Origin of the sequence: Dysgonomonas sp. HDW5A (assembly GCF_011299555.1) — a bacterium.
Lineage (GTDB): Bacteria > Bacteroidota > Bacteroidia > Bacteroidales > Dysgonomonadaceae > Dysgonomonas_A.
On record NZ_CP049857.1, the window covers coordinates 3,287,275 to 3,344,945 of the forward strand.

Consider the following 57,671-nt stretch of genomic DNA (forward strand, 5'->3'; position numbering starts at 1 on the left):
ACCTATGTTGGTAGCTTTGCTGTCAATAGCACAACAAAGATGTTCTTTTTCTATATTCTGATTGGTTAGCGTAATTATATCCATACCTTCTATTATTGTAATAATATGACAAATATAGGTAAACTCTTATAGGCATAAATCTTCGTTGTTATTATTTATCAGTAAAATCGCATATGAAGTGTTTTAGTGTGTTGTTTATCAGTGTTTTATGTTTTTTTTGCTATCTGTATTTTTTTATAGTCTTAATTTGTCCCATTTCACCGTTATGTATATAATTGATATACTTATATATATATGTGTATTAATGTTTATAATGAGCTATTTATGTTGATTATGTAGTTTTGCTAAAAAATATTAGTGAATTAGTTGTCTTGGTTGTTAAAATGCCCCGTTGAAATCAGTCATATTGGTTCATTTATTGCCCTAAATACTTCTGTTATAGATATGATTTTTTAGCAAAGCTTTGTTATTTATTAGTTTAGTACTAAAATGGTTCATATTTCTGAGCATATAGTTTTATATCTTTATTTTTAATTATTGATTATCTGGTCTATTTCTTGTATCGATGAAAAGGGGTATTTCTATTTTTAATATTTGGATACTTGTATATGTTTAATATGTGTTTATTTATCTGTTTTATAATGTGTTAAATGATTTGTTGTCTTCTTTGTATTTCTTTGTTTTACAGTAGAATATAGGCTTAAATAGTCGATTTCATCGGTGTATTATGTGTTATTTCTTATTTTACTTATTTGGATTCATAATTTTATTTTTTATTTGCTAAATATAATAGTCTATTACGTCGTTCTATACAGATGTATTATTTATCTCGTTGTTGTTAATAACAGTTGTATATGTAGCTATAGTATATGATATAGTCTATTGTTCATTAGCTGTTTATCTGTGTAGATGTATTCTGTTTAATGAATCTGTTTTAATACCATTGAACTAGATATCGTTTTATACAAAGAGGTATTTCTAAAGAAAAATCATTTTGTCATTTAGTGATAATATGAACTATCGATGGTTTACAATTGTTCTTATGTATATAAACTGTTGATTACAACTCAAAAAATATAACATATGTCTGAAAAGAAAGATAATTTTGTTGAAAAACAAACCTTAGAGGAATTAAGAAAACTAAAGAGAGAGAACCGACGTCGCCGAGGAATGCTTTTTATTACTGCGTTACAGATCACTTCTTTAATCGCTTTTTATTATTTGGGGCGTTCATCTCATCAGAAAGATTGATGATTGATTTCCTGATAAAGAAAAAAACGCTTTGCTGATAATTCAGCAAAGCGTTTTTTGTAATAGTCTGTTTCTGATTAGTTTCTAAACTCCAGTTCACCATCTTTTATATCGACGGTGATAGGGTTTGATTTGTCTACGGATTGAGCTAATAAGCGTTTTGATAACGTGTCAAGTACCTGACGTTGTATTACACGCTTCACAGGACGGGCTCCGAATTCAGGATCGTATCCTTTATGAGCAATCCATGCTATGGCTGCATCCGAAAATTCAAGTCTCACACCATTTCCTCGGAGTAGTTTGACTAGACCTTCTAATTGAATCTTCACAACCTTTTCTATATCCTTTTCCGTCAATGGTTGGAACATAATTATTTCGTCAATCCGATTCAAAAACTCAGGACGGATATTCGATTTCAGCATACTTAAGACTTCTTTTTTTGTTGTCTCTACAACTTCGTCATGATTTTCGGGGGTTATAGTTGCAAAGTTCTCTCTTATCAGTCCCGATCCCATATTAGAAGTCATTATGATAATCGTATTTTTGAAATTGACTACACGACCTTTATTGTCAGTCAGACGACCATCATCCAATACTTGCAGCAGTATATTGAATACATCAGGATGTGCTTTTTCTATCTCATCAAACAGTACGACAGAGTATGGCTTGCGTCGAATAGCTTCGGTCAATTGTCCACCTTCGTCATAACCTACATATCCGGGAGGTGCTCCGATAAGGCGGGTTGCACTGAACTTTTCCTGATATTCGCTCATGTCGATGCGGGTCATCATATTTTCGTCGTCAAACAAAAACTCAGCTAAAGCCTTTGCTAATTCGGTTTTACCCACTCCGGTAGTTCCCAAAAAGATGAATGATCCGATAGGACGTTTTGGGTCTTGTAAGCCTGCTCGACTTCGACGTATAGCATTCGAGATTCCTATAATAGCCTCGTCCTGACCTACTACACGCTCGTGGAGTTCATCTTCTAGGTTGAGTAATTTCTCACGTTCGCTTTGGAGCATTTTATTCACAGGAATACCTGTCCATCGGGATACTACATCGGCAATGTCAAAGGCGTCAACCTCTTCTTTTACCATGGCAGTGCTACCTTGCATGTCATGCAATTGAGTCTGTAATTTGACTATCTCGGCTTCGAGTTCTTTTATTTTACCATAGCGAAGTTCGGCAACTTTTCCGTAATCGCCTTCACGTTCGGCTTTGTCTGCCTGAAATTTAGCATCTTCAATCTCAATTTTGTTATGCTGAATTTTATTGATGACATCCTTTTCCGATTGCCATTTAGCTTTGAGGTCTTTTTCCTCTTCTTTCAGGTTGCTGATTTCTTTACTTAGTTCAGCTTCTTTATCTTTATCGTTTTCACGCTTGATAGCTTCCCTCTCAATTTCTAGCTGTTTGATGCGGCGGCTTTTTTCATCTAGTTCTTCGGGAACCGAATCTACCTCCATACGAAGTTTTGCTGCCGCTTCGTCCATCAAATCAATTGCCTTGTCGGGTAAAAAACGATCGGTAATATAACGGCTCGAAAGTTGAACTGCCGAAATTATTGCTTCGTCTTTGATACGTACCTGATGGTGATTTTCGTATTTCTCTTTTAACCCTCTAAGTATTGAGATTGTATCCAACTCACTGGGTTCATCCACCATCACAATCTGGAAACGACGTTCGAGAGCTTTATCTTTTTCGAAGTACTTTTGATACTCATCTAAGGTGGTAGCACCAATCGAGCGGAGTTCACCACGTGCAAGAGCCGGTTTTAATATATTGGCAGCATCCATGGCTCCTTCGCCTTTTCCTGCTCCTACTAAAGTGTGTATTTCGTCGATGAAAAGGATGATTTCGCCTTCTGATTTGGTTACTTCATTTACCACAGACTTAAGACGTTCTTCAAACTCTCCTTTGTATTTTGCACCGGCAATCAGGGCACCCATATCCAGTGAATAGATTTGCTTGCTTTTGAGGTTTTCGGGTACATCTCCACGAATAATCCGGTAAGCTAATCCTTCGGCAATGGCTGTTTTACCTGTACCGGGTTCACCTATTAGTATAGGGTTATTTTTGGTACGGCGACTCAATATTTGTAATACGCGGCGGATTTCTTCGTCACGACCTATTACAGGGTCTAGTTTACCATCTCTGGCTCTTTGTGTCAGATTAATAGCAAATTTTTCGAGTGACTGATAAGTATCTTCTGCCGATTGACTGTCTACTTTACTTCCTTTGCGAAGTTCGGTGATAGCATGTTTCAAACCATTTTCGGTGATACCTGCATCTTTCATTATTTGAGAAGCTGTACTTTTTTCGGCAAGTATTCCCAATAGAATATGTTCGATGGATACGTACTGATCGTCCATTTTTTTAGCCAGATCAGTTGCTTTTTGCAATGCAGCATTGCTTTCTCTGCTCAGATAGGGTTCTCCTCCCGTTACTTTAGGATAAGAGTCTATTTGCCTTTCGAGAAGTATACTTAAGTTTTGAGGATTTACTCCTTGTTTCTGAAAGAGAAAATTGACAATATTATCACCTGTTAAAATGGCTGATAATAATAGGTGTGTAGTTTCTACCGATTGTTGATTTCTCTCTCTGACGATCTCAATTGCTTTTTGTAAAGTTTCTTGAGATTTAATAGTAAAGTTATTGAAATTCATATATTATATCTCCTTTCTTTAGTTCGTTTATGTTTTGTTTATTAATTGATCTGCAAATTATTTGCCATAGCTTGTTTTGTGTCAAAATGTCAGATTTAGAGTTCTGGATAAAAAAAGAGCATAGCCTTATGTGGCTATGCTCAGACAATATATCGCATTATCGCTTACTTATTGTTTTAATGCTTTATTAATAGCTTCTTTAGCCAAAGGTTCCATAATATGATATCCCTCTATGTTGGGATGCACACCGTCTTCTCCGTATTTTACGTCAAGACCATTGTCTTTATCTTTGAGTGCTGTGTGATAATCGATATAGGGAATGTGATTTGCATCGGCATAATTTTTAATTCTGCTATTCAGGTCTGTTACTTTACCGGCTACATCTGTAATGTCGGGATTCCAACGAAAATGATTGGTCGGAAGTACCGATCCCAGAACAACTCTAATGTCATTAGCTTGTGCCAATTGAACCATTGATATTATATTCCCTAATGTAATTTCAGGATCATATACGTTGGCATTTTCTGCAATATCATTTGTACCTGCATTTATAACAACTACGCGTGGTTTTAGTTTAATTACATCTTCTCTCATTCTGAGTAGCATTTGGGCACTTATTTGTCCGCTGATGCCTCTTCCCTCATAATTATTGTTCGTGAAAAAAACAGGATCAAGAGTTACCCAACCTTCGGTAATGGAGTTTCCGATAAATACTGTTTCGATTTGCTTTTTAGCTTCCACAAGTTCTTTGTTATTGGTTTTATAACGGTTAATATTTGCCCAATCGCGGTTTTGTGCGTGCAGCACCACTGTTGTAAAAAGAAGGGCAGAGATAAATAAAGCCTTTAAAATTGATGTTTTCATGTTTTGTTTATTGGTATTCCGGTATATATTAGCAATGAAAAATAGCTCGTAATCGAACTTAAAAGTATAAAAAAAATAGAAATGTGCATCAAATTTTTAATACAGGGTTCTATTTTCTGAAATTTATCAGTAGAATATTGAAGTCTGTCCGAAATAAAATTTTTGTGCAAAAAAAATATCTATAATGTTATACCTTTGACAATAAACTCTATTTTCCTAAAATATGATGCAAATTCATCAGCAGATAAAGTATCTGATTGTAGAAGACGAGCGATTGGCGTACGAGGAGTTGAAACGTATGGTTACTCATCTGCGTCCTGAATATGTTCTTTCCGAACGGACAGAGACTGTAGGGCAAACTGTTTCTTTCCTGAAAAACAATACGGTGGATCTTATTATGCTCGATATACGATTGGCGGACGGAGATTGCTTCGAAATATTCAATTATATTTCGATTAATACGCCTATTATTTTTACTACAGCTTATGACGAGCATGCGGTGCAAGCTTTCAAATTAAATAGTATCGATTATTTGTTGAAGCCTATAGAAGAGAATGATCTGACAAGTGCTTTGATAAAATATGAGCAGTTTTATCAATCGAAACAATCATCTTTTGATTATAAACAGTTGGGCGAAATAATAACACAAAAGGTAAAGAGCCGTTTTTTGATTCAGAAGGGCGATTCTTATTTTTATATTGAGGCTAAGGACATTGCTTTCTTTTATAGTGAGGATAAAGCTGTATTTCTTCATTCATTTGATAATAAACGCTACATTATTGATTATACGTTGGATGAATTGGATAAGCTTCTGGGGAAATCTATATTTTTTAGAGTCTCGCGCAATTGCATAACCAATATAAAGGCAATCAGAAATATTTCGAAGTTTTTTAATAGCCGTCTTAAACTCTCTTTTCAACCGGAATGCCCTCACGAAGTTTTAGTCAGCAGGGTACGGGTTTCCGATTTTTTGAAATGGGTTGATGATGTTGAATAACACAAGCGGAATAAATATGAAAACTGAAAAACACCCTATTGTCATTTTTGTAATATTGGTTGCACTTATGTCTCTCTTGTTTGAGTGGATATATGATATTATGACAGGTTTGGAGAGTGAAGACATGCTCGAACGGCTTCTTCTTGATTTACCCTTTGTTATGATTATGTCGTTGGTGAGTTTTTTAATTGTGCATAGTACCAATAAGTATTTCAGGTATAAAGATAATGTATATATACGTGTTCCTTTCGAACTGTTTATAGCGGTATCTTTTGCCGTTGTGTATTCAATATCCGTTAATTATTTTTTAGCCCCCTTGTTTGATGACGGTTGCGAACCGACATATTTGGAATCTGCTATTATGGTGGCTCTGGGCAATTTTTTTATTGTTTTGCTACTTGAGTTGTTTTTCTATAATAAACGGCAATTAAAATCGGAGAAGCACATTGCAATTATAGAGAAAGAGCGTGTAGAGTATTTATATGCGACTCTAAAGACTCAGGTCAATCCACATTTTTTATTCAATAGTCTCAATGTCTTGTCTTCGTTGATATTCGAAGATCCTCAAAGAGCTAATATATATACTAAGAAATTATCGAATATATATAGGTACTTTTTGTCTACTAACACACGATTGAGTGTATCGGTGGGAGAGGAAATATTGTTCCTTCAGTCTTATATTTATTTACTCCAGATAAGGTTCGAGGACGCTTTGAAAATTAATATAAATGGAAATACAGACATCCAAAAGCAGATAATTCCTGTTAGTATACAGTTATTGATCGAAAATGCAATTAAGCATAATGTTGCTTCTGTAGAACACCCATTAATTGTTGATGTGAATATATTTGCAGAAAATATAGAAGTTGTAAATAATCTTCAGCTACGTTTGAATGTCGAAAAGAGTGGTCACGGATTAAGTAATCTTCAGAAACAATATGCACTATATGATAAAAAGATAGAGGTTTCGAAAACAAAGGATCATTTCGGTGTACAGGTTCCTTACTTGTGACATATCATAATAATCTTGCAGTTTATCCTGTTAAAAGTGTAGTTCGTCATTAATCTCTTTACTATTGCGGTTATTTGTTATTCTTTTGTGATAAAATAGGGTGGTAAAGAAAATGATTAATGTATATCAAATAGACTTTCATAGACTTACCGGTTCTTTTAAGAGTTAAAAAAACTTATTCCGTATTTGTATTGCCTATAGGCCTCATATCTTTGCGCCATAAAAACAGTAAGAAGCATACATTTGTGCCCTTGATTATATTTATAATCAAAAAGACAGATTATTGCATTATTTTATTGTTAAAGACGGAGCTTTTAAACTCATAGAGCTTTTGTGTTGCTATAGGTTAAACAATTAGAGCTGGGTATATGGGGATAGGAACGTACATTAAATACTTTTTAGTTACTTAATATCTTTGCAGCTCGCGAAAAAATATAAAACAGACAACATCTAATTTAAATACTATAATGAGCAAAATTTTTAGGTTGAGTTTTTGGGTTACATTATTGTTTTTCTTGCCTTTTGTGGCAGTGGCACAAAACTATACTGTACGAGGAAAAATTACAGATGAAAGGACAAAAGATCCTTTAATAGGGGTGCCTGTAGCAGTAACCGAAAAGTTATCTACCGGAGTTTTTACGAATCAGGATGGTGAGTATAAAATTACTTTACCAAAGGGGGACTATACTTTAGTCGTGAAATATGTCGGCTATGAGGATAAAAAAGTAAAGATATCTTTGACTAAGGATATTATCGAAAATGTGTCGCTTAAATCTTCTTCTATTGATTTGAATGAGGTGGTGGTATCTTCGAGACGTGCCGATGAAAATGTAGCCGGAGTACAAACCGGCGTAGAGAAAATGAGTATTCAGGAAATTAATCAGTTGCCTGTACTCTTCGGAGAACGCGACGTTGTAAAAGCTATTCAATTGATGCCCGGTGTTAAATCGGCCGGAGAGGGTGGAACCGGCTTTTATGTTCGGGGAGGTAGTGCCGATCAGAATCTTGTTTTACTTGATAATGTAGGTATATATAATGCTTCTCACTTGATGGGATTCTTTTCGGCTTTCAATTCAGATATGGTTAGAGATGTTACCTTGTATAAAGGAGCTTTACCTTCGCAATACGGAGAGCGTTTGTCTTCAATTCTTGATGTGCAAATGCGAGACGGAGATAATCAGGATTATCATGTAAATGGAGGGTTGGGTCTTATCTCTTCGAAATTAAATGTTGAAGGTCCTATTAAGAAAGGTAAATCCAGTTTTATAGTAGGAGCAAGACGTACTTATGCCGATGTGATAGCTCGTGCATTTGGATCGGAAGATGTGAAAAATACTACATTGTATTTTTATGACTTGAATATGAAATTAAACTTCAACCTATCGGATAAAGATCGTTTGACTTTTACCGCATATTCGGGTATGGATAAGCTGGGTATAACCGATGTGGTGGATACTGATTGGGGTAACACTGTGGGGACGCTTAAATGGACCAGACTGATGGGGCATAAATGGACTTCTTCTACAGCTTTAATCTACAATAGATATTCATACAATGTGGCAGTAGACATGAATCAGGATTTGCGTATATCATCTATAATAAATGATTATGCTTTGAAACAGGAGTTTACTTTTACGCAAAACAGCGTTTCTTCATGGAAATTCGGAGTACATTCTACTTATCATGATATGGCTCCCGGAAAGTTTGATGTAGCAGAAGATAAAGGTGTCTCTAAACATCTGAAAAATAAATATTCATGGGAAAATGGATTGTATGCTTCGAATACGGTGAAAGCAACCGATCGTCTCGAAATAATGTACGGGTTGAGATTGTCTGCTTTTTCGGTTCTGGGAGCGGGAGATTTCTATAATCTGAATGAAAATCACGAGGTAATTGATACTGTATCTTATAAGTCGGGCGAGTTTGTGAAAACATATTTCAACTTAGAGCCACGTCTTTCTATGGCATATCGTTTGAATGAGGTATCTTCTATAAAAGCAGCTTATGCACGCACTACTCAAAGTATGCACTTGCTTTCTAATCCTACATTTGCTTCGCCTTTTGACCGATGGGTACCTACTTCAAATAATATAAAACCTCAGATTGCGGATCAATTTACATTGGGTTATTTCCGTAATTTTGCCAATAATCTGTTTGAATTTAGTGCCGAGGTATATTATAAAGACATGAGAAATCAGATCGATTTTAAAGACAATGCACTGACTTTTACTAATGATGATGTGGAAACCGAGCTGTTATTTGGTAAGGGTAGGGCATATGGAATTGAATTGATGTTGAAGAAGCGTGTTGGAAGATTCTCAGGATGGGTTAGTTATACTTTATCTAAATCTGAAAAAAAGATTGACGGGATCAATAATAATAAATGGTATGATGCCGTTCAGGATAGAACACATGACATTTCGTTTGTAGCTATGTATAGTTTGAATGAAAAATGGAACTTATCGGCTGCCTTTGTATATTATACAGGAAATGCGGTTACTTATCCAAGTGGAAAATACCAGGTTGATGGTAAAGAAGTGGTATATTATACGGAGAGAAACGGTTACAGGGCTCCCGATTATCATCGCCTGGATTTAGGTGCAACTTGTGTTCTAAAGAAAACAAAGAAATTCTATTCCGAATTGGCATTTAGTTTATATAATGCCTATGGACGTGAAAATGCTTATATGATTGAATTCAGAACCAATGATGACGATCCTTCTAAATCTACAGCTTATCAGTATTCTTTGTTCCGTTTTGTTCCATCTATTTCTTGGAATTTCAGGTTCTAATTATAGATTGCACATTATTTATAAATTAAAAATTCAGATAAAAATGAGTATCAATAAATATATACTAACCATTGTTGCAATAGCATCTGCGTTTATATTCACATCTTGTGAAAAGGAGATAGATGTGGATCTTAAATCCTCAGAGCCTAAGCTGGTGATCGAAGGGCTTATAGCCGCCGATTCGCTTGCTACGGTAAGGCTTACTATGTCGAAGGACTTTAGCGGTAATAATACATTCGATCCTGTTTTGGGTGCTCTTGTTTCCGTTTCGGATGATAAAGGAAATACTGAAATCTTAAAGATTGACACTTCGGGCATTTATAAAGCACAAAATTTGAGAGGTGTTCCCGGACGTACTTACAATCTCAAAATAAATGTCGATGGGCAAGAATATACGGCATCATCTACCATGTCTCCGCATACGGTGAAGATCGATTCTATTACCATGTATTATATTCCTTTATTTAAATATGCTTGTCCGATGATTCATTTTCAGGATCCTAAAGGGTCTAAAAATTATTATCGTGAGTTACTTTATATAAATGGCAAACGTAAAAAACTAGACGAAGATGCTACTGATACCGATGATCGTGAGGGTTTTTATCTTAGTCGTCTAGTTCCGGCTTTTAAAGAAAATGGCAGTGACGAGGATCCAATAAAAAAGGGAGATACTATTACAGTAGAACATCAGTTATTAGACAAAGGTGCATACACTTTCTTCGAAACTTTGGGACGCATAGGTAATTCTCAAACTAACCCTACAAACAATATTGTGGGAGGTGCTTTAGGGTATTTCAGTGCTTATACTTTCGATCGTAAGACTGTGATTGCCGATTGGCCCGAATAAGTAAGGTAAATATATTCTTTCATAAAAATAGCCCTTGCAGTTTTTTACTGTGAGGGTTGTTTTTTTGATCAAAGTGTTATAACTTTGCACCCCAGATAAGGTTTTTCGCGCTGTATCCCAACATTAGGGAAGAGAATTGGGGATATATGCAACCTTTTGTAAATTTTTAGTTTTTACATGCCCTAATAGTTTAATGTAAAATTTAAATTATTTGAGTAATGAAGAAAAGTAGAATTTACTTAGCTCTTTTAATTCTAGGTACCGCTTTTTGGGGAATCTCATTCCCACTTGTTAAGGAAGGCATCTCTATTGTACATCCGTTTTCATTTTTAATGTATCGTTTTTTACTGGCTGCACTGGTTTTATCTGTCTTGTTTTTTAAGCAGTTGAAACTAATCAATTGGCAAACCATAAAATATGGTGTGTGGGTAGGTATACCTCTTTTGTTGGCTATCTTATTACAAACTATTGGTTTGCAGTATACATCATCAGCTAACGCTTCTTTTATTTCGGGTATGGACGTACTACTGATACCCATTTTGAAATTCTTTGTATTTCGTAAATCGATCAAGCCAAAAACTTGGCTGGCATGTACAATGGCATTAATCGGTTTGTATGTAATTGCTATGGCTTCGGCAGGTAGTGGATTCAATAGGGGAGATATGTATGCCGTAGGCGGGGCAATTGCCTTTGCTGCTTATGTGCTACTGGTCGGAAAATATAATCGTAAGGTCGAAACCATATCATTAGTAATTGTACAGTTGTATACATGCACAATAGTATATGCTGTGCTTGCTTTTATGACGGTTGATGTTAACCACTTAGTGTTACCTATGGATTGGAATGTGTGGAGAGCTGTTTTATTTACAGGTATATTTGCTACAGCTTATATGTATGGAATGCAAAATGTGTCCCAAAAATACATAGAAGAAGAAAAAGTAGCCTTAACTTATTTGTGTGAACCTATTTTTGCAACCATAGCTGCTTATGTGCTGATTAGCGAACCTATCACTATTCGTACCATTATTGGAGGAAGTCTTATTCTTCTTTCCATGTTTATTTCGGAGTACCGCTTTAAGTATATTCCGTTTTTGAATGCGGCAGATAAGGTCCATCAGTGACAAAATGAAATAAGGCTCAGATTGTTTTCATAACAGAAGTCTATATTATCTTTAAAGCCTTTGATGCTATTGTATACAAAGGCTTTAATTTCGTCTTTTTCGCTTTGGGTATGCCATAAAAGTTCTATTTGATTGTTTGACAATACCACCTCCTGTAAGTCATTGCTTAACTGACTTATATCGGAATGGGTTATAGCTCCGGCTAATGGAAATGTAGCTACATCGGGTAGGCCTAAATCAGGGAAATTATTGAGTAATATCTCTGCAACAGTGGTTTCGATTCCAAAGTCAGATCTCAGATAATTATCTATCAGTTCGGTTTCGTTGTCTAATTCTATATCCTGATTGTATGGTAGCTGATGTCCGACAAAAGCAAAAATAGAGATTAGAGCATACCAATAGGCATGAGCTGAATGTTTGCGGTAAGGTTCCCCATGTATAATGTGACGCAGAGCTTCTCTGGTTGATATGTGATTTTCGAAATCTTGGCTTGCGTAGTTTTTAAATACTTCATTATCTTGAATTTGATCGAATAATAAAGAATCGCATGAATCAAAAACTTGTTTAACCTTCTCGACATCGGCAGCGAATGAAAAAATACAGTATCCCATAATGTTACTAAAGTTTGACGTTAAAAAAGTATTTGACTTTTTTGGCTAAGGGTCACAATATATGAAATATATTATTGACAATGATCTAAAATTATGCTATTTTTGAACATATTTATAAAGCATGTTTTGCAAATTTATTCTCATTTATGGCTATTCAAAATGTCATAATGGAAGTTTCTTATAACTTTGTAATGCGGCAATAAAACTTTAATAATACTTAATAGCGAAAAAAATGAAGCAATATATAGATTTAGTACAACGTGTTCTGACCGAAGGAGTCAAGAAAGAAGATCGTACCGGTACCGGAACCATAAGTGTATTTGGTCATCAAAGCCGTTATAATTTGGCGGATGGTTTTCCTTTGGTTACGACTAAAAAGCTGCACTTAAAATCTATCATCTATGAATTGTTGTGGTTTTTGGCAGGAGACACCAATGCTAAATATTTGCAGGATAACGGAGTCCGTATCTGGAATGAATGGGCTGACGAGAATGGAGATCTAGGTCATATTTACGGGTTTCAATGGCGTTCGTGGCCCGATTATAAAGGAGGGCACATCGATCAGATTACTGAGGTTGTAAATTCTATTAAAAATAATCCCGATTCGCGTCGTCTGATTGTTAGTGCGTGGAATGTAGCAGACATTCAGAATATGAATCTGCCTCCTTGTCACGCATTTTTTCAGTTTTATGTAGCTGATGGTAAATTAAGCCTGCAATTGTATCAACGAAGTGCGGATATATTTCTGGGAGTACCTTTCAATATTGCATCTTATGCCTTACTACTTCAAATGATGGCTCAAGTTACAGGACTTGAGGCGGGCGAATTTGTGCATACTTTGGGAGATGCACACATATATACTAATCATATCGATCAGTTGAAAATGCAAATAGAACGTGATTTGAGAACTTTACCTAAAATGATCATTAATCCCGATGTAAAAAGCATATTCGATTTTAAATACGAAGACTTCAAATTAGAAGGATACGATCCGCATCCTCATATAAAAGGAGAAGTTGCTGTTTGATACTATATGCAAATCGAAAGAGACAAATTTTATAAATGAAAGTTTGTCTCTTTCGGTATAAATACTAACTTTGCCCTTGTAAAATAACTCTTTACGCTGATAATGACAACGAAATTAACAAACATATTGACCTGTAATAATCTAAATTTTAACTATTTAGGTTTGGTAATGTGCGTTGAAATATTAGAGAGAGAGAGAGAGAGAGAGAGAGAGAGAGAGAGAGAGAGAGTTAACTAGCAACCGTGCTGGTAATAAAAATATTTTAGGCGGATTTTTCCGTCTTTTTTTGTTTGTGTGTCTTTTATACACACAAATTTGTTGTAAACAATATTTCCCCTATAAATACATTGATAGTTGTTTGAGTAAACGTTTCCGTATTACCGATTTGTTTTTTGTTGTCGTTCAAAATTGGTATGAATTATGCGTTTACTTATGGCACAGCTATGTTTGGCAGCAGCTTGTAGTGATTACAGGCTGCTGCTTTTTCTCTAAAATATCGGAAAATCTACTAACTAATTCATATAAACAAATGAAAACTATCTTGTTACTGATCTTAACTTTTATCGTAATTCCCCTTTACCCCCAGGTCGGAATCAATACCAAAACCCCTCATAGCAGTGCTGCTCTGGAGATAACTAGTCCCACTAACAATCAAGGTGTGCTTTTACCCCGCATGAATACTACCTCCAAACAAGCTATTGCCAGTCCGGCTTCGGGACTGTTAGTGTATGATACCGACAAGCAATGCCTCTCTCAAAATGTAGGTAGTGAAACGAATCCTGTTTGGATATGCTTGGCACAGAATCAGACACGTTTTTTTTACATGCCTTCTGTTGCAATCAGTGCCAAAACGCTTGGAGTAGTTGCCACACCTTTAGATCTTTATAACGAATACAAAAAACAATTTGCTACTCCTATGGCCAAAAGTGTCAGTGCTCCGGTGGCTATTCCTTATTTTCCTGCGGCAGCCGATCTGCACTATTATATTACTTATTATGATTCGGATGTTATTAAGATCAACAGTGTAAGCAATGATGGAAAAGTGAGCTATGAAATTATAAAAGTGGCTGATTATAATTCGTTTATGAACGTTGTGTTTGTCGTGAAATAAGCATATTAATTTTATTGTAATGAAAAAAATAATACTCATATTATTGCTAATACTTACCCAGCAGGTTTATTCTCAAAAAGAAGCGTACCACTGGTATTTCGGAACTAATACAGGTCTAGATTTTTCTAATACTCATACAGAATCAACTTCGCTGGGAAATGTTTTAGGAGTGCCAAATACTGTTCAGGGGCCCATAAATACTTTTGAAGGTTGTTTTTCCATATCAGATAAAAATGGTAATTTTTTGTTTGCTTCCGATGGAATGACCGTTTATAATAAGAACCTGGCAGTTATGCAAAATGGTACCGGGCTTTTCGGGCATCCATCTTCTACCAATTCGGGTATTGTCATTCCTGTGCCCGATAATCCGGCCTTATATTATATTGTAACGGCTCCCGATCGAAATAATACAGCACCGGGTCTTTGTTATTCGACAGTAAATATGTCTGCCAATGGAGGACTGGGAGCTGTGGTATTAAAAAACGTATCTCTCACATTTGGAAGTTCCGGTTATCCCATTAATCATGCATATGAAAACCTAACTGCCGTAGGGCACGCCAACGGAAAAGATTATTGGGTGATAAGTCGTGTCAGAAGTAAAATATTTGCTTGGCTGATTACCTCTGCGGGGATCAATGTTAATCCTGTGATTTCAGAAATTGGAATGGATTTAGGGATTCCAACAGTTGCACCCAGTAGTATAGGGGTAGGGGCGATTAAAATTTCACCTGACGGTAAACGCATTATTCATGCCGATTACCGATTTGGATCGGATCATTATCTAACTATAGGAAACTTTGACACCTCTACGGGTAAAGCTTCAAGCTTTCAGTTCGTGTCTACTTTTCTGGAGCATTTATATAGTCTCGAATTTTCTCCCACTGCTAACTATCTTTATTTTACGGCTATTGAGAGAGAACATCGAGGACTTTATGTTAAGCCGATTAATAATATATCAGCTCCATTTACAAAAATCTTATCTAATATAGATAATGTACAACTTGGACCCGATAATAGAATTTATGCTATTGGAAATATGCAGTCTTCTTTATGGATTATTCTGGATCCTGATAACGGCGGAAAACAAATAGCCGAAGTTCCCAATAAGTTTGTATCTCCTCGTTTGCCAAAGTTGGGACTTCCTCCCTTCATAACCTCTTTCTTTAATATAAAACCGATAAAAGGGAAAGAGTTGGTTTGTGTAGGTAATGATGCCGAATACAGTGTCGAGATTCCCTCTATTGGCAGTGGAACCCAGCAAATAGCTTATCTCGAATGGGATTTCGGAGACGGAACACCTGTCGTAAAAGATTATAATATGAGTGCTTCGGTAACAACATATAAACAAATCCATAAATATGAAAATAAAGGTATTTATACTATTCGGGTTACCCCTTATATGGTTAATGGCCTACCCGAAAATAGTAAAATTACCACTATAGCCTCTACTATAGCCGAATGTAAAATAGTTACCAATAAAATGATCAGAAGTGACCTCTTACCTAATTAATCTACAATAATAACCAAGATGAATAGAATCATATTACTTACGCTTACCTTGTTTCTTTCTCATTTGGCTCATAGCCAAATCGGAGTGAATACCGAAAGCCCTCATAGTACTGCCGCCCTCGAAATCAACAGCCCTAACCAGGGAGTTCTTCTTCCGAGGCTTACCACTCTTGATAAAGAATCTATAGCTACACCTGCAAATGGACTACTGGTTTATGACACCGATAAGCAATGTATATCTCAGAATATTGGCACGGAAACCAATCCTCAATGGATTTGTCTGACCCAAAATCAGACACGCTTCTTTTATATGCCCTCAATAAATATTCCGACACCTAATTTAGGAGTTGTATCTACTCCGCTGGATCTTTATGAAGAATATAAGAAACAGTTTAATATTCCGGCAGGTAAAAATCCAACAGCACCTGCTAATATACCCTATTATACGAGTGCCGATCAGTTATATTATTATGTTACCTATTACGATAAGAATGTAATGAATATTACTAATATCAGTGATGACGGGAAGGTTAGTTATTCTATAATAAAAAAGGCTGATTATGATACTTATATGAATGTTATCTTTGTAATTAAATAACAAGAGGAGATGTCCTTTGTATTTTTCAGCAAGAGACATACTTTGTTTTCAGGTATTTATTTTCATATAAAACTTCGATATATTTTCTTTAAAAGAGAAAGTTTATTTCTAAATATACTACCTTTGGTAGTAGAAATAATATAGAGTATTGTTATTATGGAATTAGAAGATTGTCAAAGCGAGAAATTTGCTACTCGTATAATTGGGGCTAAGTTTAAAAAGGAAGATGCACATGGAGCTATCAGTATGCCTATCTATCGGAATGCAGCATTTGAATATCCATCTTCGGAAGCAATTGCAAATGCTTTTCAAAATAAAACCGATAGCCATACGTATACCCGTATATCTAACCCTACGGTCGAAAATCTGGAGTTGAGAATAAAAGCGGCATCCGGTGCCGAAAATGTGATGCTCGTAAGTTCGGGTATGGCTTCTATCTCAAATACGTTTATGGCACTGGCTTATGCAGGTAGTAATATTGTAACATCTCCTCATTTATTTGGCAACACTTTCTCCTTATTTCAATTTACATTGGCAGAATTCGGAGTAGAGGTAAGATTTGTAAATACAGATAACTTATCGGAAATAGAATCTGCTATTGATGATAATACTTGTGCTTTCTTTTGTGAGTTGATAACCAATCCTCATATGGAGATAGCAGATCTTCCTAAGATTTCTGCCATAACCAAAGCAAAAGGCGTTCCTTTAATTGTAGATACTACGATTGTACCTTGGTGCGGATTCTCTGCTAAGAAACAGGGTGTAGATATCGAGGTTGTTTCCACTACCAAATACGTATCGGGTGGTGCAACGAGTGTTGGTGGTGCTATTCTCGATTATGGAACTTTTGACTGGTCGAAAAATAAGAAGTTGTCGAAAGTAATACCTGCTGCTTCGATGTCGGCATTTATGTTTAAAATAAAACGCGAGATTGCCCGTAATATGGGTGCTTGCATGGATTCCGAAACGGCATCATTGCAGGCTCTGGGAATGGAATCACTACAATTGCGTTTCAACCATATGTCGCAGACAGCCTATGAGTTGGCTCAATATCTTTCGGATATTGATAAAGTAAAGAAGGTGGGATATACTAAATTGGATAGTTCGCCTTATAAAAAGATTTCCGATCAATTGTTTCCCTCTAACCCGGGTGCCATGCTCACTTTTAACCTGGCAGCGAAAGAAGATTGTTACCGTTTTATGGATCGTTTGAAAGTTATTCGCAGAGCAACCAATTTGTTTGATAATAAGACTTTGATTATACATCCCGAATCTACTATCTATGGTACTTTTACTGCCGAAATGAAGCAAGTGATGGGTATCGAAGATAATCTGTTGCGCTTGTCGGTAGGTCTTGAAGATATAGAAGACTTGAAGAAAGATATTATACAGGCTTTAGCTTATTAAAGCTATAAGTACCAATATAATAAAATCCCGATCAAATTTAACTCGATCGGGATTTTTGTTTCTCTGCCATAAAAAGGCTGTGACTTATTTTTCTTTATATACGAAATACCCTAAAGCAATAATAGGCATCGACATTAATGCAATAAAATAGCCGTGTACAAGCAGTATCTGTGGTATAAATAATATGGCTAGCAGTAAACCTACAACAGCACCTCCTAAGTGTGCAGCATGTCCTATATTTCCCAATGATTTTTTCATGCCGTATACCGAATATGCCAAGTATAGTATTCCAAATACCCAACCCGGCATAGGGATAAAGAAGAAACCGATAAGGCTGTTAGGACTCATGGCAATAGAAGCGAATAATACGCCACATACACCTCCTGAAGCTCCTATGGCAGTATAAATTGAATCTCTGCGATACATCCACAACGATACTGTGTTACCTCCTATAATAGCAGCCAGATATAGTATAAGGAATTTTACAGGACCAATCTGAAAAACCAGCGTAGGTGCAAAAAAGTACAACGTAAGCATATTAAATAACAGGTGCATAAGGTCGGCATGCAGAAAAGCAGCCGTAAGCATTCTGTCGTATTGTTTCAATTCGAGGATAGCATAAGTACTAAACTTATATCGATCAAAGAATTGTCTGTTATTAAAACCAATATAACTTGTAATGGCTGTAATAATTATAATTGCAAAAATTAGAAGATTTCCTAAATCCATTTGTACTATTTTTAGTTCGATGCAAAAATAACATAATATTTGAATTCCTTGTGCATACTTCAAATAGAATGCCAATAAACGAAAAATAAAAGCCCCGGTAGAATCGCGACCGGTAATGGAAGGTAGCTTCTTGATAATTTATTTACACACCGCTAAAAGCCGAAAATCCGCCATCAACAGGAAGAACCACTCCTGTAATAAAGCTCGCTGCCGGACTGCAAAGAAATTGTACAGCTCCGTTCAACTCTGTAATATCTCCGAAACGATTCATCGGTGTTTTTGCTAAAACCTTTTGGCTTCGTTCGGTTAATGAGCCATCGGGGTTAATGAGCACCGCTCTGTTCTGATCTCCGATGAAGAAACCGGGAGCGAGAGCGTTTACTCGTATGCCGTCTCCGTATTTCAAAGCCATTTCGGTAGCCAACCATTGAGTGAAATTGCTTATTCCTGTTTTGGCGACCGAATAACCGGGTACTCGGGTTATAGCCGAATAGGCAGCCATAGAGGAGATGTTTATAATGCTTCCGCTTTTTTGTTCTGCCATTACTTTTCCGAATACCATAGACGGATAAACCGTACCATTGAGGTTGAGGCTGGTTACTTTTTCCCAATCCGAAATTTTCATATCGTGAAAAGGTTGGTCGGGGGCTAATGTTGCTCCAGGCATATTTCCACCTGCTATATTCAGCAGTATATCGATGCGTCCCCATTTGGTAAGAATTTCCTGTGCTACTTTTTCGAGGCTTTCTATATCAAGCACATTGCCTATTATTCCGATTGCCTCGCCTCCTAAGTCCGTAAGCTCTTTGATTCTTACATCCAATTGCTCCTGACGAATGTCTATGGCAACTACTTTGGCTCCTGCCTCTACAAAACTTTTGGCTATACTGCCACCGAGAACACCTCCGGCTCCTGTAATAACAGCTACTTTGCCTGCGATACTAAATATTTCGTTCATCTTTTATTTTATTTATTGTTTCTTTAAATTTTCATTTACAACAGCCATTACACCATCTAATTGGGCTAGGGCATACATACGCCCATAAAAAGAGTAACCGGGATTATATCCTTTTTCCCCATCGTCTAACATCAAACGACCATGATCGACACGCATAGGTAATTTCGGGTTTTCTTTCTCAAATACCCTTACAACATCTATCAAATGTCCTCTGCCTTCCAAATGAGGAGCTTCTATAAAGTTGCCGTTTTCAAGAATATCTGTACTGCGGAGATGCACAAAGTGCGTGCGTGAAGCAAATTTCGCAGCCAATTCGGGTACATTGTTGTGAATACCCGAACTTAGCGATCCTGCACAGAATGTCAGTCCGTTATGTGGATTATCGACAGCTTTTAAAATCCAGCTAATATCATCGCCACCGGTCACTATACGAGGTAAGCCCAACATCTGGTAGGGTGGGTCGTCGGGATGTACGCACATATTCACGCCGTATTCTTCGCAGACAGGCATTATCTGTTCTAAGAAGTATTTCATGTTTTGACGTAATGTATCACGATTTATACCCTCATATAGCGAAAGCAGACGCTTGAAAATAGCTACGGGATTTTTATCTCCTTCTTTGATATTACCATTTATAAAACCTTGTGTTTTTACGATAATAGTGTCTATTAAAGCGTCTTTTTCGGCTTCGGTTATTGTTTGACCGAGTTCTTTTACCCGTTCTAACTCTTCGGCTGTATAGTCTTTTTCTGCACCATCACGTTGAAGAATATAGCAGTCGAAATAAGCAAAGCGAGTTTTATCGAAATAAAGGGATGAAGTACCATCTTCCCAAGGATATTCGAGATCGGTACGAATCCAGTCGATCACAGGCATAAAGTTGTAGCACACTGTTTTAATACCTGCTTTTCCCAGATTTTCGAGACTTGTTTTGTAGTTTTCGATTAATTTGTCTCTGTCTTCTCCTGCATATTTTATGGCTTCGCTAACAGGTAGACTCTCGACCACCGACCACCGAAGCCCTGCATCCTCTATATACTTTTTCAGATCGAGAATAGCCTCTAGAGTCCATACTTCGCCGTTGGGCACATCGTGCAGAGCGGTGACAATACCCTCCACTCCTATCTGCCTGAGCATCGATAGGGTTATTTTATCTTTTTTTCCAAACCATCTCCAAGTTTTTTCCATATTAAAGTTTAAATATTAAGTACAAGAAAATATTTAATGATAAATTTTAAATGCATAACAACTTATCGCTGTTTTGCTTGCCAAAGCAATAAATAGTTCTACGAACTTATTTATATCAATAGGCAGTAAACACAGTACTACAATAAAGTTACATTCGTTACAAAAAAGTAGACAATAACGTTACAAAAGTGACCTATCAGTGTTAGTTTTTCTGTTTTTGTAAATGACTGTAAAATAGGAGTGTAAAAATAAAAAGGTTACAAAGGTTACAAAAGTGACACTTTTTATCAGCTTATTTTTTCTTCCTCTTATATCATCAATTTATATCATTTATGTGAATCAGTAGTTGATCTGTTATGTTTAATATTCAATTATTCTAACGCACCCTTTGGGTTTGTTTTTCATTTTGTCTTGATACAAAACGAAACAAAAGATCAAGACTGTGCCTCTTTGCCCGACCCGCTACGGACTCGAAAGCTAAAACAAAAGAAAAACGTTTATCGTTGATATCCTTTTGTTTCTTAACGCTTTCATTCGCCCTACGGGTACCCCGTGCAACCGTCAAGGTCGGGGAAGCCTGACGGGCGAAAGCCACTTTCGTGCGTCAGCCCAAGTGCATCAGTGCCACAGCCGTTGGCTGACAAGCGAAGCGGGCGTAAAACTAAACGTGCCGTAAGGCAATAAGTTTAGTTTAGCCCGCAAGCTTAAGTCAGACAGGCGAGCCACGCAGCACAAAGCCTTTTTGATTCCTTTTGCGGCTTTGGGCAAAAGGAATACAAGCAATCTTTGATTGCGCGTAGTAAAAAGACAACTAAATAGAACATATAATTCCAACTACTTATTGGCTTCATTTATTGATAGATAAAAGGGGGCGACTACCCATTCGCATTATTCAGTTTCGATCTATGTGTATTTACCGATAAGTAAGTTTGACAAACTCTAATTATGATGTTTCATATCGAGTTTTATCTTTTTCAAATCGTCCAACTTATGTATGGGCAGTTCTATATCAGAAGCGATAGGACGTTTAGAAAATGTTTGAAAATAAAGCAGGCACGCATCTTTCCACCAAACAGCATCTTTTGATTGTATCTCTAATTTAGATTTTACATCGCTGAAACGTTGTTCATCTATATATGGCTGCATCTGTTCCCATGTTTTCCGAAAACCTCTGACCTGCTGCACTCCCGAATCGTATTTATAACACAACTCGTCCCACATACTACGTCCGTTTTTCATCTTATAGTTCCAAGGTATATGATGAAACCAAAGTAGTAAACTTTCGGGACAACGTGATGGATCATTATAGATTTCTTTCAAAGGTGAAAAGTATTGCGAAACAGCATTGCTTCCTGTTGAGGTACGATTAAAACCAAGTCCGATAGAGTCTGCATTGTGATAATACCAGGGCATCCAATCGGGGCGGGCATTAGGTACATCTCCCCAAGGTTCAGGACCATAATGGTGTCCGAAAGCGAATATGTGGTGTAAGCCCATCGGCATCATATAATCGACAACCGCTTCACGAGATGCGAGCATGATATCTTTTACCGGATTCACAAAGTTTTTGTCTTTCGAGAAAGTCATTTTTATCCATTCATCAGCAATCTGCTCCGAGGTCAATTGATGATCCCAAGCCAAACGCCCGAAAGCGTACCAGTTGGACTGTGCAAAATGATGTCCGCACCAATTGGTATCTTCGCCGATATTGGCAACGGCAGCAATGGCGGTCCGTTGGTGAGGTCGTAAAGTACCATCTGTTATCTTAGCAACGGTAGAGCCTTTTCCGTTCGAATAGGTATCACTATCGAGCGTTTCTTTGAAAAGGGGAGCTAAATAAGCCAGATGATTCGAAAATCCAAGATACTCCTGTGTAATCTGAAACTCTACCATCTCGGGTGTTTTCTGCATAGCTCCGAATAATGGGCTGAACGGTTCCCGAGGTTGAAAATCTATCGGACCGTTTTTAATCTGGATGATTACATTGTCTCTGAATTGTCCATCCAAAGGCATAAATTCGAGATAGGCTTGTTTTGCCCTGTCTTCGCTGCTCGGGTTGTAAACAAATGCACGCCACATTATAATACCGTTATAGGGCTTTAGGGCATCAGCCAGCATATTAGCGCCATCGGCATGGGTACGTCCGTAATCCTGAGGGCCGGGTAATCCTTCGGAATTGGCTTTTACCAAGAAGCCTCCAAAGTCGGGAATGATGCTGTATATCTCTTTTGCTTTGTCGTTCCACCATTTAATCACCTCTTTATTTAAAGGGTCTGAATCAGGTAATCCCCCTAACTCTTTGGGTGATGAGAAGTTGACTGCCAGATATACTTTTATCCCATAAGGGCGGAATATTTCTGCTAAGGCTTTTACTTTGGAGAGATATTCTTTACTCAATATCTGTGGGCTGGCATTTACATTATTTAAAACAGTTGCATTTATTCCTACCGAAGCATTTGCACGTGCATAGCCTTCGTATCGAGGCGATAGGGTATTGGGTAATTCATTCCATTTCCAAAGTGAATATCCTGCGTAGCCACGCTCGATTGTTCCATCTAGATTATCCCAATGGTTGAGTATTCTGACATCGTATTTGGGAGTTTCCTTGATATTAACCGATTCCGGCAGTTGATTTGTTTGGATCAATCTCAGAAAGTGAAACACCCCGTAAAGTACACCTATATCTGTGTTTGATGCAATAACAGTACTTTGTTTGCCTCCTTTGTTTATAGTCTGGATAATATATCCATCGTTACCTAAACCGCGAAAATCCTTTGCAGGTATTATAGAAGCAATGTTTTTGCTTTTTACAGTGCCGATAATCAAAGAGCTGTTATCGGTTGCTTTACTCGCTTCGATGTCTTTTCCTGTAAAAGATTGGGAGGCGATACTGAGTTCTTTCAGTGCTTTTTCTAAAGTTGGAGTATTTTCATCTATTGTTACTCTCGAAAAATCATAAACAGTTTCGGAAGGTGCATATCTTAACCATAGTTTACTCCCGTCTTCGGCAAAAAGCGAAAAGGAGAACATAACAAAAATAAATGTGTTTATAATATATTTCATAAGCATTAAGGTTTTAAACCTTTTAAATTGAAAATAGAGGGCAGACATTTATCTGCCCTCTTAGACTATTAAACGGAACTAGTCTTTAATGTAAAAGGTATTTCCTGTAACCTGAACTTCTTTCTGAACCACCTGTTTTAAATTGATAGCTTTGCTGTCAGGTTGTTTTCCACCTACCGAAAGCAATACTTTTCCGCTGGAAACCTGAGCCAAATTTTCTTTGTCGCGTCCAGCCATTTGTTTTGGAGTGATAGTAAATTCAACGGTTTTAGTTTCGCCTGCTTTTAGGTGAATACGTTTGAAACCCTGTAAAGCTCTGATCGGTGTTTTTAGTTTACTGTCCGGTAGAGAAACGTATAGCTGAACCACTTCGTCACCATCCATCTTGCCTGTGTTTTTCACATCTACCGAAATAGTTATATTATCACCAGACTTGATTGTTTCGGGTGCATTTTTGATAGCGTATTCAAAAGTGGAATAGCTCAATCCATATCCGAATTCATACAAAGGATCACCTTTGAAATAACGGTATGTTTTGCCTGTCATATCATAATCGCTGAAAGCAGGTATTTGCTTGATGTCTTTGTAGAATGTCAATGGCAAACGTCCCGCAGGGTTATAGTCTCCAAAAATAATATCGGCTAAAGCAGCTCCTCCCTCTTGTCCGGGATACCATGCTTCGATAATGGCAGGCATATTTTCGGCTTCCCAATTGAATGCTAGTGCACTACCATTCAGAAATACCAATACGGTTGGTTTTCCCAATTTGTGTATCTCACGAATCAGATCGGTTTGCGTACTTGGCAGTTTAATGTCCAAACGGTCGCCACCTGAGAAACCCTCTATTTTTACAGGCATTTCTTCGCCTTCCAACAAGGGACTTAATCCCATGCAAAGTACAATTAAGTCAGACGATTTAGCCAAGTCGATAGCCTCCTGTTTCAGGTTTGGCTTCGGTGTACCCCAAAGCAAACGCATAATAGCATATTCTGTATTATCCTGAACATATTCTAAGCGGATATTATAGGCTTTTCCACCCTCCAGTTTCATCAGTTCGTATACTTTACGAGGATGGTGTACGTCTTTCCATTTAGTTACTAACGAATCATTTAAATACAGATTGAATCCCGAGAATCCTTCACCTCCCAAAGCATATTCACCCGATGTGGGAGGTACAATTACACCTGTCCATCGTACCGAGAATTGATCGTATTTCATGTCTTTGAAAGGAGCAGTTGTCCACCAAATAAAATCTACATTCGGATCAACTTGCGAGTGTGCAGGTTTTCCATCCCATTTGATATTGGAGAAGTATTCAGCTTTAAGACCTTTTTGCGATTTACTTGCATCCGTAAACAGAAAGTCGGAAGGGATAGCCTCAAAATAAGGTAATTTTTCAGCCAAAGCACACCCTTGAGCATAAACGACTTCTGCATTGGGTAGTTTTTCACGCAATCCTGTTAACGGAGTCTTAGGGTTAGTAGGGTAGCCGTTGTAGTTTCCTAGCAGTACCTCTAAGTCATCTGCATTGGGTCCTATAACAGCTACCTTTTTCACCTCTTTGCTGAAAGGCAAAAGATTATTTTCATTCTTCAAAAGTACCATCGATTTGCGTGCAGCATCCAACGACAAGGCTTGATGTTCTTTGCTTTCTACCACATCATAAGGTATTTGTGCGTATTTTACATCTTTATCGTTGTCCATCATTCCTAGTTTAAACAACGCCATAAGTACACGGTGTACCGAAACATCCAATTCGGCTTCGGTAATTAAACCCTGCTCAACAGCAGCAACCAAGTGTATATATGTATCACCACAGTTGAGGTCTGTTCCTGCTTTTACTGCCATGGCTGCCGCTTCTTCGGGGGTAGCTACTACGTGGTGGGCTTTTTCTTCATAAAAATCACGAATTGCCCAACAGTCGGAAACTATATATCCTTTGAATCCCCATTTTTCACGCAACATACTTTCCAAAAATTTGTTTCCGCAACAAGGAGCTCCCCTGAAACTTTGATAAGCACACATCACCGAATATACATGAGCATCCTGTACAGTTCTTTTGAAATGAGGCAGATAGGTTTCTTCCAAATCGTAATCATTAGGCCATACATCAAACGAATGTCGTGTCGATTCGGGCCCGCTGTGAACAGCGAAATGTTTAGCTGTAGCTACCAGTTTAAGATATTTATCATCATCGCCCTGCAATCCTTTTATGAAAGGAACAGCCAGTTCAGCAGTCAAATAAGGATCTTCTCCGTATGTTTCCATTCCCCTTCCCCAACGTGGATCACGGAAAATATTGATATTCGGAGTCCAGTAGGTTAATCCTTGATAAATGCCACGCTTACCTCTCGAGGCATATTCGTGATGTTTGGCACGTGCTTCGTCCGAAATAGCGTCGGCAATACCAAACATTTCTTCGCTATCCCACATGGCAGCCATACCGATTGCCTGCGGAAAAACGGTTGCTTTACCCGAACGGGCTACACCATGCAGGCACTCGTTCCAGAAATTGTGGGCAGGCACCCCCAGACGTTCTACACCGGGGCAATCGTACCGCAGCATATTGACTTTCTCCTGCAACGTCATTCGCGATACCAAATCGGTGGCTCTTTCCTCAAAAGAAAGAGAGGTATCCTGATAGGGTTCAATCTTTTTGCTGTTGCATCCCGTCAGTGTTAAGATGCTTAGAGCAAGCAAGAAGGGTTTTAAGTTTTTTAATATTTTCATAATTATCATTATTAAGGTCTGCGACCTATTGTTACTTACTGTTTATATCTATATGGATAATAAAAAGGTCTGTGACTTTACCAATTGTCTGTTCTGAACGGACTTGATGGAAGACCTTCTTTGTTCCGTAAATTAGCTCCCTCGGGATTATCAGCCCAAGCATATCTTACGGCAACGGGATTCCTCACCTTGTCACTCCACACAATTACTTTATCCCCTTCAATTTTAGCATCTGCCCAAACAAATTGTTTGTCATCTGCTGCAATAGCAAAGCTTTTGAGCTTTTCAGTAGGGGTGAAACCATTTCCTATTTCTGTAAACGAAAGGATTATTTTATCGCCTTCTACAACCATACTTTTATATATGGGAGCTGAACTTATAACATTCGGATCTCCATATGCGATCTTCATAGCAATAAGAGCTAAGCGATGCCCGACATCTTTTTTATTTAAAGGATGAATATCGTTCCATTCGCCCAAATCGATATTAACAGCCATTCCTGTATTGGGAAGAGCTAAAGCCTTCAATTGTGACTCTCTCAACATAGCCCAGTTGCTTTCGGAAGGGTTTTCTTTCGGCTGCATAAAATTGGGAAGCTGTGCTATAATAAATGGCAGATCAGTTCTGTTCCATTTTATCCGCCAATCGTTGATTAATGCTGTCAGCAAAGTACTATATTCTGCTGGCTGGGATGTATTTGATTCGCCCTGATACCATATAATACCTTTGATAGGGTAATTGAGTAATGGTGCTATCATTGCATTGTATAACCCCATGGGTTTGTACTGAAAAAAAGTCTGAGGACGAAGAAGAGCCATTTCCACACCTACTTTATAATTCCAATTTCCTGTCAAGTCGATAAATTTGTCTCCTACGACAATCCGATAGGGTTTATCTTCTACAAAACCGCCTTTTCCTATGGAGTTAATAACACGCACTGTTACAGAGTTTTTACCTTCGTGAAGAAGCCCCAAAGGGATAGTGTAAATACGTGGAGGATACTGATACGAGGTTGTTCCTACGAACTGTCCGTTGATATATGCCGAATCACTATCCACAATGCAGCCTAAGCGAAGTACGGCAGGTTTACCGACCATTGAAGCTGGAACTTCAAATTCTTTGCGAAACCAGAACGAACCGTTTATGTTTCCGATTCCTTTATCTGCCCAATATCCGGGTAAACTGATTGTACCCCAGTCTGATATGTCGATATTGTTTTTAAACCAATTGGATATGCCCTTGTCATTTTGATTTAAGGTCGTGTACCATTGTTCTGTGATTTTTTTCTCTTCTGCTCGGATGCTATCTATATAGCCGGGTTGAGCAAATTGCTGAGCTACTTGCAAATTAGTAGGGAATTGCTTCAACGCATCTTTGCTAAGCCATGCCTCGATGGGAGAACCTCCTACACTTGAATTGAGTAGTCCGATCGGAACTTTGTATTTATCGTATAAATCTTTGGCAAAGAAGTAGGCCACTGCCGAAAAATCGAGTATGTTTTCAGGAGTTGCCGATTTCCACGAACCGCCATTTATATCGTCACTCGCTCCTGTGAAGTTGTACTTTAACGGTGTTTTTAAATATCGGATATATGGGTTATTTATCTGACTGACTTCATCCCTATATAAATCTAATACCCTACTGATAAGTGTTTCCATATTCGATTGCCCCGAACATAGCCAGACATCGCCAATCAGAATATCGTTTATCGAAATATCATTAATTTGCATCTGGTAGGGGCCTCCTGCTTTTTGAGGAGGTAGTGTAACTTCCCATTTTCCGTTTGCATCAGTAGTCGTTTTATATGACTTGTTCAAAAAGCTAATTTCAATACTTTCTCCTTTCGATGCCCATCCCCAAAGTTTTAGCTCCGTATCTCGTTGTAAAACCATACCGTCGCTAATCAGTGCGGGGAGTTTTACAGATGCTCTACCGTTAACAACGCAAAGTAAGGTGAGCAGCATTATAAATGCTACCCGTCTTATTCGTCTGTATTTATTTATTGTTTTCATTCTATATTATTTTAACGTCTTACTTTCGGGAGCACCTAAATAGCTGGGTTTTAATCCACCTAAATCGAGCATTATTTTTTGTAAAACAATTCCAGGATCTAATACTCTAAATCGAATGGTATGTAATCCACTTTTGTCGATTCGAAAGTTTGTTATGGACTCAATAATACTGTTGGCAACCCAATTTTCTCTTTCCCTTTCGGTAAAGGTTTGATTGAAGTTTACGATTTGTTCCTCACCTCCATCAATAGATACCGCATAACGTAACCCTTTATTTGAATTAAAATTGAGGGTAGGGGATAGTAAAACAATCAAACGGGCATTACCCGTACTTGTCAGGTTGACATCGTATTCCAGATATACGTTATCGCCTTCTTGAGGGATAGCCGTTACAGGAAAAGTAGTTATAGCCGAAAGCGTTTTTCCCAAATCGGGGATCACTTTCCACGATATATTATTACCGTTTTTTTGACGTGTAAAATGTTCAGCTTCGATAGATACATAACCATCCGTTTCAGAGAATACTTTTTCTTTCATCTCCATTGTTGTCATAATATATTCAACACGAGGCATTACACTCTTTTCGGGTTGTTGCCAATAAGTATATCCAATACGGATTTGATCCATCATATGAGCCCATTTTCCACCTGCAATACTTTGGTTGTAATGAACTGTCAGGATAGAGTCTCTTTCGAAACATTCTTTCGCTTTATTTGCCCAGTAATTTGCCTGAATGTCTTGCTTTTCGGCATAGTATCGGTTCTTAGCTACGGCAAAATACATTTCATACAGATTAGAACAGGCATTAATAGGAAATAATACCAATTGATCGAAAGCGTCTTTGTAATTATTCGGAATCACATTATATAAACGCATAGCATCTATAACCAGATTTCTGTAATCGTTGACAACAGTTTCAAATTCATTGTAGTTTGCGAGGCTGTATGTTTTTTCGTTCAATAATTCGGGTGTAACTCTGCGATTGTATTTCGTGTAGAGATTTATCAGACGTGCCGATTCTTTAGCGTATTTTTCGCCGAATTGTTGTGCACACCATTCCTCGGTATGTTGTACGAGATTATCTGCATTGAATCGGTTGGGATTCCAAGCCATATCCAGAAAGAAACTGATCGGGTATTCCATGGGTTTAAGATCACCTACATTTACGACCCATATTTTATCGACACCGTATTGGTAAGTGAGGTTCATTTGTTCCCAGATACGTTGTACTTGGCTGACATTAATCCATTTATAATTGCGAGGTCCGCCTACGTAATCGAAATGATAATACATTCCGTATCCGCCTTTTCGTTTAGGAGCATTGAGGTCGGGAAGTTTACGAACGTTTCCCCAATTGTCGTCACATAATAACAATGTAATATCATCGGGAACACGCATTCCTTTGTCGTAATAGTCCTGCACTTCTTTGTACAAAGCCCATACTTGTGGAACAGTTTCAGCTTTTTTGCCAGTTACTTTCGAAATGATAGTGCGTTGGTCTTTTACTATTTTTTGAAGCAGGTCGATGTTACTTTCTTCACTCATCGGTTCGTCGCCATCACCACGCATGCCTATCGTAATAAGTGATTCCCAATCTTTAGCCCGTTCGATGCCCGATGTCCAGAATTTACGTAGAACTTCACCGTTCTTTTTATAGTCCCAAGCACCTTCTCCACGTCTTTTCCAGTCTTGTTGAGCCAATGCCATCGGTTCATGGTGCGAAGTACCCATCACAATGCCATATTCATCTGCTAAAGGTCCATTAAGAGGGTCATCGTCATAAAATGCACTTCCCCACATGGCTGGCCATAGGAAATTCCCCTTCAAGCGAAGAATCAATTCGAATACCTTTTCGTAAAACTGATGATTGAATCCCCCGAAAGTAGCTTTACTCCATCCTGATAGAGCCGGAGCTTCGTCATTCAAGAAGATACCTCGATATTGTACGGCTGGTTCTCCTTCGGTATATGTTCCGGGTTTTACATATAAGTTTTTTTGATTTACCACCGGTACATCTGCCCAATAGTACCAAGGCGACACACCGATCTGTGACGATAATTCATAAACACCGTATATAGTTCCCCGTTTGTCGCTGCCTGCAATCACTAAGGCAGCGTCTACTCCGTCTATGGGATTCATTACCGTTTTCAGAATGTACTTTTCGTTTTTTCCTGTTAAGTCTTTAGCTTCTATTTTTCCTGTTTGTATCAGTTTATCTATTGTAGCCGATTTACCGACAGTGCCAATAATTAAGGCAAATTTTGCAGCCCCTTGTTGAGGTGTATTTCCTGTTACTATCCGAAAATCTTCTTTCAGATCATTTACCGCACGCAGCACACCCTTATAGTCCGAATCATCAGTAAGAATAGAAACAGGTCTGCCATCCACAGCCAAAGGAAAGTAAGAAGCATTCTTTTGAGTAGAGACAAACTTTTCTTTATCGGAAGCTGATATCGTTGTTTGAAAAACAAGAATCAGTAAGCATATAATCAGGTATAATTTCTTTTTCGTCATAGTTTTTTATTTATAGTCATACAGTTTCACGTATTGAATACTCCATTCACCTGCCGGAATACGCAAATGTCTGCCCTGATGGTCTTGGTCTCCGTTCATACGACGCAGAGGTCTCATTTTACCATCGTTGAATTCTACTTCATCTATAATCCCGATTCCCGTTTGTGTACCGTCTTTTTTTGTGTTGCCAAATGTAACAACTACGCCTGTTCCCGCTACAAGATATTCATTTTTTGAGAGTTCTATTATCAAAGCCCCTGTTTCGGGCCATTTATTTCCGTCTTTTGCCTGTGGATTCCAACCTAATGTATAATCGTGTTTAAATGTGAATGTATATCCGTTTCTTTCGATAGTACGTTCTTTTTGTTCACTGTCGAACCAGAATCCGTTAGTTTTTCCTTCTCCCTGCTTTTCGGATAAAAGAGGTAATATCTGGCGTAATATTTTATAACTTTTAGTCAAAGGATATTCTTCGGGATTTGTTACACTTTCTATTGAAAATGGGCTGAAGCCCATAGTATCGTGTTCTCCGAAAGCATAGAAAACCCGTGCGGCATTTTCTTCTGCCAATCTGATTTCAGGTATAAATAAAGGATTCCCGTTTACATGGTATTGTTTGCACCAGTCGGTAAATCCGGGGTCATAAATATCGGGAGCAAGGAAATCTATTGCCGGAGCAGAAGCCCGCCAAATATCGAGAAGGTGAGCCAGAGGCCCTGCACTCGGATAAGCTCCCGGTTTGCGTCCTCTGCTATTGAGTGCTGCATTCAGATACATCGGTAAATTGTAAGCATTTTTGCCCGATTGTGCTACTTCCTGAATAAATAAGCCGTAGTTCCAAGCCATGAATATTTCATCAGTTTCCAGTCCTTCACCGAAAAGTTCAGTCCATGTTCCTTTTGTTTTAAAGCCGTTCTTTTCCCATCTATCCAAAAGCTGAGGGCGAAGGCTTTGTTTATTTTTTACTAAATAATCGACCAATTGCTTAGGAACCTCCGATGTAAATAGTTTGTTGGCTTCTTTACTGTAATCTCTGGCATCTTCAATCATACCGATCTCATTTTCGACTTGTACCATAATAACGGTTTGTTGCGTTTTATCCACTTCGGCTAAATGATTCATGAAATGTTTAAATGCACGTTTGTCAAGCTCCAGATTATTTTGACTGAAAGCACTTAATATTTCCAATGGTTGCCCCGATTTTGTAACGGCACGCGGATATTTTTGATAATTTTCTTTAACCCACATTGGTGCATAACACGACATACTGTTTTTCCAGACTCCAAACCAGAGAAATACAATTTTCAGGTCGTGTTTACGTGCCAGTTCGATAATACCATCGACCAGTGTATAATCGTATTTGCCTTCTTCTGATTCTATGAGTTCCCAATAGGCGGGCACGAGCATTGTATTTAATTTCATTTTCTGGAGTTTTTCGCATACCCACTGCATGTCTTCCAAAGAAGAGGCTGTTGAGTTGCCCAATTCTCCTCCTAGTATTAAGTACGGATTGTCTTTTACGATTAGCTGTGTAGCCGTACCTTTCTTTTGCAGATAGGGTGTTTTCTGAGCTTGAGAAACAACCGTAAAAAGGAAAAATAATGCTAAAACGATATATTTTGTTCTCATAGTATTAAGTAGCGTTAAATATTTAATGCGATATTTCATCAACATAACTGTCTCTATTTTTTGATGCTTGCCAAAGCAATAAAAAGTCTGAGACCACAGATTCTTTATGTAATGAGAAATCAGCCGGACGAACCGAATCGTCCGGCTGATTTACAGGATAGTTATTTATAGCCTGGATTCTGATAAGCCGCTTTTTCGGCAGCAGGCATCTCCATACCGTCAATCTGACCTTGAGGAATCGGACGTAGGTAATGATATGCTTGAATATCGCGGGTTACTTTCACAGGAGTATGATCTCCAACAGCGGTACCGCAAATTTCATAGGTTGCAGCAAGTTCACCCCATTTTTGAGTACGTACCAAATCGTGCCAGCGATAACCTTCGCCATAAAATTCGCGAGAACGTTCGGCTAAAATGTAGTCAATGGTGATTGTGGCAGGAGTTGCGGCAATCATTGCAGCACTATTGTCCTGAACTTTAGCCTTATTACCGTTGTTACTCCAACGCCAGATACCTGCACGTGCACGAAGTACATTAACCAATTCTCTGGCACTTTTTCCACTTACTGTAACTGCACCTTTTACTGCAGCTTCGGCTGCTACCAGATAAAGTTCGGAGAACTTGGCTACAGGAAAAGGACGAGTGATACTACCGTTCGGTTGTCCGAGTCCGGTTCCATTATCTGTCCGATAAGTACCTATTTTCCAAAGATTCGGGTAAGCATATCTGCTGATGCCGCTTGGGGCTATCACAAAGTCCGCTCTTCCCGGTAATATACCTGCACCTACGTTGCTTTTGTAAACAGAGTTGGAGTAATCGATATTTGTAGCCGGTTCTTCGTCAAGAAAAGAAAGGATAGCATCGCCCGGATATACTTTTATGCCATTAGCATTATACAAAAACTCATTTTTTACGCCGCCCTTATCCCAGTTACCGCGGAAAGAAGTGACAAATGTACCATCGTAGCGAGAGTCGTTGGTTTTATCGTTAAATGTCTTTTTCACGACGTCAATAGTAGGAGCCATACATTTCCATGGACGTCCGTAAGCTTGTGCTGCTTCACGCTGAACGGATCTTATTTTAGTTCCGCTCCAATCCGTATTAGGTGCACTTTCGAGGAATGTGTAATCCCATGTAACCATCCAGACAGCAAAATTTCCGGGAGATGTACCGGTGTTATAGGAGTGGCTCGACTCGCCATCGTAATATTCGCTTGACTCGGTATGATCTGCATATAATAACATCTCCTTATTCCGGTCGTTTTGAGCTAAGTTGACATCATAGTATGTTTGTTGCAAACCAAAAGGTCCCGGATTGTCAATAGCAGTTGTTGCTACATTATATGCTTGCTGATAATACCATTGTGCATCATGTCCATCAAGATCTGTTCGGGCTGCTTCGGGATAAGTAGGTATATTTTTCGGATTTTCGAGCCACCAGCCATACGTTAGATAAGCTTTTGCCAAGAACAATCGGGCAGCAGTTTTGGTGATACCTCCGGTAACACGTCCTGCATCCGGCAAATCGTTTATTGCGATTACCAAGTCGGGAAATATTGCTTTGGTATATACTTCGGGCACGGTATTGCGAGCCGAAAAGCGTGAAGTGGATACATTGAACTTCAGCTCTCCCGAACCTAAATCCAAAGGCACTCCACCAAAAGTTTGTACGAGCATGAAATAATCGAATGCTCTGAAAAATCGGGCTTCAGCAACTAAGGCTGCCGAAATAGTTTTTACTTCGACTGCGTTTTCGATAATACCATTGGCTGTGTTGATATCTGAATATGCCCTGTTCCATAGTACATCCGCACGGCTGCTGGAGGGTGTAATTGAGCCTACCCCCGAAAGATCGAGATCTTTGTAGTTGCCATCTGCACCGTGTCCGTATGTATATTCGTCGGTTCCGGTTTCGCAAGCGTTAAGCCAATACCCATTTCCATATACGTATCGTAAATTAGCATACAGTGAGGTTACTCCTCCAATAACACCTTTTTCGGTTTTGAAATATTCAGGGGTATAAATACCACGTGGGGTTTCTTCCAGAATATCGGAGCATCCTATAAGGAGAGATGCCAAAAGAACTGTTGAAATATATTTTTTTATATGTATTCGTTTCATGTCGATCTTTTTTAGAATGTTACATTTAAGCCTATCAGGTAGTTGCGGGTCGATGGACTATTGGTTCCTATAACCAGAAGACGTTTTTTGTATGCAGTAGTAACTGCCTGATTCTCGTCACCAAGAGAGTTGGTTTCAGGATCCATGCCCGACTCATCGTGGTACGGAGAGAATAGTACAAACGGGTTCTGTATGGTCGTATAAATGTAGAGCTTGTTAACACCAAGGCTTCTGGTTAGTTGTGAGTTGAAATTATAGCCCAGTGTAATATTGCGTACTTTCAGGTATGATGCATCGAAGTAACCAAGAGTACTACCGTATTTAGGGTTGTTGCTACTCTCTATACCTCCGGGTTTGGGATATTGGGCGTCTGTATTTTCGGGAGTCCAATAATCTACTTTGACATTGTTTCTTCGTCCGCTCAACATATTCAGGTATCCTGCTGAAGAATAGATAGAGCTAATCAAAATACCTCCTCTTTGGAAAGCACCTATAACACTTAAATCAAATCCTTTGTAAGCTACACGGGTATTGAAACCTCCTTGAAAATCAGGATTTACATTCATTATTTGTCTATCGCTGGCATTAATTTGTCTTTTGGGTGAACCATCTTCATTAAACTCACCCGTGTATTTTACTTTAATCATACCCGCATTTCCTCCGGGTTCCAAAATATCACGATACTTGTCGCCTTCCTGCCAGAGACCTATTTTCTCATAGTCGTATATGACATCAATGGGATGACCAACAAACCACCAGTTACTTTCATCTCTTGTTTGCCCCGAAGCTAGTGAAACTAGTTTATTGCGGTTGGCATAAAGGTTGACACCAACGTCCCAACTCCAGCCGTTATAATTATCCAATACAGTTCCGTTGAGTGTAAGCTCAAATCCTTTGTTTTGCGATTTTCCGACATTGGCCATATAACTGCCTACGCCTGCTGTTGAGGGAAGATTTACGCTAAGCAAAAGATCCTTTGTGTTTTGTATATAATATTCGGCACTACCTGAAATTCGGCCGTTCAGAAAAGAAAAGTCTACACCATAGTTCCATGTTTCAGAATATTCCCAACCTAAATTCGGATTTGGAAGTTCCGAAACATAATACCCCACGGTATTGTATTCACCAAAATTGTATGGTCTGGTACTTAAACGTCCAAGAGTTTTGTAGGACGAAATAGATTCATTGGAGGTTTGTCCATATCCTACTCTTAATTTCAGGTTATCTAACCAAGTAACACCATCCATAAATACTTCTTTTTTGACATTCCAACCGGCAGATACAGCAGGATAAGTATGCCATTTATTTCCCGGAGCCAATCTTGATGAGGCATCGGATCTAAATGCAACACTTAGCATATAGCGGTCATCATAAGAGTACATGGCACGTCCCATCCATGACATCAAGCCACTTCTGTAATAGTCCTGATCGCCCGGTTTAACAGCAATTTCGCCTGTTGCATGTCCCAAATTATAGAACTGAAAGGCATCTGAAGGAATACCCTGAGCCGACATCTGCGATTTATTATATTGAGTTTCTTCGGCTGAATACAATGCAACTACATTTAGCGAATGTTTTTCAGCAAATACCCGGTCATAAGTTACCAGATTTTCGACTGCCCAGTTGGTTGTATGTGTATTAGATACCGATGCGGTTGAAGGTGTTGTGGGAGTGGCACTGAATACACCTTCTCCTGTATAACTTCCTCCGTTGTTTTGACGATAGTTCAAGCCTAAGTTAAGCCTGTATTTCAAACCCTCCACACCCGGAATTTTTACTTCTCCGTAGATGGTATTGTATGATCCGAATGCACGGGTCTGATCGATCCATTTGTCACCAAGCGCATCTATTGTTTCTCTTGAATATACCCACTGCTCGTCACTAGCCATTCTTATGGTTCTTCTCCATGTGCCGTCTTCGTTATAAGGATTAGAGATTGGTGTGGCACTTAGGGTATTATACAAGCCTAAATTTCCTCCATTGGAGACAGAATAGTTATTATTTGTAATGAATCCGAATTTCAAGTTTTGACCTATTCCCTGATCAAGCGTACCACGCATCGAATAGCGGGTGAAGTTTTGTTGGGGTAATAACGACTCGTCCCGAAAATAACCAAGGCTGAAATTGTAACTTCCTTGTTCGGTTCCACCTAAAACGCTTAAATCGTGATTGGTTACCATACTATTTTCATACATAAGGTCTTGCCAGTCGGTATTCGTATTATTAGATTCGTCTTCTCCGTTTTGAGTAAACATTCCTGCAAACTCACGAAGTTTAACAAACTCCTCTCCATTCATCATCGGGTATCTGGCAAAAAGAGTTTTCATCCCGACAAATCCATTGTAATTTACCGCTGCTTTTGCTCCCATTTGCCCCTTATTACTTGTAACCAACAGAACCCCGTTTGCCCCACGTGAACCGTAAATGGCTGTTGCGGAAGCATCTTTCAGGATATCGATACTTTTAATATCACTGGGGTTAATGTCGCTCATACTTCCGGCAAATGGAATACCGTCAAGAACAATAAGAGGGTCATTACTGGCACTCAAAGAACGTGTACCACGAATACGAATCTGCATCGAAGCACCCGGTTTAGATGATGTTTGCGACATATCTACTCCGGCAAGACGACCATATAACGCCGACGAAACATCGGAGGCTGCCATTTCACGAATTGCATCTCCTTTTATTGAAGCCACAGATCCTGTTACAGCCTCTTTTCGCTGAGTACCATAACCGATAACTACCACCTGATCAAGTGCCTTTACATTTTCTTGTAATACAATATCAATTTTGGTTCTTCCTGTTACATCCACTGTTTGGGAGACATATCCTAAATATGAAAAATCAAGTTTAGCTTTAGAAGAAACGTTCAATGTATACTGTCCGTCCAGATCGGTGACAACGCCATTGGAGGTTCCTTTTTCAATCACACTTACACCAATAAGCGGATCGCCTTTGGCATCTTTCACTATTCCTTTTACGGATATATTCTGTGCAAACAGCCACAGGGGAATAAAGAGGAATAAAAGTAAAACCCGAATGGGTTTCGAAACAATAATGTCTTTCATGATGTTGGTAATAAAATTAATAATTGAGAGGTTATTGGGTCATAAGTTCGCAGAACTATTTATTGCTTTGGTAAGCAAAACAGCGATAGGTTGTTATACCTTTAAAATATATCATTAAATATTTTCTTTTACTTATAAGGACATATTTCGGAATGTGTTATGCTATTTTTTACAGAGATTTAGATTTATAAGATTTAACATTTTTTACAACGTTTCGAAATTATGAATAAATATGTTATTGCATCGTCTAAAATGTATCTTATTATGTTGATGCTGTAACATGTTTTATGTGCTCGTTACATTTTGTTTCGTATGTGTTACATCTTATTGTTCATGGTATGATAAGTCCTGTTTTTTGAGACTTTAAGCATCTTTTTTTCTTTGATATTTAGAATATTCATTTATATTTGAAGCTATACTTTTATACATTCTTAAGAAATCTAATATCCCTCCATCTTTACAGTTTTGATTTATCCTGAAATTGAAAGGTTTATTGTGGAAATATGGAAAGAATCAATCTATTACCAATGAAAAAACCGGCAACCTTATTACTCATTTTTCTAATAAGTATTCTATTTAATCAGGGGCTTACTGCCCAGAACCGTGAATATTATTCTACCGACAATGGATTATCTAACAGTCTTATCAATCAGATTTATCAGGATCGCAGAGGCTTTATCTGGATTGCTACCGAATATGGTCTGAATAGGTTTGATGGTATTAATTTTACAATCTATAAGCATATTGACGGAGATTCTACTTCGCTTAAACATAACTATGTACGCACTTTATTTGAAGACAGTTCAGGTAATTTTTACGTAGGTACTATATTGGGGCTTATGAAGTACGATTGGGCTACAGATTCATTTAAAGATATAAAGATGTATCGTGAAGGTAAGCTTGTACGTCCTCATGTAATTTCTATTATTGAAACTCATAATGGAGATATTTGGCTGACAACTTCGGGGCAAAGCGTTTTTATATTGAAAAAAGGAACGGATGATGTTTTCTCTGACCCCGTATTGACCAAGTCTTTGAGTAGTAATTTTCTGAATTGTATTTTTCAGGATTCCAAGTTCAATATATGGATAGGTTCCGAAAATGACGGACTCAACTGTTATGATCCCCGAACAAAGAAAACTACTGTATTTAAAGCATCGCATGGTATTAATAGCAACAATATATCGGCTATAAAAGAAGATATTGAAGGAAATATTTATGTGGGCACGCTTACGCAGGGGATCAGCAAATACAATCCGAAGACACAAACTTTTGATCCTATTTTATATAAGGGGAGCACACAGTTGCTTGTCAGCTCGTTAATGATAAATAAGGAGGATCAGCTATATATCGGAACAGACGGGCAGGGCTTGATGATGTACAATCGCGAGAAAAATATAATAGAAGATTATGAAGTCAACTCTCCTCCTTTTGATTTTTCTAAAGGTAAGATCCATTCTATCTTACAGGATAAGGATCAGAATTTATGGTTGGGGATTTTTCAGAAAGGAGTAATTTTTATTCCCGTTTTAGAGAATAAGTTTAATTATTACGGTTACAAGTCATTCAAAAATAATCCTATCGGATCTAGTTGTGTTACTGCAATTTATAAAGATAAAGAAGGGATTACATGGATAGGCACCGACAATGATGGTATTTACGGTATAAATAATAATGGGGCAAGGATTGCTCATTTCTATCGGACAGCTTCTCCCAATTCGGTTCCTAATATAATACATTCTATTTTCGAAGATTCATCGGGCGATATATGGTTGGGTTCTTATGCAAACGGATTGGCTAAGTTTAATCAAAAAACAGGATATTGTGACTATATTAAACGTTTTAGCAATGAAAAAGTGTATTGCATAACCGAAGACAAAAATAAGAATCTCCTTATCGGTACATACGGTTCGGGTTTTTTAGTTTTGGATAAAGAGGGGAACGAACTGAACCATTACGAATCCTCTAAAAATGAAAATGATAGCCTTTCGGTTGATGAATTATCAAATGATTGGGTTAATTATATGATTTGCGACCGAGACGGTTTCATCTGGATAGGTCATTATAAAGGAGTTAGTTGTTTTGATCCCTCTAACAAAACATTTCTGCCCTATTTGGGTAAGAATAATTTATTGCCAGGTACTGTAGTACTGTCTTTATTGGAGGATAAAGCCGGAAAAATATGGATAGGAACCTCGTCCGGCTTATATTGTTTTGATAAACAGTCTCAGCAAATGAAATCGTATACTACCAAAAACGGATTGTCAAACGATGTGATATGCGGTATTGCAGAGGACGACCAAAATAATATCTGGATAAGTACTTATAATGGGATCAGTAAATTTAATAGTAAGGATAATCGTTTTATCAATTATTATGCAAGCGATGGGTTGCAGGGCAACGAATTTACACGAGGGGCAGTATTTAATGATAACAGCGGGGAACTATTCTTTGGAGGTATCAATGGAGTGACAAGTTTTAATCCGAAAGAAATAGTGGAGGAGAAGCGGGAGTTAAATATCTTATTAACGAACTTCTATCTGTTTAATCAGCCGATAAAAAAGGGTGATAAATCGGGAGGTAATGAGATTGTTTCAACGTCCGTTTTAGATGCCGATTCATTTACATTATCTTATTCGGATAATACATTCAGCTTTGAGTTTTCGACTCTTGATTTTATTAATCCCGAACGGATATCTTATCAATATATGATTGAGGGTTTAAACTCAGAGTGGATGAGTACTTCTCCCGGAATCAGCAGAGTAACATACAATAATTTGCCTTCGGGGACTTATACATTTAAGGTAAGAGCTTACGATAATGACAATTATTCGCCTGTCAAAACCATTCGTATTATCATTACTCCTCCCTGGTACAAAACCGTTTGGGCGTATGGAGCGTATGCAATTTTATTTATTTTCTTAGTATATGGAATAGTGGGATATCTTTTTTCGAGGATTCGTTACAAGCAGGAAATGATGGAGAAAGATCATGCTGAAAGAATCAGTGAAGCTAAATTGCAGTTCTTTATTAATATTTCGCATGAGATCAGAACTCCAATGACATTAATTATTAATCCATTGGAGAAGTTGATTTCGGAAAATAAGGATGTGGAGAAGCAAAAAGTGTATATGATGATTTATCGAAATTCGCAACGTATACTCCGGTTAATCAATCAATTGATGGATATTCGAAAACTCGATAAAGGACAGATGCGGCTTAAATGCCGTGAAACGGATATAGTCGGATTTATTGATGACTTAATGCTGACTTTTGAATATCAGGCGAAACGGAGAAATATTGACTTCTCATTTGAACATGAGGATAAGTTGCTGAAAGTATGGATCGATCTGAATAATTTCGATAAAGTGTTGCTGAATATCTTTTCGAATGCTTTTAAATATACTCCTGAGTACGGAAAGATTACCGTAAAACTGACAACAGGTACAACCACTTCAACCAGAGGTCCGTTGAAAGAGTACTTTGAAATAAGTGTGTCGGACACCGGTATTGGGCTTGATAAGGACAAAATAGAAAAAATATTTGAACGATTCTACCAGATAAACAACGATCAGACTAATTCCAATTTTGGTACGGGTATAGGTTTGCATCTCTCACGTTTGTTAGTCGAGTTACATCATGGGGTTATATATGCCGAAAACAGAACCGATAAGCATGGAAGTCATTTTGTTATTCGCCTGCCTTTAGGCTGTGCTCATTTTAATCAGGAAGAACTTCAGATTTTCGATGAAAGTGAATCTTTGATTGAAAATCGTGCAGCAATCAGAACTGAAACAAGTAATAAATTCGAAGAAGAGTTTGAGGAAGATACAGCCAAAAGGACTAAATCGAGGACAAAATACCGTATTCTGATCGTTGAAGACGAAGACGAAATAAGACAATATATGAGAGATGAGCTATCGTCTGAATACCGTATTAAGGAATGTAAGAATGGGAAAGAAGCTCTCGAATACATACTGAAAGAGAAGCCCGATTTAATTATCAGCGATGTAATGATGCCCGAAATGGATGGTATTGCCCTTAGTCGAAGAATAAAGCAAAACATCAATATAAATCATATTCCCATTATATTGTTGACTGCTAAATCGAAAACCGAGGATAAGCTCGAAGGGTTAGAAATTGGTGCAGATGCCTATCTGGTGAAACCTTTTAATACCGATATTTTAAAGCAAACGATAAGCAATCTGATTGCAAATAGGGAGCGGTTGAAAAGTAAATTTACAGGTAGTCAGCAACAGGAAGATAAGATAGATAAGATAGAAATGAAGTCTGCCGATGAAATCTTAATAGAAAAGGTGATGAAGGTTATCAATGCAGACCTTTCCAATCCCGATCTGAATGTGGAAATGCTTGCAAGCAGTGTTGGAATAAGCCGTGTGCATATGCACCGAAAACTAAAGGAACTAACGAACCAATCGGCTCGTGATTTTATTCGGGGAATAAGGCTTAAGCAGGCGGCTACATTGTTGACAAGTAAAAAGCTGTCTGTTTCGGAAGTGGCTTATGCTACGGGATTTTCCAACTTATCGCATTTCTCTAATTCATTTAAGGAATTCTATGGAATGTCGCCTTCGGAGTATATTAATGCGAATCTTTCGCCGGAGTCTGATTAATAGATGATAATGTAAATGATGGAACAAATGTTCTATTTTTCATTACGCTCAGTACAAAGCCTTTTTGATTTAAGCTTGCATTCTAAACGGCTCATCATCCGTCAGGCTTCCGACCTTGTCGATTGTGCGGGGTACTCGCAGGGCGAATGAAAGCGTTAAGAAACAAAACATAGATTAAATATCAGCTAAGTATTCACGGGGAGTTTTCCCAAATTCGGCTTGAAAGCATTTTGAGAAATACGAATGATTAGAGAATCCGACCATGTACATAACTTCTGCTATGGTAAATTTCTTTTGAGCCAACAGCATCGCAGCTTTCTTGATACGGATAGAACGTATATATTCAACAGGCGACATACCTGTCAATTGTTTTATTTTGCGATACACCTGCTTGGAACTGATACCCGAAATTGTACATAAAAGGTTTACATTGAGATCTGAATCATCGATGCGATCTTCTATTATTTGGGTAATTTCGGACAGGAATTTTTCGTCCAGCGATGTAACCTCTGTAACTTTCGGAGTAGTTATATTTTCGATTCTCAATTTATCCTCTATCTGCTGCTTACTTTTTAATAGTTGCTCTATTCTCGATAATAATATTTGAGGATCGAACGGCTTAGGAATAAAAGCATCTACATTAATATTTATGCTTTCCAATTCCGTTGTTTTATCATCTTTGGCCGTCAGCAGAATAATAGGAATAGTAGAGGTCGGTATATGCTTACGTATGCGACGGCTCATTTCCAATCCATCCATAATGGGCATCATTACATCTGCAATAATCAAGTCAGGATGAAGATTTAAGCTCATCTCCATACCCATTTTTCCATTGTGAGCTATTTCAATTCGATATTTACTAGTAAGTACCTGACTGATAAAATCGGCTATTTCGGCATTATCATCGACTATCAAAATCAGAGGTCTATTTGATTCATCGTTCTCACCCTCATCAATCAAGAATTGATTGTCAGTTGCAGCCTCATTTTTCAGAGGAAGTGATATAGTAATTGTAGTTCCCTTATTTTCTTCTGACTCTACGGTTATTTTTCCACCATGCTGCTCGGTATATGTTTTCACCAAATACAAGCCAATACCTGTTCCGTCTTTATCTTTTGCCGTTTTAGACGATTGATAAAAGCGTTTAAACACATACGGTATTTCTTGTTGCGGAATACCAATACCTGTATCGCTTACAGATAGTTCGAGTATATTTTCGTCCTCTTTACAAGTCAAAGAAAATACAACACTGCCCTTGTCAGAGGTATATTTACAGGCATTCGAAAGTAAATTGTTCAGTACCGATTCTATTTTCAGGACATCAATCCGTATATATATTTTCTCCTTATTGGTATGGAATGAGAAATTGATATTTTTCGCCTTATATCCTTCTTCATAAATAGAAAAAAGACTCTTTGCAAACTCGACAAATTCAACCTTCGAGAATATCAGATTCGAATTTGTACTACTATCGGTTCTATTAAAATCGAGTACCTGCCTGATTAGTGAGTTTAATTTCAAAGCATTGCGTTGCACACCCTCTAATTGCTTTTTCTTTTGCGAATCTTTTATATCGAGTAATAATTGGCTGACAGGTGCTATTATCAAACTCAGAGGAGTTTTAAACTCGTGAGATACATTGGTGAAGAAGTCTATTTTAAGATTCGATAGTTCAAGAGTCTTCTCTTTTTCGATCCTTTCTATCCTCAGATTATTTCTTACCCTGAAAAAGTTTATCACCCACAGTATCAATGCCACAAAAAGTAATACATAAAAACTTTTCGCCCAAAATGTATAATACCACGGCGGAGTAATATGGATAGTGAAAGAATATTCAACATCTGATGGCTTACCCGATACATCCAGTTTAGTTATTATCAGATGATATTTACCATATTCTAAGTTAGAATACGATATTCTGTTTGTATTATGGCTCAATATATTCCAGTCCTTATCAACCTCTTCGAGTTTATAGACAAACTTATTTTCTTCTTCCTCCGAATAGATTAAATCGGAAAATTCAAAAGTCAGATTGTTCTGTTTATAGTTTAACTCTATACCCTTCATATGCCTGATGCTGTTGCCTTCGAGATTATACAGCTGATCGTTTATATACAAAGCCGTTAAGACAATAGGTGAATAAGAGTGATCACCTTTCAGCATATAGGGAGATAAAATCGCCAATTCATCTACGCCTCCGAGATAAATCTTATTATTCTGACTATCAAAAAATCCGCTAGTGAATGACTTGCCCGTTGCATTGAGCCTCTGTACATTATAAGTATACTTATCAACCACCCAAATACCATCGGTCGTAGACAGCCATATGTGCGAACCTTCCTCAATCATACAGAGTATTTCACTATCTCCAAAAGCATCAAACCGAATAGACTCCAAAGTATCATCTTCAGGATTTATACGTACTAATCCCCCTCTGAATCCTGCCCAGATAAAGCCTTCCTTATCACAGATTATGTAATTGGGATTTTTATTTTTCGTACTGTATTCAATAGGTATTTTAGTTATCTTTTTTGTCTTGATATCAATTTTATCAATACCATTGTTGTATAGTAATACCCATGTGTTACCCCGATGATCGGGTATTATTTGATTTATAAAATTTCCCGAAAGTCCATCAGTTGTCGAAAAATTATATTCGGCAATATATGTACCCGATGATTTCAGAAGCTTCTGCTTATCTACCACAAATACTCCCCCCAAGCAAGTTGCAATCCACAAACGATTATTATCATCCTCAAACATATGGTATGCCCAATTCGAATTATAGGTATGCGTACTGTCTATAATATTGTAATGTACAAACTGCTTTGTATTGTAGTCATACCTGTTGATGCTGCCATCGGTAGCTATCCAAAGATTGTGGTCTTTATCCTCATAAATTTGCCTGATTCGGTTGTGCGATATCGGATATTTTTTATCTCCCATCCGATACCAAATCGCATTTTGAGGCTCATCGGTTAAAGAAGAAGTTCGGATCAACCCATTCGTACCTCCAAGCCAATAATTATTTCGGGAATCTTTATAAAGGGCATAAAAGCGGTTACCATCGCCCACTCCCGTTATTTGAGAAATGGGTATCGGCTGAAATATTTTATTGAATCTTGCCAATGATACACCATAATCTGTTCCCAACCAGATATTATTCTCTTTATCAATAAATATACCCCAGATAATATTATTTATAAGTGATTTTTCGTTTCGTGAATCATGGACAATATGTTGAACTTCTTTCGTTTGTTGATCGTATATGTATAAACCATTGTCGGTTCCGATCAAAAGCTGATTATTGGAATCTATCGCCAATGATTTTATCGAATTGTTATGAAAAAAACTTATCTCTTCCGCAGATTTCGTTTTAGGATCGTATCTGAACAGAGCACCTTCGGTTCCAATCCAGATACAATCATGTGCAACATCTTCATATAAAGAATTGACAAACAGATTGCTTCTTCTTAAATCAGTAGGTAAGTTTATTTTCTGAAACTTATCGGAGCGTGGTATATACTGACAAAATCCATCATATGTACCCACATAAAGGGTGTTGTTTTTTGTTTTTATGATAGAGTAAATCGTTTTATGAGGCAAGCCAGTATCTTTCTTATCGCTCACATTTTCGAGCTTCCTATCCTTTAAATCGTAACGGAATAGCCCATTGAGCGAACCTATCCATAATACATTATCAAACGTGGCTAATGCCCTGACATCCGATGGAAATTGAATATTGGGTATTTCTTCGTATTGGTCTGTCTTGTAATTGTAGAAAAGTACACCATTGTCTGTCCCCAAACATAAATGATTGTCATCTAAAGGAATAATACAGTATATTAACGTATTCGATTTTTCGTTAGTCGTGAAGTGGGCTTGAGAAGAATACCCGTCGTAGCTAAAAAGTCCTTTATTGGAACCAATCCAGATTAACCCTTGTGAATCCTGTGCAAAACAATTGATAACAGATGTCTCAGCACCTAAGCTTATATTCTTAAAAGCCTGATAATTTATTTTTTGCCCCCAAAGAGATATGCAGGTAAAAATAAAAAAGAAGAGACTAAACGAAAATTTTCTGTACATCAAGTATGAAGAATAAGGATTTCTACAAATGTAAGTTTTTTTGATTAAGTTCAAATAAAACAGATGAGAAGATAAAACCTTTTAGGCTACAGAAATCCTGTAGAAGAATAATAGCCTTTTAATCCTCCATTTTCATAGTTTTGACTTTTGAAGTATTTCTTTGACAGCGATTTCCAGATTGTTGGGTGAAATAATTTTTGCAATATCAATATAAGACAAATACCATCGGGCAAATCGATCTATCGAAAAGATCATAAAATGTAGTTCGACCTTATCTTCGTTATCCTTTTCGGCAATCAATCCCTGATAGTATTTACTATCATCAATAAAAGTCAAATCGTTCTTACTAACTTCAAGAATCACTTCTAGTAAATTGTCTTTATCTTTCAACGATTTTAATAATGAATTTAAAGGAGGATGCTCCTGCTCAAAATCTTCATCTGTGTTAATAATCTCCTGAATCCTGTTTACCCGAAACGTGCGATAATCTTTCTTAGTATTACAGAACGCAATAAGATACCAATGAGACATCGAAAAAAAGATACCAATCGGATCTACCTTTCGAATACTTACTTCTTGCCTGTTATATGAGAAATAAGAGATCTGAACCTTTTTACGCTTAGATATTTCACACATTAAGAGTTGCAGGATATTCTGAGAGTCTGAAGGATTTTTAAACTGGAGATCAAGAGAAGATACATTATCAGTAAAATTATCCATAGCTTTCATATCCGCCAATCGCATAACCGATTTAATCTTTTCTATCCCCGATTTATACCCTTCCTTAAAACCGGCATCCGAAAATCGGTCTACCAGTTTCTCTGCTGCCAAAAAGGCAAATGCTTCTTTTTCAGTAAACATAAGCGGTGGTAATTTAAAACCTTCGACTAAAGAAAAACCCATACGTGAATCTCCCGCAATTGGGATACCTGCTTCATCCAACGCTTTCATATCCCGATAGACTGTTCGGGGAGTGATGCCAAAACGATTGGTAATTTGCTTCATATTCACTGATGACGATGATTGAAGCATAATCAAAATAGCAGACAGGCGGTCGATTCTATTCATATTCTATCTTTGAGTATAATATGCAAAAATAGAATATATTGGAAGAATAACTCATTTTCGTCCAATATATTCTTTATTATCAATCAAATGTAATCTTATGCCGAATAGTCGTCGTCAGTCATCATAATAAGCCATCGGATACCAAACTTATCTACGACCTCGCCGATAGCTTCCGAGAAGAATGTCTTTTCTAGAGGTGTTATAACCTCTCCGCCTTGAGATAAAAGATCGAAAGTACGGTGTAATTCTTCCAAATCGGTAAACACTAACACTTGCTTAGCATTATTTCCACCGTTGACTGTTTGTCCATTATCAGCATCCTGCCCACCAATTTCGAAATACTTTGTTTTTAGAACCATATGAGAAATTTTTTCCCCCTCCTGTTCGTTCACCTGAATGCTTTTATCCTCTGCTTTTCTGAATAGAAAAACAATATCGCCATTAAAAGCATCTTTATACAAGTTGAATGCAGCTTCGCATGTTCCGGAAAAAACCAGTTGTAATTTAAGTTTCATAATCATTTATTTTTGTTGTACACATTATCTTATCGAGAGCAAATATAAATGGGAATAGAGACAACCCTATGTCGCAGTTTTTTAAATAATTCTACGAATTTCTTTATATTTAAGGTTTCAAACTTTGTATTGCTTTTGAACTGTTATAATCATAAATTGTTGCAATAAACAATTTATGACTATACATATATACAACAACCAAAATAACAGACCGAATATGATAGAATATCGCAAAGCGACACCCGATGATGCCTCTTTACTGGCACAAACAAGGGTTCAATTTCTGAATGAAGTAAATAGTAATAGTACAGGTGATGATAACGAAGAATTATTTATCAATAATAAGATATACTTCGAAAAGGCTTTTCAGGACAAGAGTTTTGTTGCATGGATAGCTTTTGATAATAATGAAATTGCAGCAACAAGTGGCTTAACTCTGTTTTCATTACCTCCTAACAGAAGCTGCCCCGATGGTAAGGTGGCTTATATAAGCAACATGTATACATTACCCAACTACCGGGGAAAAAGTATTGCTTCACATATTTTTTCGTTAATTATGAACGAAGCTAAAGGTTTGGGTTATACTAAAGTGATACTGCATGCAACTGATTTAGGAAGACCAATTTATACTAAATTTGGGTTCGTGGATTCTAAAGATGAAATGATATATTATTTTAAAAACTGATTTGTATAATTACTTTCATCCTATTTAGAACAATGTTTTCTGATTTGTTCTTAAAAGCTTCATCTCTTTATCTGTGATAATATCATTTTCATGAGGGTATCCTAAAAGTTTAGGCGAGTTTTTGTCATGTAATCTCATGTTTCGGTATACTTTATCGTTATTGGTAGTTGCATAACAATAAATACAGCCATGAGGGCAGCTATCATAAGTGCCAATGTCTATACTTTCAATGCAATTACACATGAGCCGTTGATTTTTATCCTTCTTTGAAACAATCGGACAACCTATAATTTGCTCTATCATTTCTTTATCGATACAAGCACCATGTAAAATATCAAACTCGCTTAAATCAATATCTTCAGCACAAGTTTCAAGTTTGAGATGAGTTCCCGATACTGTTTGAGATAAAGATTTCATTATTTGCCTGATCTCATACTCGGACATCGGGCTTATATGAAATTTATTGAAGATGTTTTTTATGTGGGAATAATGGTCTATAAAGCTGATTATACATTTACCTGTGTAATCTTTTAACTGCGAAGCCATTTGAAAGAATGCTTCCTGATGAAATTCAATAGAGTGTTTCTCATTAATGAAAATAGGATCGTATCTCCAAACAATTTTATCAGGTCCTATTTTATCCGACAATTGCTTGAATATTTCTATACGCTTGGCAACCGGAGGCAATTTTGCTTCAATATCATTTTCATAAGGCGTTAGTGTAAATTGGAAATAGTATTTGTACTCCTTCAATTCGTCAAGCCTAGCAATCATCGGATATGGATTCTTCGACCAGAAGATCAAACAATCTATCACATGGGGGTTCAACAGTACTTTACTGAATCTGTTAGGATTACGGGGATTTTGTACAAGCACATACCCCTCAGCCAAACGATTAAAGAACCAATCGGAATATAAAGCAGGAATATCTGTACGTCTACTTACACTTACAATCATATCCCATCCTTATATTCTATTTGCCTATTAAATACTTTTTGTAGAAACACATTCAGTTTCCTGATACATCTCTTTGAGTATTTTTATTTCTTTTGCATGACCATCCAATTCATTCGGAGTTTCGAGATAGAAAGGCAAATGAGTCAGTTTAGGGTGATTAATTATACGCTTCATGGTTTCGAGTCCTATCGATCCTTCTCCAATGGTAGCATGTCTGTCTTTACCACTTCCCATAGGATTCATACTGTCATTCAAATGTATGGCATATAATCTCTCTAATCCTATTACTTTATCGAAATGAGTAAGTACCCCATTCAGATCATTTACAATATCATAACCGGCATCATATATATGGCAGGTATCAAGACAAACTCCCATTTTATCCTGTAAATGAATACCATCTAATATCAGTCTCAACTCCTCAAAAGTTCTGCCCACTTCGCTACCTTTACCTGCCATGGTTTCGAGCAATACGATAGTAGTTTGTTCGGGAGTAATAATACTGTTCAATGCTTCTATAATCTGACCAATGGCTATATCTATAGGTTGTGAAGTATAACTGCCGGGATGAAAATTATACAATTTGCAAGGCAGTTGTTCCATTCTTAGTAAATCATCGGTCATCATTTCACGCCCAAACTGCCTTGTACGCGGTTCGGCAGAGCACAGGTTCAAAGTATATGGTGCATGTGCCAATATGGGGGCAAAGTTATTTGCTTCCATTAATTGAGCTAAAGCTTGGGCATCTTTCGGGTCTATTGCTTTTGCACTTCCTCCCCGTGGATTACGAGTGAAAAACTGAAAAGTATTTGCTCCAATACTTAGTGCATCCTTACCCATGGCTTCAAAGCCTTTCGATATTGACAAATGACATCCTATATTCAACATTTTGTATTCTTATTTATTTGTTATAAGGTCAAAGACCTTTTTATTAAGTCATTAAGCATATAAAGACTATCCTTTTATGCACCTTCCGGCATATAAAGATAGTCCATATATTATTTACTTTGATGTCTATTAACAACAATTATCAATAGACAAAACTTAAGATAGTAGATTTATAATAGATGATTCTATTTACGATGTTCTACCCAAACCAGTTGAGAAATATCATACCCTAAACTTTCAGCCTTCTTGAGATAGGCTTGTTTTACTTTTTCGGGCATGGTTGGTTTTCGGGAAAGTATCCATAAATATTTAAGGCTTTTGCCTGCTACCAAAGCATATTTATAATCGGAATCAATAGCAATTACATTATAGCCTGCATAGAATGGACCGAAAAACGAAACTTTAAGTTTTGCTTCATCCGACGAACCTACAAATTTAGCTTTACCAATTGCTTCTTGTTCTTTATTTTTTACGTAATTGTATCCTCTGTTGACGACTTTAATACTTCCGTCTTCATTTACAGAATATTCAGCGGTTGTATTATTCATATTCTTCTCATAGCGAAAATCCAAACGTGCTATTTCATACCATTTACCCAGGTATTTTTCTTTATCGAATGGTTTTACAGCCACAACACCTTTGGGGATTGTTTTGCACGAACTGAGTGCAAAAGCCAACGTTGCCCCCACAGCTAATACCGAACAGCCAATTAATAAATCTCTATTTTTCATAATCCGAACTATTTTAAGTAAACGAAAATATTTAATGATATATTTTAAAAATACAACTATTTATCGCTGCTTTAATAACCAAAGTAATAAATAGTTCTAAAAACTTAATTTCTCTATTGATAAATAATCTATTTTATATAGAAGAAGGCAGATATCTCTGCCTTCCGTATTACTAATTATATTTGCCGAGATTATATTTTAGAACTCGCTTTTTATATTGAATTTATCAGACGTTCTTCTTTCGGAACAGCGATATAATCCAAAGTAGAACAACGGCTCCTACTACCGACATGATTAGTGTTCCGATGATGCCGCCCGTGGTAATACCCAATAAGCCGTAAAGCCATCCACCCAAAACACTACCGATCAAACCGATTATTAAATTAATAAAGAAGCCGAAACCATTGCCTTTCATTAACCAACCGGCAATAGCTCCTGCCGAAACTCCTATAATTATTGACCAAATAATTCCATAACCTTCCATAATATACTTGTTTTAATTAATATTGATTTAGACATTAATCTTTGTGATAAATAAATCAACTACAATTAAAACAATATAAAACAAAGTTTTGTTCGATATCATCTATTGAACCCAATTGCCAAAACATGACACATATCGTTTCTTGGAAAGCCCATCAGCAAATAATTCCTTTAATTTTCCGACAAAAAAACAGGCTTGTATGGAGATACAAGCCTGTTCTATATATACTATTCTTAATACTGTTACTTATTCCATACTCTTGGAGCAGGAACAGGTTTAAGAGGCTCTCTGTTTTTAAGCTCTTTTGTCACCTCCTCAATTGCTCTATCAAGTTGTTGATCTTCGCCCGCCCACTCTTTAACAGGATCGTTGTCTATCAAAATATCTGGATCGACACCATGATTTTCGATAATCCATTGCCCTGTTTTGGCATCGTAACTTGTAAAGAATGGTACTCGTATATCCGTTCCATCAATAAATGGTAAAGAACCCGATATACCAACTATACCGCCCCAAGTACGTGTACCGATAAGTTTACCTAAGCCCAGGGCACGGAATCCCCAAGGAAAAAGGTCTCCATCGGAAGCCGAATATTTATTGATCAAACATACCTTAGGTCCTACCTGAACTGCATCGGGCACAGTACCTACACGAGTCGAGCCACGACGCATAGTCAAACGGTAAGGCTCACGAGCCAAACGTTCCAAAATCATGGGCGATACATTACCTCCTCCGTTTGCTCTATCATCAATAATCAAACCTTCTTTATCTAATTGAGGATAAAAATAACGTGCAAACTCATTTAATCCCTCCACTCCCATATCGGGAATATAGATATAACCTATCTTACCGTTAGAAGCTTTTTCTACTTTCTTAAGGTTGTTTTGAACCCATTCGTAATGATATAGCGAATATTCCTCTGCTAATGGACTGATAACTATTTTACGTGCACCAGCCAACTGAGCTTTACTATTCAATGAAATCTCGGTAGGTACACCCGCTTTTCCGACTAGTAGCGAATACATATCGTTCACGCTGTTAGTAGGAATACCATCAATGGCAACTATAAAGTCTCCTGTTTTGGCATCTATACCTGCATCTGTTAGTGGTGACCGCAGATTTTTGCTCCATGATGCTCCTTGCAGAATCTTTTCGATACGGAAAAAACCACTGTTATCTCTCGATATTTCAGCACCTAACAGGCCTGTATTGATACGTTCGGGACGGTCTACCTCTCCGGGGTTAACATACGCATGTCCGCAGTTCAACTCCCCAATCATTTCACCTATTACATAGTTCAGATCGAGACGGTTCTTTACATAAGGTAAAAGAACGGCATACTTTTCTTTGATTGCTTTCCAATCTACACCATGCATATTTTCTACATAAAATCCGTCACGATACACACGCCAAGCTTCATTAAATATCTGATTCCATTCTTGTGGATAATCTGTCGTAATTTTCATATTCGAAAGATTAACAGGGTCTTTCAAATCGGTTTTCCCTGTTGGAATAGCAGTTATAAATACCTGTTTGTTCTTTAAGAATAATGCTTTCTTATCGTGATTTTCGATATATATAGAAGCACCCTCGGCAATAGTTTCTTCTTTTTGGGTCTTCAGGTCAAATACGGATGCCGATCCGCCTTTGTTATAGTATACTTTAGCACCATCCGAATAAAATCCCCAATAATTAGAAGGCTCGAGAGGTAGTTTGATAATGCGGTCTGTTATTCCGTCAAAGTCTATTTTTACAAAATTTGTAGAATCTTTCTTTTCGGCTCCTGCTTTTTTAGAACCTGTAGTATTATCTGATTTTGGTGCGTTGTTATCTACTTTAACTTCCGCATCTTTCTCTAAGAAAGGCGAAGGGGTTGTTTTCGATAGAAGAGCCATATAAACACCATTTGTATTTGGATATACATGATTCCATTCTTTAGATCCATAGATTGGATTAAAGCCACGTGCGGAAGCAAATATCAGATATTTACCGTCTTTACTGAAAACAGGACTGTATGATTCATACCATTTATCGGTAACAGCAGTTTCTTTCTTCTCTGCAATATTGAATACATATATTACATTGAATTCATTCGATTCGCTACGAGTATAAGTCAGCCATTTATTATCAGGAGAGAAAGACACTCCACGAGGCTCACTTACTGGATCAGTTAATAGTACCGTTTTTTGTTTTGTCGCAACATTCAACAAATTAATCCTGTTCTTTCGATCCGTATATACTATTGATTTTGAATCGGGGCTCCAACTGAAATCACGTATATAAGTATCATTATTAGAGGTCAGTTGTACAGGTTCCGAGCCTGTTGCATCCTGTATGTACAATTCGGTTTCGCCTGTTTTATCCGAAATATAAGCAATGGATTTTCCGTCGGGCGACCATTGTGCATTTCTATCATGTGCGCCGGGAGATCGTGTCATATTTTTAGTTACACCTTTATCGGCAGGAAGGTTAAATACTTCTCCACGAGCTGTCACAACAAGACGCTCTCCATCGGGCGACAGGCTTACAGCACTGATATATTTCTCTCCATTCTTGATTTCGCTACGTGCATAAATATTATCCGAAGACAGTGTGATATCAACCTTCACCGGCTGTTTGTTTCCGGCATCCAGCTTATAGATATATCCGCCGTTTTCGAATACAATTGTATTACCATGATATGTGGGAAATTTCACATCATACTCCGTGAAGTTGGTTACTTTAGAGGTTTGTTTAGTCTTCGTATTATAAACGAAAATATTCATGGTACGGTCTCTATCCGATATAAAATAAATTTCATCACCAATCCACATAGGCATAATATCCTGTGCGTCGTTATTCGTTATATTTTCAACTGATTTGGTAGCAGGATCATACACCCAGATATCATCTGCCATACCACCTTTATAATATTTCCATGTACGGAATTCACGCATCACACGATTATAAGCTAGCTTTTTACCATCAGGCGAATAGCTGCAAAAGCCACCTTCGGGTAATGGAATAGTTTCCGACAGTCCACCTTGGTTGCTTACCTGCTTCAGTTTTCCTGTAAATCCATCGCTTATGCGATTGCGATACACAATGTTTTTGCCGTCGGGAGTCCATGCCATAACAATATTATTAGGTCCCATGCGGTCGCCAATATCATCGCGGCTATTGGTTGCAGTATACGTAAGGCGAAGGGGTTCTCCTCCCGATGAGGGTATTGTAAATACCTCGGTATTACCATCGTATTGTCCTGTAAAGGCAATGGTTTTGCCATCGGGCGAAAATTTAGGAAACATCTCATATCCGACATGAGAAGTCAAACGTTGAGCTTCACCTCCATTGATGGATGTTTTATACAAATCGCCGGCATACGAAAATACAATCTCCTGACCATTTGTGGCAGGAAAACGCAGTAAACGTGCTTCTTGAGCCAATATCTGCGGCAAGAAACAGATCGCAAATACCAAAAATAACATTATCTTTTTTCTTGTAATCATAATATAATAATGTAGGAGTTAATTTTTCATATAAAAACAAAGGTAAAGGTTTGTAGCGAAAGAAAAACAGTTTATTCTATTTTTCACCGTAGATCAAACCAAATCTATCTATAAAAATATATTACTTCGCTTTTTGATATTGTGTAAATAAGGGTTACCCATCCGGATAACCCTTACTCCCAAAAACATAAACCTGAAATTAACAATTAAAATTCCACTATATTCCAAAAACTCTGCTTCGTATTTAATTCATTGTCAAAAACAAGGGGATAATCATACCTATTCGGCACAGGAAAGTTGTGCAACCATGTATAATTATCTGCCAATCCCCAGAAAGTAACACTACTGATTTTTCCTTTATTGGCACGGAACACTTCGAATATCATTTTATAAACATCAGCTTGTTGTTTCGCCAACTCGGGAGTCCATGCACGGGTTTCTTTTACCTGATTTTTGACTCCTTCGCCGTGATATGTCGTATAAACCGTAAGGTCTAGCTCTGTTATATGAATCTCAAGTCCTAAGGATGAAAACATATCTATCGATTTTTGAATATCTTCACGTGTAATGTCCTGCATACTCCAATGTCCCTGCATACCCACTCCATGAATGGGGACTCCCGCTTCTTTCAATCGTTTAAGCAATTGATATGCTTTCTCTCGTTTTTGAGGCTGAACAAGGTTGTAGTCATTATAAAATAACTTTACATTGGGGTTTATACGATGAGCAGTTCTAAAAGCACGCTCTATAAATGCTTCTTTGCATGCCTTATACCAAGGGCTGTCTGTTCGGTAAAACTCATCAGGCTTGTCAGATAATGCTTCGTTTACTACATCCCAGCAATACACATCGTCTTTGAAATGAGTCATCACATCGGTCATGTACTTCTCCATACGATTGTAGAGTGCTGTTGAATCAAGTGGATTGCCATTATCGTCTAAGAAAAACCATTCGGGCGTCTGATTGTGCCAAACAAGAGTATGTCCACGCAGCTTCATATTATTCTCACGAGCGAAACCGACAATGCGATTGGCATTCTTATAATTGTATCCTCCACTCTTTACCAGTAAATTGGCAGGTTTCATATCATTCTCTGCCGTCAGACTATTAAACTGCTTCTTTACCATGGCAGCTTCCTGACCGGCAAGGTGATTCATCGATACAGCAACACCCATTTGAAAATCATCTTTATACACTTCTTTCAAGGCAGGAATTACATTTGCCGAAGAAGCATACATGCCTATCATTACTCCTGTGAAGCCTCCCGCCGATTGTGTACTCAGATTTTTGGAATCTACATCTTCAGCAACTGCTTGCCATGTCTTTCCTGAATCGAAAGAGGCGAAAAAGCTGTATTTATCATTGTCTCCTGTAATCCTTAATTTTAGAGGGGTTTGTAAATATTTGTCAGGTATCGGAATTTGAGCTATGCGTTTTCTTTCTTTTTCCGAACGATCCAATACAAGTACCGCTTTGCTATTATCTATTGTTTTCCCGAAAACAAAATTAAATGTTTCGTTTTGATAACACACCAGTCCTGCTAGATCATGAGAGTTTTCAGGTATAAACAGTACTTCTGTTTCAGCCTCAAAAACAAGGTGTTGCTGACGGCGACCAATAAAAGCCGGATTATCCACATCGTAAATACTTCGGGGTATAGCGTCCAGTATAAGGTTACCATTTTTCAATTGCCACCATTCGCCACGAGGGGTACGTATAGATAACCACTCGTTTGCCAACGTATTTAGTTCAAAGTCATCTCTCCAAGTAAAGTTACCTGAGAAAAAGTTTGTACCATTCGGGGCAAGCCCTTTTTTCTTCACAACAGTGGGAACCGGAATCCCTTTCTCCAGAATTATTGGAAAGCCATCTTTCCACTTTACAGGCAACAGAAACGTTTCACGTCCTGTATTATAATGATTTCCCTCATAAGGGCGGCATCCTAAAAATACGGCGTACCACTCTCCCGTGGGAGTTTCTATCAAATCGGCATGACCTACACTGGTTACTATATCAGGACGAGGTTCTGCCATGTCTCGCTGGGTGAGGATAGGGTTGTTTTCATAAGGAACATAAGTACCTTTTACATTGTCGGAACGAAGAATCACTTCCGAATGGTTTACGCTTGTACCTCCTTCGGCAGCCATCAGATAATACTTACCATTTACTTTATATATATGAGGACCTTCTATCCAAACAGGCTTTTTACTGCGGTCTACACCTCCGTCTAGCAGTAATTTACGCTCTCCGAATGTCTTGTCGGTTTGTGTATCATAATCATGTATCCATATTGCTCTGTGCCCGT

Annotated in this window: 36 protein-coding genes (2 of these 36 only partly in view); 13 read left to right on the plus strand and 23 right to left on the minus strand. The window is 37.7% G+C overall.

Features of this window, described 5'->3' with window-relative positions; genetic code table 11:
- Window positions 1-84, minus strand: partial view of an N-acetyltransferase gene (locus tag G7050_RS13800; protein WP_166116432.1) — the 5' portion only. The gene continues 672 nt to the left of window position 1, outside the view; only the first 84 of its 756 coding nucleotides appear in the window; it begins with the start codon at window positions 82-84; its stop codon lies off the left edge, out of view.
- A 999-nt stretch (window positions 85-1,083) separates the two neighbouring features.
- Between G7050_RS13800 and G7050_RS13805 the strand changes: the two genes are divergently transcribed.
- Complete coding sequence (locus tag G7050_RS13805) at window positions 1,084-1,251, plus strand: hypothetical protein (protein ID WP_166116434.1); 168 nt, start codon at window positions 1,084-1,086, stop codon at window positions 1,249-1,251.
- Between the two features lie 77 nt (window positions 1,252-1,328).
- On the opposite strand, the gene clpB is transcribed toward G7050_RS13805, so the two are convergent.
- Window positions 1,329-3,917, minus strand: coding sequence for an ATP-dependent chaperone ClpB (gene clpB / locus G7050_RS13810; protein WP_166116436.1), 2,589 nt, complete (start codon window positions 3,915-3,917; stop codon window positions 1,329-1,331).
- A gap of 168 nt (window positions 3,918-4,085) precedes the next feature.
- Complete coding sequence (locus tag G7050_RS13815; RefSeq protein WP_166116438.1) at window positions 4,086-4,781, minus strand: GDSL-type esterase/lipase family protein; 696 nt, start codon at window positions 4,779-4,781, stop codon at window positions 4,086-4,088.
- A 226-nt stretch (window positions 4,782-5,007) separates the two neighbouring features.
- Between G7050_RS13815 and G7050_RS13820 the strand changes: the two genes are divergently transcribed.
- From G7050_RS13820 to G7050_RS13840, 5 genes are all read left to right on the plus strand, one after another.
- Entirely contained in the window at window positions 5,008-5,778 is a 771-nt protein-coding gene (locus G7050_RS13820) for a LytTR family DNA-binding domain-containing protein (protein ID WP_166117731.1), read from the plus strand.
- Window positions 5,779-5,794: 16 nt separating this feature from the next.
- The gene (locus G7050_RS13825; protein WP_166116440.1) at window positions 5,795-6,790 is read left to right on the plus strand and encodes a sensor histidine kinase; all 996 of its coding nucleotides are present in this window, start codon (window positions 5,795-5,797) and stop codon (window positions 6,788-6,790) included.
- A 467-nt stretch (window positions 6,791-7,257) separates the two neighbouring features.
- A complete protein-coding gene (locus G7050_RS13830) occupies window positions 7,258-9,582 on the plus strand; it encodes a TonB-dependent receptor (RefSeq protein ID WP_166116442.1) in 2,325 nt (774 codons plus the stop codon).
- Between the two features lie 43 nt (window positions 9,583-9,625).
- Window positions 9,626-10,429 (plus strand): DUF4249 domain-containing protein, encoded by an 804-nt coding sequence (locus tag G7050_RS13835; RefSeq protein ID WP_255499151.1) that lies wholly within the window; start codon window positions 9,626-9,628, stop codon window positions 10,427-10,429.
- 218 nt (window positions 10,430-10,647) lie between these two features.
- The gene (locus tag G7050_RS13840) at window positions 10,648-11,550 is read left to right on the plus strand and encodes a DMT family transporter (protein WP_166116444.1); all 903 of its coding nucleotides are present in this window, start codon (window positions 10,648-10,650) and stop codon (window positions 11,548-11,550) included.
- Here the strand turns inward: G7050_RS13840 and G7050_RS13845 are convergent.
- Window positions 11,544-12,161 carry a hypothetical protein gene (locus G7050_RS13845; RefSeq protein WP_166116446.1) on the minus strand — a complete coding sequence of 206 codons (618 nt, stop codon included), beginning with the start codon at window positions 12,159-12,161 and terminating at the stop codon, window positions 11,544-11,546. The genes G7050_RS13840 and G7050_RS13845 overlap by 7 nt on opposite strands.
- Before the next feature lie 232 nt (window positions 12,162-12,393).
- Between G7050_RS13845 and G7050_RS13850 the strand changes: the two genes are divergently transcribed.
- The 5 genes from G7050_RS13850 to G7050_RS13870 all read left to right on the plus strand — a co-directional run bounded on the left by G7050_RS13850 (window position 12,394) and on the right by G7050_RS13870 (window position 17,813).
- The gene (locus tag G7050_RS13850) at window positions 12,394-13,188 is read left to right on the plus strand and encodes a thymidylate synthase (RefSeq protein WP_166116448.1); all 795 of its coding nucleotides are present in this window, start codon (window positions 12,394-12,396) and stop codon (window positions 13,186-13,188) included.
- Between the two features lie 529 nt (window positions 13,189-13,717).
- Window positions 13,718-14,299 carry a hypothetical protein gene (locus tag G7050_RS13855; protein WP_166116450.1) on the plus strand — a complete coding sequence of 194 codons (582 nt, stop codon included), beginning with the start codon at window positions 13,718-13,720 and terminating at the stop codon, window positions 14,297-14,299.
- A 19-nt stretch (window positions 14,300-14,318) separates the two neighbouring features.
- Window positions 14,319-15,809 (plus strand): hypothetical protein, encoded by a 1,491-nt coding sequence (locus G7050_RS13860; protein ID WP_166116452.1) that lies wholly within the window; start codon window positions 14,319-14,321, stop codon window positions 15,807-15,809.
- Between the two features lie 18 nt (window positions 15,810-15,827).
- Window positions 15,828-16,406 carry a hypothetical protein gene (locus G7050_RS13865; RefSeq protein WP_166116454.1) on the plus strand — a complete coding sequence of 193 codons (579 nt, stop codon included), beginning with the start codon at window positions 15,828-15,830 and terminating at the stop codon, window positions 16,404-16,406.
- A gap of 156 nt (window positions 16,407-16,562) precedes the next feature.
- The gene (locus tag G7050_RS13870; RefSeq protein ID WP_166116456.1) at window positions 16,563-17,813 is read left to right on the plus strand and encodes a PLP-dependent transferase; all 1,251 of its coding nucleotides are present in this window, start codon (window positions 16,563-16,565) and stop codon (window positions 17,811-17,813) included.
- An 84-nt stretch (window positions 17,814-17,897) separates the two neighbouring features.
- Here G7050_RS13870 and G7050_RS13875 read toward each other — a convergent pair whose 3' ends face one another.
- From G7050_RS13875 to G7050_RS13920, 10 genes are all read right to left on the minus strand, one after another.
- On the minus strand, window positions 17,898-18,542 hold the full coding sequence (locus G7050_RS13875) for a rhomboid family intramembrane serine protease (RefSeq protein ID WP_166116458.1): 645 nt from the start codon (window positions 18,540-18,542) through the stop codon (window positions 17,898-17,900).
- Window positions 18,543-18,684: 142 nt separating this feature from the next.
- A complete protein-coding gene (locus G7050_RS13880; RefSeq protein WP_166116460.1) occupies window positions 18,685-19,500 on the minus strand; it encodes an SDR family oxidoreductase in 816 nt (271 codons plus the stop codon).
- A 12-nt stretch (window positions 19,501-19,512) separates the two neighbouring features.
- Window positions 19,513-20,688, minus strand: a complete 1,176-nt coding sequence (gene uxuA, locus G7050_RS13885) for a mannonate dehydratase (RefSeq protein WP_166116462.1) — start codon at window positions 20,686-20,688, stop codon at window positions 19,513-19,515.
- 939 nt (window positions 20,689-21,627) lie between these two features.
- Window positions 21,628-23,751 carry an alpha-glucuronidase family glycosyl hydrolase gene (locus tag G7050_RS13890; RefSeq protein ID WP_370521859.1) on the minus strand — a complete coding sequence of 708 codons (2,124 nt, stop codon included), beginning with the start codon at window positions 23,749-23,751 and terminating at the stop codon, window positions 21,628-21,630.
- Between the two features lie 78 nt (window positions 23,752-23,829).
- On the minus strand, window positions 23,830-26,481 hold the full coding sequence (locus tag G7050_RS13895; protein WP_166116467.1) for a glycoside hydrolase family 3 C-terminal domain-containing protein: 2,652 nt from the start codon (window positions 26,479-26,481) through the stop codon (window positions 23,830-23,832).
- A 77-nt stretch (window positions 26,482-26,558) separates the two neighbouring features.
- Window positions 26,559-28,493 (minus strand): sialate O-acetylesterase, encoded by a 1,935-nt coding sequence (locus G7050_RS13900; protein ID WP_166116469.1) that lies wholly within the window; start codon window positions 28,491-28,493, stop codon window positions 26,559-26,561.
- A gap of 6 nt (window positions 28,494-28,499) precedes the next feature.
- Window positions 28,500-31,007: a glycosyl hydrolase 115 family protein gene (locus tag G7050_RS13905; RefSeq protein ID WP_166116471.1), complete on the minus strand. Its 2,508-nt coding sequence runs from the start codon at window positions 31,005-31,007 to the stop codon at window positions 28,500-28,502.
- A 6-nt stretch (window positions 31,008-31,013) separates the two neighbouring features.
- Window positions 31,014-32,636: a DUF5597 domain-containing protein gene (locus G7050_RS13910; RefSeq protein ID WP_166116474.1), complete on the minus strand. Its 1,623-nt coding sequence runs from the start codon at window positions 32,634-32,636 to the stop codon at window positions 31,014-31,016.
- Window positions 32,637-32,797: 161 nt separating this feature from the next.
- Window positions 32,798-34,756: a RagB/SusD family nutrient uptake outer membrane protein gene (locus tag G7050_RS13915; protein ID WP_166116476.1), complete on the minus strand. Its 1,959-nt coding sequence runs from the start codon at window positions 34,754-34,756 to the stop codon at window positions 32,798-32,800.
- A gap of 11 nt (window positions 34,757-34,767) precedes the next feature.
- A complete protein-coding gene (locus G7050_RS13920) occupies window positions 34,768-37,827 on the minus strand; it encodes a TonB-dependent receptor (protein WP_166116479.1) in 3,060 nt (1,019 codons plus the stop codon).
- Between the two features lie 503 nt (window positions 37,828-38,330).
- Here G7050_RS13920 and G7050_RS13925 point away from each other — a divergent pair.
- Window positions 38,331-42,461: a two-component regulator propeller domain-containing protein gene (locus tag G7050_RS13925; protein WP_255499152.1), complete on the plus strand. Its 4,131-nt coding sequence runs from the start codon at window positions 38,331-38,333 to the stop codon at window positions 42,459-42,461.
- Window positions 42,462-42,635: 174 nt separating this feature from the next.
- Here the strand turns inward: G7050_RS13925 and G7050_RS13930 are convergent, their stop codons facing one another.
- The 3 genes from G7050_RS13930 to G7050_RS13940 all read right to left on the minus strand — a co-directional run bounded on the left by G7050_RS13930 (window position 42,636) and on the right by G7050_RS13940 (window position 48,133).
- The gene (locus G7050_RS13930; RefSeq protein ID WP_166116481.1) at window positions 42,636-46,550 is read right to left on the minus strand and encodes a two-component regulator propeller domain-containing protein; all 3,915 of its coding nucleotides are present in this window, start codon (window positions 46,548-46,550) and stop codon (window positions 42,636-42,638) included.
- Window positions 46,551-46,682: 132 nt separating this feature from the next.
- Window positions 46,683-47,618, minus strand: a complete 936-nt coding sequence (locus tag G7050_RS13935; RefSeq protein WP_166116483.1) for a YafY family protein — start codon at window positions 47,616-47,618, stop codon at window positions 46,683-46,685.
- A 95-nt stretch (window positions 47,619-47,713) separates the two neighbouring features.
- Window positions 47,714-48,133, minus strand: coding sequence for a VOC family protein (locus G7050_RS13940; protein ID WP_166116485.1), 420 nt, complete (start codon window positions 48,131-48,133; stop codon window positions 47,714-47,716).
- Window positions 48,134-48,350: 217 nt separating this feature from the next.
- Here G7050_RS13940 and G7050_RS13945 point away from each other — a divergent pair, with 217 nt between their 5' ends.
- Window positions 48,351-48,818, plus strand: coding sequence for a GNAT family N-acetyltransferase (locus G7050_RS13945; RefSeq protein ID WP_166116487.1), 468 nt, complete (start codon window positions 48,351-48,353; stop codon window positions 48,816-48,818).
- A gap of 24 nt (window positions 48,819-48,842) precedes the next feature.
- Here the strand turns inward: G7050_RS13945 and G7050_RS13950 are convergent, their stop codons facing one another.
- The 6 genes from G7050_RS13950 to G7050_RS13975 all read right to left on the minus strand — a co-directional run.
- Window positions 48,843-49,775 (minus strand): DUF1848 domain-containing protein, encoded by a 933-nt coding sequence (locus G7050_RS13950; RefSeq protein WP_166116489.1) that lies wholly within the window; start codon window positions 49,773-49,775, stop codon window positions 48,843-48,845.
- Between the two features lie 27 nt (window positions 49,776-49,802).
- Window positions 49,803-50,663 (minus strand): deoxyribonuclease IV, encoded by an 861-nt coding sequence (locus G7050_RS13955; RefSeq protein WP_166116491.1) that lies wholly within the window; start codon window positions 50,661-50,663, stop codon window positions 49,803-49,805.
- A gap of 185 nt (window positions 50,664-50,848) precedes the next feature.
- Window positions 50,849-51,394, minus strand: coding sequence for a lipocalin family protein (locus G7050_RS13960; RefSeq protein WP_166116493.1), 546 nt, complete (start codon window positions 51,392-51,394; stop codon window positions 50,849-50,851).
- A 226-nt stretch (window positions 51,395-51,620) separates the two neighbouring features.
- Window positions 51,621-51,878: a GlsB/YeaQ/YmgE family stress response membrane protein gene (locus G7050_RS13965; RefSeq protein ID WP_166116495.1), complete on the minus strand. Its 258-nt coding sequence runs from the start codon at window positions 51,876-51,878 to the stop codon at window positions 51,621-51,623.
- A 242-nt stretch (window positions 51,879-52,120) separates the two neighbouring features.
- Entirely contained in the window at window positions 52,121-55,345 is a 3,225-nt protein-coding gene (locus tag G7050_RS13970; protein WP_255499312.1) for a S41 family peptidase, read from the minus strand.
- 227 nt (window positions 55,346-55,572) lie between these two features.
- Window positions 55,573-57,671 carry the 3' portion of an endo-1,4-beta-xylanase gene (locus tag G7050_RS13975; protein WP_166116499.1) on the minus strand. 607 nt of this gene lie beyond the right edge of the window, so the window shows 2,099 of its 2,706 coding nt (coding positions 608-2,706); its start codon lies off the right edge, out of view; the stop codon is at window positions 55,573-55,575.

What these genes read in the sequence shown, in the direction of transcription:
- G7050_RS13845 (WP_166116446.1), bottom strand. Translation starts at nt 12,161, where the DNA reads ATGGGATACTGTATTTTTTCATTCGCTGCCGATGTCGAGAAGGTTAAA.
- G7050_RS13880 (WP_166116460.1), bottom strand. Translation starts at nt 19,500, where the DNA reads ATGAACGAAATATTTAGTATCGCAGGCAAAGTAGCTGTTATTACAGGA.
- G7050_RS13915 (WP_166116476.1), bottom strand. Translation starts at nt 34,756, where the DNA reads ATGAAACGAATACATATAAAAAAATATATTTCAACAGTTCTTTTGGCA.
- G7050_RS13825 (WP_166116440.1), top strand. Translation starts at nt 5,795, where the DNA reads ATGAAAACTGAAAAACACCCTATTGTCATTTTTGTAATATTGGTTGCA.
- G7050_RS13805 (WP_166116434.1), top strand. Translation starts at nt 1,084, where the DNA reads ATGTCTGAAAAGAAAGATAATTTTGTTGAAAAACAAACCTTAGAGGAA.
- G7050_RS13865 (WP_166116454.1), top strand. Translation starts at nt 15,828, where the DNA reads ATGAATAGAATCATATTACTTACGCTTACCTTGTTTCTTTCTCATTTG.
- G7050_RS13965 (WP_166116495.1), bottom strand. Translation starts at nt 51,878, where the DNA reads ATGGAAGGTTATGGAATTATTTGGTCAATAATTATAGGAGTTTCGGCA.
- G7050_RS13955 (WP_166116491.1), bottom strand. Translation starts at nt 50,663, where the DNA reads ATGTTGAATATAGGATGTCATTTGTCAATATCGAAAGGCTTTGAAGCC.
- G7050_RS13905 (WP_166116471.1), bottom strand. Translation starts at nt 31,007, where the DNA reads ATGACGAAAAAGAAATTATACCTGATTATATGCTTACTGATTCTTGTT.
- G7050_RS13925 (WP_255499152.1), top strand. Translation starts at nt 38,331, where the DNA reads ATGGAAAGAATCAATCTATTACCAATGAAAAAACCGGCAACCTTATTA.
- G7050_RS13855 (WP_166116450.1), top strand. Translation starts at nt 13,718, where the DNA reads ATGAAAACTATCTTGTTACTGATCTTAACTTTTATCGTAATTCCCCTT.
- G7050_RS13930 (WP_166116481.1), bottom strand. Translation starts at nt 46,550, where the DNA reads ATGTACAGAAAATTTTCGTTTAGTCTCTTCTTTTTTATTTTTACCTGC.
- uxuA (WP_166116462.1), bottom strand. Translation starts at nt 20,688, where the DNA reads ATGGAAAAAACTTGGAGATGGTTTGGAAAAAAAGATAAAATAACCCTA.
- G7050_RS13850 (WP_166116448.1), top strand. Translation starts at nt 12,394, where the DNA reads ATGAAGCAATATATAGATTTAGTACAACGTGTTCTGACCGAAGGAGTC.
- G7050_RS13945 (WP_166116487.1), top strand. Translation starts at nt 48,351, where the DNA reads ATGATAGAATATCGCAAAGCGACACCCGATGATGCCTCTTTACTGGCA.
- G7050_RS13960 (WP_166116493.1), bottom strand. Translation starts at nt 51,394, where the DNA reads ATGAAAAATAGAGATTTATTAATTGGCTGTTCGGTATTAGCTGTGGGG.
- clpB (WP_166116436.1), bottom strand. Translation starts at nt 3,917, where the DNA reads ATGAATTTCAATAACTTTACTATTAAATCTCAAGAAACTTTACAAAAA.
- G7050_RS13890 (WP_370521859.1), bottom strand. Translation starts at nt 23,751, where the DNA reads ATGAAATATATTATAAACACATTTATTTTTGTTATGTTCTCCTTTTCG.
- G7050_RS13900 (WP_166116469.1), bottom strand. Translation starts at nt 28,493, where the DNA reads ATGAAAACAATAAATAAATACAGACGAATAAGACGGGTAGCATTTATA.
- G7050_RS13860 (WP_166116452.1), top strand. Translation starts at nt 14,319, where the DNA reads ATGAAAAAAATAATACTCATATTATTGCTAATACTTACCCAGCAGGTT.
- G7050_RS13935 (WP_166116483.1), bottom strand. Translation starts at nt 47,618, where the DNA reads ATGAATAGAATCGACCGCCTGTCTGCTATTTTGATTATGCTTCAATCA.
- G7050_RS13840 (WP_166116444.1), top strand. Translation starts at nt 10,648, where the DNA reads ATGAAGAAAAGTAGAATTTACTTAGCTCTTTTAATTCTAGGTACCGCT.
- G7050_RS13910 (WP_166116474.1), bottom strand. Translation starts at nt 32,636, where the DNA reads ATGAGAACAAAATATATCGTTTTAGCATTATTTTTCCTTTTTACGGTT.
- G7050_RS13815 (WP_166116438.1), bottom strand. Translation starts at nt 4,781, where the DNA reads ATGAAAACATCAATTTTAAAGGCTTTATTTATCTCTGCCCTTCTTTTT.
- G7050_RS13920 (WP_166116479.1), bottom strand. Translation starts at nt 37,827, where the DNA reads ATGAAAGACATTATTGTTTCGAAACCCATTCGGGTTTTACTTTTATTC.
- G7050_RS13950 (WP_166116489.1), bottom strand. Translation starts at nt 49,775, where the DNA reads ATGATTGTAAGTGTAAGTAGACGTACAGATATTCCTGCTTTATATTCC.
- G7050_RS13940 (WP_166116485.1), bottom strand. Translation starts at nt 48,133, where the DNA reads ATGAAACTTAAATTACAACTGGTTTTTTCCGGAACATGCGAAGCTGCA.
- G7050_RS13820 (WP_166117731.1), top strand. Translation starts at nt 5,008, where the DNA reads ATGCAAATTCATCAGCAGATAAAGTATCTGATTGTAGAAGACGAGCGA.
- G7050_RS13875 (WP_166116458.1), bottom strand. Translation starts at nt 18,542, where the DNA reads ATGGATTTAGGAAATCTTCTAATTTTTGCAATTATAATTATTACAGCC.
- G7050_RS13970 (WP_255499312.1), bottom strand. Translation starts at nt 55,345, where the DNA reads ATGTTATTTTTGGTATTTGCGATCTGTTTCTTGCCGCAGATATTGGCT.
- G7050_RS13895 (WP_166116467.1), bottom strand. Translation starts at nt 26,481, where the DNA reads ATGAAAATATTAAAAAACTTAAAACCCTTCTTGCTTGCTCTAAGCATC.
- G7050_RS13830 (WP_166116442.1), top strand. Translation starts at nt 7,258, where the DNA reads ATGAGCAAAATTTTTAGGTTGAGTTTTTGGGTTACATTATTGTTTTTC.
- G7050_RS13870 (WP_166116456.1), top strand. Translation starts at nt 16,563, where the DNA reads ATGGAATTAGAAGATTGTCAAAGCGAGAAATTTGCTACTCGTATAATT.
- G7050_RS13835 (WP_255499151.1), top strand. Translation starts at nt 9,626, where the DNA reads ATGAGTATCAATAAATATATACTAACCATTGTTGCAATAGCATCTGCG.